53 protein-coding genes and 1 pseudogene (2 of these 54 only partly in view) are annotated in these 56,532 nt (G+C 70.7%); 28 read left to right on the top strand and 26 right to left on the bottom strand.

The window, feature by feature from the left end:
- Positions 1 to 436, top strand: the 3' portion of a protein-coding gene (locus JIX56_RS20865) for a GbsR/MarR family transcriptional regulator (RefSeq protein WP_257542723.1). It extends 89 nt beyond the left edge of the window; the window shows 436 of its 525 coding nt (coding positions 90-525); the start codon falls outside the window, past its left edge; it ends in the stop codon at positions 434 to 436.
- A gap of 23 nt (positions 437 to 459) precedes the next feature.
- On the opposite strand, the gene JIX56_RS20860 is transcribed toward JIX56_RS20865, so the two are convergent.
- A complete protein-coding gene (locus JIX56_RS20860; protein ID WP_257542722.1) occupies positions 460 to 978 on the bottom strand; it encodes a DNA-binding protein in 519 nt (172 codons plus the stop codon).
- A 31-nt stretch (positions 979 to 1,009) separates the two neighbouring features.
- A complete protein-coding gene (locus JIX56_RS20855; protein WP_257542721.1) occupies positions 1,010 to 1,972 on the bottom strand; it encodes an oxidoreductase in 963 nt (320 codons plus the stop codon).
- An 80-nt stretch (positions 1,973 to 2,052) separates the two neighbouring features.
- On the opposite strand from JIX56_RS20855, the gene JIX56_RS20850 reads away from it, so the two are divergent.
- Positions 2,053 to 2,643 carry a TetR/AcrR family transcriptional regulator gene (locus JIX56_RS20850; protein ID WP_257542720.1) on the top strand — a complete coding sequence of 197 codons (591 nt, stop codon included), beginning with the start codon at positions 2,053 to 2,055 and terminating at the stop codon, positions 2,641 to 2,643.
- Positions 2,644 to 2,694: 51 nt separating this feature from the next.
- Here JIX56_RS20850 and JIX56_RS20845 read toward each other — a convergent pair.
- A pseudogene (locus JIX56_RS20845) lies at positions 2,695 to 2,901 on the bottom strand (YciI family protein); the annotation flags it as partial.
- A 272-nt stretch (positions 2,902 to 3,173) separates the two neighbouring features.
- Between JIX56_RS20845 and JIX56_RS20840 the strand changes: the two are divergent.
- A complete protein-coding gene (locus tag JIX56_RS20840) occupies positions 3,174 to 3,338 on the top strand; it encodes a hypothetical protein (protein WP_257542719.1) in 165 nt (54 codons plus the stop codon).
- A 19-nt stretch (positions 3,339 to 3,357) separates the two neighbouring features.
- On the opposite strand, the gene JIX56_RS20835 is transcribed toward JIX56_RS20840, so the two are convergent.
- A complete protein-coding gene (locus JIX56_RS20835) occupies positions 3,358 to 3,765 on the bottom strand; it encodes an ATP-binding protein (RefSeq protein WP_257542718.1) in 408 nt (135 codons plus the stop codon).
- A 182-nt stretch (positions 3,766 to 3,947) separates the two neighbouring features.
- On the opposite strand from JIX56_RS20835, the gene JIX56_RS20830 reads away from it, so the two are divergent.
- Genes JIX56_RS20830 through JIX56_RS20820 form a run of 3 tightly spaced genes read left to right on the top strand, consistent with a single transcriptional unit; the run spans position 3,948 to position 5,748 of the window.
- A complete protein-coding gene (locus JIX56_RS20830; protein WP_257542717.1) occupies positions 3,948 to 4,802 on the top strand; it encodes a helix-turn-helix domain-containing protein in 855 nt (284 codons plus the stop codon).
- Positions 4,792 to 4,992 carry a DUF397 domain-containing protein gene (locus JIX56_RS20825; RefSeq protein ID WP_257542716.1) on the top strand — a complete coding sequence of 67 codons (201 nt, stop codon included), beginning with the start codon at positions 4,792 to 4,794 and terminating at the stop codon, positions 4,990 to 4,992. The genes JIX56_RS20830 and JIX56_RS20825 overlap by 11 nt, the downstream gene beginning before the upstream one ends.
- Before the next feature lie 18 nt (positions 4,993 to 5,010).
- Positions 5,011 to 5,748 (top strand): nucleoside monophosphate kinase, encoded by a 738-nt coding sequence (locus tag JIX56_RS20820; RefSeq protein ID WP_306819866.1) that lies wholly within the window; start codon positions 5,011 to 5,013, stop codon positions 5,746 to 5,748.
- On the opposite strand, the gene JIX56_RS20815 is transcribed toward JIX56_RS20820, so the two are convergent.
- The 6 genes from JIX56_RS20815 to JIX56_RS20790 form a co-directional block, all read right to left on the bottom strand.
- Positions 5,713 to 6,588 carry a hypothetical protein gene (locus JIX56_RS20815; protein WP_257542714.1) on the bottom strand — a complete coding sequence of 292 codons (876 nt, stop codon included), beginning with the start codon at positions 6,586 to 6,588 and terminating at the stop codon, positions 5,713 to 5,715. The two genes, JIX56_RS20820 and JIX56_RS20815, sit on opposite strands and share 36 nt — an antisense overlap.
- 23 nt (positions 6,589 to 6,611) lie before the next feature.
- Entirely contained in the window at positions 6,612 to 7,196 is a 585-nt protein-coding gene (locus JIX56_RS20810) for a hypothetical protein (RefSeq protein ID WP_257542713.1), read from the bottom strand.
- Between the two features lie 36 nt (positions 7,197 to 7,232).
- Positions 7,233 to 8,366 (bottom strand): hypothetical protein, encoded by a 1,134-nt coding sequence (locus JIX56_RS20805; RefSeq protein WP_257542712.1) that lies wholly within the window; start codon positions 8,364 to 8,366, stop codon positions 7,233 to 7,235.
- A 1-nt stretch (position 8,367) separates the two neighbouring features.
- A complete protein-coding gene (locus JIX56_RS20800) occupies positions 8,368 to 8,802 on the bottom strand; it encodes a hypothetical protein (RefSeq protein ID WP_257542711.1) in 435 nt (144 codons plus the stop codon).
- A 322-nt stretch (positions 8,803 to 9,124) separates the two neighbouring features.
- Complete coding sequence (locus tag JIX56_RS20795) at positions 9,125 to 9,742, bottom strand: hypothetical protein (RefSeq protein WP_257542710.1); 618 nt, start codon at positions 9,740 to 9,742, stop codon at positions 9,125 to 9,127.
- Between the two features lie 359 nt (positions 9,743 to 10,101).
- Complete coding sequence (locus JIX56_RS20790) at positions 10,102 to 11,634, bottom strand: APC family permease (protein ID WP_257542709.1); 1,533 nt, start codon at positions 11,632 to 11,634, stop codon at positions 10,102 to 10,104.
- A gap of 214 nt (positions 11,635 to 11,848) precedes the next feature.
- Here JIX56_RS20790 and eutB point away from each other — a divergent pair, with 214 nt between their 5' ends.
- From eutB to JIX56_RS20765, 5 genes are all read left to right on the top strand, one after another.
- Positions 11,849 to 13,252: an ethanolamine ammonia-lyase subunit EutB gene (eutB, locus tag JIX56_RS20785; RefSeq protein WP_257542708.1), complete on the top strand. Its 1,404-nt coding sequence runs from the start codon at positions 11,849 to 11,851 to the stop codon at positions 13,250 to 13,252.
- A gap of 560 nt (positions 13,253 to 13,812) precedes the next feature.
- Positions 13,813 to 14,562 carry an ethanolamine ammonia-lyase subunit EutC gene (gene eutC / locus JIX56_RS20780; protein WP_257550994.1) on the top strand — a complete coding sequence of 250 codons (750 nt, stop codon included), beginning with the start codon at positions 13,813 to 13,815 and terminating at the stop codon, positions 14,560 to 14,562.
- A 148-nt stretch (positions 14,563 to 14,710) separates the two neighbouring features.
- Complete coding sequence (locus tag JIX56_RS20775) at positions 14,711 to 15,085, top strand: hypothetical protein (RefSeq protein WP_257542707.1); 375 nt, start codon at positions 14,711 to 14,713, stop codon at positions 15,083 to 15,085.
- 46 nt (positions 15,086 to 15,131) lie between these two features.
- Complete coding sequence (locus JIX56_RS20770) at positions 15,132 to 15,683, top strand: hypothetical protein (RefSeq protein WP_257542706.1); 552 nt, start codon at positions 15,132 to 15,134, stop codon at positions 15,681 to 15,683.
- Positions 15,680 to 16,051, top strand: coding sequence for a peptidase inhibitor family I36 protein (locus JIX56_RS20765; protein WP_257542705.1), 372 nt, complete (start codon positions 15,680 to 15,682; stop codon positions 16,049 to 16,051). The genes JIX56_RS20770 and JIX56_RS20765 overlap by 4 nt, the downstream gene beginning before the upstream one ends.
- 59 nt (positions 16,052 to 16,110) lie before the next feature.
- On the opposite strand, the gene JIX56_RS20760 is transcribed toward JIX56_RS20765, so the two are convergent.
- Positions 16,111 to 17,043: an acylglycerol kinase family protein gene (locus JIX56_RS20760; RefSeq protein WP_257542704.1), complete on the bottom strand. Its 933-nt coding sequence runs from the start codon at positions 17,041 to 17,043 to the stop codon at positions 16,111 to 16,113.
- Positions 17,044 to 17,240: 197 nt separating this feature from the next.
- On the opposite strand from JIX56_RS20760, the gene JIX56_RS20755 reads away from it, so the two are divergent.
- Positions 17,241 to 18,524 carry an adenylosuccinate synthase gene (locus tag JIX56_RS20755; RefSeq protein WP_257542703.1) on the top strand — a complete coding sequence of 428 codons (1,284 nt, stop codon included), beginning with the start codon at positions 17,241 to 17,243 and terminating at the stop codon, positions 18,522 to 18,524.
- A gap of 168 nt (positions 18,525 to 18,692) precedes the next feature.
- Here the strand turns inward: JIX56_RS20755 and JIX56_RS20750 are convergent, their stop codons facing one another.
- The 4 genes from JIX56_RS20750 to JIX56_RS20735 form a co-directional block, all read right to left on the bottom strand.
- Positions 18,693 to 19,343, bottom strand: a complete 651-nt coding sequence (locus tag JIX56_RS20750) for a hypothetical protein (protein WP_257542702.1) — start codon at positions 19,341 to 19,343, stop codon at positions 18,693 to 18,695.
- Positions 19,344 to 19,441: 98 nt separating this feature from the next.
- Positions 19,442 to 21,898, bottom strand: a complete 2,457-nt coding sequence (locus JIX56_RS20745) for a dolichyl-phosphate beta-glucosyltransferase (RefSeq protein WP_257542701.1) — start codon at positions 21,896 to 21,898, stop codon at positions 19,442 to 19,444.
- Entirely contained in the window at positions 21,895 to 22,587 is a 693-nt protein-coding gene (locus tag JIX56_RS20740) for a GntR family transcriptional regulator (protein ID WP_257542700.1), read from the bottom strand. The genes JIX56_RS20745 and JIX56_RS20740 overlap by 4 nt, the downstream gene beginning before the upstream one ends.
- Positions 22,588 to 22,742: 155 nt before the next feature.
- Positions 22,743 to 24,098: an aspartate aminotransferase family protein gene (locus JIX56_RS20735; protein ID WP_257542699.1), complete on the bottom strand. Its 1,356-nt coding sequence runs from the start codon at positions 24,096 to 24,098 to the stop codon at positions 22,743 to 22,745.
- 358 nt (positions 24,099 to 24,456) lie between these two features.
- Between JIX56_RS20735 and JIX56_RS20730 the strand changes: the two genes are divergently transcribed.
- Positions 24,457 to 26,568 carry a serine/threonine-protein kinase gene (locus JIX56_RS20730; RefSeq protein WP_257550992.1) on the top strand — a complete coding sequence of 704 codons (2,112 nt, stop codon included), beginning with the start codon at positions 24,457 to 24,459 and terminating at the stop codon, positions 26,566 to 26,568.
- A gap of 113 nt (positions 26,569 to 26,681) precedes the next feature.
- Positions 26,682 to 28,253, top strand: coding sequence for a PstS family phosphate ABC transporter substrate-binding protein (locus JIX56_RS20725; RefSeq protein ID WP_257550990.1), 1,572 nt, complete (start codon positions 26,682 to 26,684; stop codon positions 28,251 to 28,253).
- Between the two features lie 117 nt (positions 28,254 to 28,370).
- Here the strand turns inward: JIX56_RS20725 and JIX56_RS20720 are convergent, their stop codons facing one another.
- The 4 genes from JIX56_RS20720 to JIX56_RS20705 form a co-directional block, all read right to left on the bottom strand.
- Positions 28,371 to 29,189: an ABC transporter permease gene (locus JIX56_RS20720; RefSeq protein ID WP_257542698.1), complete on the bottom strand. Its 819-nt coding sequence runs from the start codon at positions 29,187 to 29,189 to the stop codon at positions 28,371 to 28,373.
- Positions 29,186 to 30,220, bottom strand: coding sequence for an ATP-binding cassette domain-containing protein (locus tag JIX56_RS20715; RefSeq protein WP_443031847.1), 1,035 nt, complete (start codon positions 30,218 to 30,220; stop codon positions 29,186 to 29,188). Before JIX56_RS20715 ends, JIX56_RS20720 begins: the two co-directional genes overlap by 4 nt.
- 65 nt (positions 30,221 to 30,285) lie before the next feature.
- Positions 30,286 to 31,131, bottom strand: a complete 846-nt coding sequence (locus JIX56_RS20710; RefSeq protein ID WP_257542697.1) for a DUF4097 family beta strand repeat-containing protein — start codon at positions 31,129 to 31,131, stop codon at positions 30,286 to 30,288.
- Between the two features lie 94 nt (positions 31,132 to 31,225).
- On the bottom strand, positions 31,226 to 31,744 hold the full coding sequence (locus tag JIX56_RS20705; RefSeq protein WP_257542696.1) for a hypothetical protein: 519 nt from the start codon (positions 31,742 to 31,744) through the stop codon (positions 31,226 to 31,228).
- A 388-nt stretch (positions 31,745 to 32,132) separates the two neighbouring features.
- Here JIX56_RS20705 and JIX56_RS20700 point away from each other — a divergent pair, with 388 nt between their 5' ends.
- Complete coding sequence (locus JIX56_RS20700; protein ID WP_257542695.1) at positions 32,133 to 33,536, top strand: M28 family metallopeptidase; 1,404 nt, start codon at positions 32,133 to 32,135, stop codon at positions 33,534 to 33,536.
- Between the two features lie 341 nt (positions 33,537 to 33,877).
- On the opposite strand, the gene JIX56_RS20695 is transcribed toward JIX56_RS20700, so the two are convergent.
- A complete protein-coding gene (locus JIX56_RS20695; protein ID WP_257542694.1) occupies positions 33,878 to 34,645 on the bottom strand; it encodes an SLATT domain-containing protein in 768 nt (255 codons plus the stop codon).
- A gap of 264 nt (positions 34,646 to 34,909) precedes the next feature.
- Between JIX56_RS20695 and JIX56_RS20690 the strand changes: the two genes are divergently transcribed.
- From JIX56_RS20690 to JIX56_RS20665, 6 genes are all read left to right on the top strand, one after another.
- Positions 34,910 to 35,257: a YbaB/EbfC family nucleoid-associated protein gene (locus tag JIX56_RS20690; protein ID WP_257542693.1), complete on the top strand. Its 348-nt coding sequence runs from the start codon at positions 34,910 to 34,912 to the stop codon at positions 35,255 to 35,257.
- 111 nt (positions 35,258 to 35,368) lie between these two features.
- Complete coding sequence (gene recR, locus JIX56_RS20685) at positions 35,369 to 35,968, top strand: recombination mediator RecR (RefSeq protein ID WP_189786115.1); 600 nt, start codon at positions 35,369 to 35,371, stop codon at positions 35,966 to 35,968.
- The gene (locus JIX56_RS20680; protein ID WP_257542692.1) at positions 35,961 to 36,623 is read left to right on the top strand and encodes a DUF5063 domain-containing protein; all 663 of its coding nucleotides are present in this window, start codon (positions 35,961 to 35,963) and stop codon (positions 36,621 to 36,623) included. Before recR ends, JIX56_RS20680 begins: the two co-directional genes overlap by 8 nt.
- Before the next feature lie 245 nt (positions 36,624 to 36,868).
- Complete coding sequence (locus JIX56_RS20675) at positions 36,869 to 37,804, top strand: M56 family metallopeptidase (RefSeq protein ID WP_257542691.1); 936 nt, start codon at positions 36,869 to 36,871, stop codon at positions 37,802 to 37,804.
- Positions 37,805 to 38,000: 196 nt separating this feature from the next.
- Complete coding sequence (locus JIX56_RS20670) at positions 38,001 to 40,133, top strand: tetratricopeptide repeat protein (protein ID WP_257542690.1); 2,133 nt, start codon at positions 38,001 to 38,003, stop codon at positions 40,131 to 40,133.
- A 191-nt stretch (positions 40,134 to 40,324) separates the two neighbouring features.
- Complete coding sequence (locus JIX56_RS20665; protein WP_257542689.1) at positions 40,325 to 40,825, top strand: SgcJ/EcaC family oxidoreductase; 501 nt, start codon at positions 40,325 to 40,327, stop codon at positions 40,823 to 40,825.
- A 43-nt stretch (positions 40,826 to 40,868) separates the two neighbouring features.
- Here the strand turns inward: JIX56_RS20665 and JIX56_RS20660 are convergent, their stop codons facing one another.
- Positions 40,869 to 42,239, bottom strand: a complete 1,371-nt coding sequence (locus JIX56_RS20660; RefSeq protein ID WP_257542688.1) for a sensor histidine kinase — start codon at positions 42,237 to 42,239, stop codon at positions 40,869 to 40,871.
- Entirely contained in the window at positions 42,236 to 42,958 is a 723-nt protein-coding gene (locus JIX56_RS20655) for a response regulator transcription factor (protein ID WP_257542687.1), read from the bottom strand. The genes JIX56_RS20660 and JIX56_RS20655 overlap by 4 nt, the downstream gene beginning before the upstream one ends.
- A 174-nt stretch (positions 42,959 to 43,132) precedes the next feature.
- Here JIX56_RS20655 and JIX56_RS20650 point away from each other — a divergent pair, with 174 nt between their 5' ends.
- The 5 genes from JIX56_RS20650 (at position 43,133) to JIX56_RS20630 (ending at position 50,762) form a co-directional block, all read left to right on the top strand.
- A complete protein-coding gene (locus JIX56_RS20650; RefSeq protein ID WP_257542686.1) occupies positions 43,133 to 45,259 on the top strand; it encodes a tetratricopeptide repeat protein in 2,127 nt (708 codons plus the stop codon).
- A 257-nt stretch (positions 45,260 to 45,516) separates the two neighbouring features.
- Complete coding sequence (locus JIX56_RS20645; RefSeq protein ID WP_257542685.1) at positions 45,517 to 46,797, top strand: aspartate kinase; 1,281 nt, start codon at positions 45,517 to 45,519, stop codon at positions 46,795 to 46,797.
- Positions 46,797 to 47,870 (top strand): aspartate-semialdehyde dehydrogenase, encoded by a 1,074-nt coding sequence (locus tag JIX56_RS20640; RefSeq protein ID WP_257542684.1) that lies wholly within the window; start codon positions 46,797 to 46,799, stop codon positions 47,868 to 47,870. The genes JIX56_RS20645 and JIX56_RS20640 overlap by 1 nt, the downstream gene beginning before the upstream one ends.
- 586 nt (positions 47,871 to 48,456) lie before the next feature.
- Positions 48,457 to 49,134 (top strand): SigE family RNA polymerase sigma factor, encoded by a 678-nt coding sequence (locus JIX56_RS20635; protein ID WP_257542683.1) that lies wholly within the window; start codon positions 48,457 to 48,459, stop codon positions 49,132 to 49,134.
- Between the two features lie 212 nt (positions 49,135 to 49,346).
- Positions 49,347 to 50,762: a hypothetical protein gene (locus JIX56_RS20630; RefSeq protein WP_257542682.1), complete on the top strand. Its 1,416-nt coding sequence runs from the start codon at positions 49,347 to 49,349 to the stop codon at positions 50,760 to 50,762.
- Between the two features lie 60 nt (positions 50,763 to 50,822).
- Here JIX56_RS20630 and JIX56_RS20625 read toward each other — a convergent pair whose 3' ends face one another.
- Together JIX56_RS20625 and JIX56_RS20620 are read right to left on the bottom strand one after the other, a co-directional pair.
- Positions 50,823 to 51,662 carry an SURF1 family protein gene (locus tag JIX56_RS20625; protein ID WP_257542681.1) on the bottom strand — a complete coding sequence of 280 codons (840 nt, stop codon included), beginning with the start codon at positions 51,660 to 51,662 and terminating at the stop codon, positions 50,823 to 50,825.
- A gap of 74 nt (positions 51,663 to 51,736) precedes the next feature.
- Positions 51,737 to 52,147, bottom strand: coding sequence for a nuclear transport factor 2 family protein (locus tag JIX56_RS20620; RefSeq protein ID WP_257542680.1), 411 nt, complete (start codon positions 52,145 to 52,147; stop codon positions 51,737 to 51,739).
- 189 nt (positions 52,148 to 52,336) lie between these two features.
- Between JIX56_RS20620 and JIX56_RS20615 the strand changes: the two genes are divergently transcribed.
- On the top strand, positions 52,337 to 54,166 hold the full coding sequence (locus JIX56_RS20615) for a S9 family peptidase (protein ID WP_257542679.1): 1,830 nt from the start codon (positions 52,337 to 52,339) through the stop codon (positions 54,164 to 54,166).
- 188 nt (positions 54,167 to 54,354) lie between these two features.
- Here JIX56_RS20615 and JIX56_RS20610 read toward each other — a convergent pair whose 3' ends face one another.
- Both JIX56_RS20610 and JIX56_RS20605 read right to left on the bottom strand, forming a co-directional pair.
- Positions 54,355 to 54,996 carry a sigma-70 family RNA polymerase sigma factor gene (locus JIX56_RS20610; RefSeq protein WP_257542678.1) on the bottom strand — a complete coding sequence of 214 codons (642 nt, stop codon included), beginning with the start codon at positions 54,994 to 54,996 and terminating at the stop codon, positions 54,355 to 54,357.
- 154 nt (positions 54,997 to 55,150) lie between these two features.
- Positions 55,151 to 55,831, bottom strand: a complete 681-nt coding sequence (locus JIX56_RS20605) for a hypothetical protein (protein WP_257542677.1) — start codon at positions 55,829 to 55,831, stop codon at positions 55,151 to 55,153.
- 310 nt (positions 55,832 to 56,141) lie between these two features.
- Here JIX56_RS20605 and JIX56_RS20600 point away from each other — a divergent pair, with 310 nt between their 5' ends.
- Positions 56,142 to 56,532 carry the 5' end (the start) of an NAD-binding protein gene (locus JIX56_RS20600; RefSeq protein ID WP_257542676.1) on the top strand. It continues 1,577 nt past the right edge of the window, so 391 of the gene's 1,968 nt are visible here — the first part of the coding sequence; the start codon lies at positions 56,142 to 56,144; its stop codon lies off the right edge, out of view.

The raw sequence follows: 56,532 nt of genomic DNA, 5'->3' as shown, positions 1-56,532 counted from the left end.
CGCGGCGCAGCTCGTCGAGGCCGGGATGCCGCGTATGCCGTCCCGCGTCTTCGCCGCGCTCCTCGCCTCCGACACCGGCGCGCTGACCTCCGTCGAGCTGGGCGAGCAGCTCCGGATCAGCCCGGCGGCCGTCTCCGGCGCGGTCCGCTATCTCGCCCAGGTGCACCTGGTGTCACGCGAGCGCGAGCCCGGTTCGCGCCGCGAGCGCTACCGGGTCCACAGCGAGCAGTGGTACGAGTCCCTCACCAACCGCGAGGCCATCATCAAGCGTTGGGAGGAAGCGTTGCGCGAGGGCGTCACCAGCCTGGGCGCCGACACCCCGGCCGGCCTCCGCCTCGCCGAGACCCTCGCGTTCTTCGAGTTCATCGAGGCGGAGGTCGAGGGCGTAATGGCCCGCTGGCGCGCCCGCCGCGACCAGACCTTCGGCCGGGGCTGACCGGCTCACTTGCCTTACGGGCCCTACTTGTCGCCCTTCTCGGTGCCGACGTCCTTGCCGACGCCGACGCCGACGCCGACGCCGACGTCCGTGCCCACGCCCGCTCCCGTATCCGTACGGCTCGCCAGCCGCTCATAGCGCTGCCTCGCGGCCTGGGGTGTCTGGAGGCCGAGGCCGAAGGCGATTTCCGGCCAGGTCAGGCCACGGCCTCGGGCCATCTCCAGGAGGCCGACTTCCAGTTCGTCCATTTCGCCGCGGGCGAGGGGGAGGAGGGTCAGGGCGGCGGTGATGTCGGCGCGGTCGATCTCGGGTTCGCCGTCGTCGGGCAGTGCGGCGCCGCTGAGCAGGAACGACACGAGCCTGATCGCCTCGTGCGGGCCGAGGACATGGGGATGGATCTGGCGGCGGCGCTGCTCGTCCGTGGCCGCGTGCCGCTCGGCGATGCGGAACAGGGACGTATAGACGCGCTGGGCCCGAGCCTCGTCCGCGCTCGGCGGCGTGAAGGGGTCGGGAGCGGTGGACTGCGGAGGTGTTGACGACATGCGGCCAGCATCGAATGTAAACACTATGTTGTCAACGGGTTATTGCTCCCCTCTGGTTGTTCTCCGTCGTCGGCTCTGTCGTCGGCGACAGATGCTCGGGGAAGGTCACGCCTGTCAGTTCCTCGGAGACGGTCCACAGGCGGCTCGCTGCCTCGGGGTCGCTGGCTTGGGGGGAACGGCCGACGAGGGTGGGGCCGCCGCGCCATTCGCCGAGGCCGTCAGGGCCGACGTAGGAGGCGCCGGGGAGGTCCATGACGGCGGCGTACAGCGTGGGCAGGGAGCCGGCTTCACTGTCCTGGGCCAGGAGGCGGTTCGCGAGGCGGGCGACTGCCCGGTACAGGGCGTTGGCGCCGTGATTCGCGAGGTTGGTGCTGGACAGGCCCGGGTGCGCGGCCGTGGCGCGGACGGGGGAGCCCGCGAGACCGAGCCGGCGCTGGAGCTCCAGCGTGAACAGCAGGTTGGCCAGCTTGGACTGGGCGTAGGCGGTCACCGGGTTGTACTCGCCCGTCAGCTTCAGGTTCTCGAAGTGGATGCGAGCGCGCCCCACCTTGTGCACGTTGGACGACACGGTCACCACGCGGTCGGTGACGTGGGGCAGGAGCAGGTTGGTCAGGGCGAAGTGGCCGAGGTGGTTGGTGCCGAACTGTGTCTCGAAGCCGTCCTTGGTGGTGCCCTCGGGGACGTTCATGACGCCGGCGTTGTTGATGAGGAGGTCCAGGTCGCCCTGCCATTCGTCGGCGAACCGGCGGACCGACGCCAGGTCGGCCAGGTCGAGCGGGCGGACCTCCACCGTGCCGCGCGCCCCGCTGACGGTCGCGGCGGCGGCCTCGCCCCGGCGGGGGTCGCGGACGGCGAGCACGACATGCGCGCCGGCCCGGGCCAGCGCGTCGACGGCGGGCAGGCCGATGCCGCTGTTGGCACCGGTGACGACGGCGGTACGGCCCGTCAGGTCGGGGATGTGGGTGGCGCTCCATTGGTTCGTCTTGTTGGTCATGGACTCAATGTAGGCACCGATCACAATGTAGTCAATGCTCACTATGTAGATGGTGCTCACACTCGGATACGCTGCAAGACATGAAGTGCCGCCCTTACCACCACGGAGATCTCCGCACCGCTCTACTGGTCCGCGCCGAGCAGGCGCTCCAGGAGAAGGGGCCGACCGAGTTGTCGCTGCGCGAATTGGCCCGTGACATCGGGGTCAGCCCCGCCGCGCCCAGCCGCCATTTCAAGAGCAAGCAGGCGCTGCTGGACGCGCTGGCGCTGCGGGGGTTCGACCGTCTGGTGGCCATGCTGATCAGCGCCGGGGAGGAGGCGGGGGAGTCGTTCGCCGAGCTGTTGACCGTCGTCACCCGCGCCTACATGGAGTTCGCGGCCGCCAACCCCGCCCTGCTGGAGCTGATGTACTCCGTCAAGCACGACCCCATCGCCTCACCGGAGCTGGCCAAGGCCTTGCAGCGGATGCCGGCCATCGCCGACCAGCTGATCGAGGAGGGGCAGCGCCGGGGTGAGGTCCGCGAGGGCCCGGTGGACGAGATCGGCCCGCCGGTCGTGGCCGCACTGCACGGCTACGCCACCCTCGCGATCGTGGGAGCCGTCCCCGCCGACAGAATCGAACGGGGCCTGGAGGACATGGTGGCCTTCGTGCTGCGCGGGTGCGCGCCGTAGCGGACGCGCGCGCTCCTCGCTCCCGTCAGCGCCGCCCGCCCCTCGCTCTCGTCACCGTCGGCCCCCGAACTCCCACGCGTGCACCTCGACGTCGGCGTACCGCTCCCCGGCCAGTACGGCCCGTGCCGCGTTCCCCGTCGGGGCCCGGACCAGTGCCGCCGAACCCAGCCAGACCGTGCCGTCGTCGGACAGCAGTGGCCCGTACGCGATCAACTCGTCCCGCCACGCGGCCGGTACGACGAGATCGGCGGCGTCACCCCCGACCGACTTGTGCTTGGTCAGTCGGAGGCGTTCCGCCGTGCCGCGCTCGCGGCCTTCCTGGCCGCGCGGTGTCTTTTCCCCAGCCGCATCGACTGGAGGCACGACACGCCCTCCCTACGGCAGGCGTCCATGCAGGCCACAGCGTGGTCCAGCCAGTCGCTGAACGTGGCCATCACCGGGTCGAGCGGCGGTTCGCCCTCCCGCCGCGTCGGTTCGTCGCTCACGCCGTACGCCTCTCACCCAGGTACGCCGTGACGTACGCCCGCACCATGTCTCCCTCGTCCACGTCCAGGTCGTCCGGCGGTACGGCCCGCGCGGGCGCCCTCTTCGGCCGCCGTTCCCAGCAGGGTTCGCGGGGCAGCATCGGCAACCACCGGCCGTACGTGGCCCGGTACCGTTCCGACCGAGCCGCCCAGCGCCGCCAGCGCGCCTGATACGGGCTCAGCACCGCGCTCACCGCGACCGCCGCCCCGGAACCACGAAGTACGCCCACACGCACTTCGTGAACGGCCGCACCTCATGCCCCCACCGCTCGGCGAGCCCGGCGACGAGCACGAGGCCGAGCCCGCCGTCCCCTTCCGTTCGCGGCGCCGGCACCTTCCCCTTGTCCGGGTCCGACACCTCGACCAGCAGCCCACAGCCCCGGATCGAGAGGCTCACCTCGACCTCGGCGAGCGTCACCCGACAGTGCCGTACGGCATTGGTGACCAGCTCTGTCGCGACGGTGGCGACGTCGTGGGCGAGTTCCCCGTCGAGGGCCCAGTCCTTGAGGATCCGCTGCACCTGGGCGCGGGCTTCGGGGACGTGTCTTCTCCGCTTGGGGATACGGAAGGAGTCGCGGCGTGGGGTGAGTGCGGGCATGGCGAGAGAACCCCCTGACGTGCAGTCAAGTTCACGCGCTGTAGTGGATCGCGCACAGCAAAGCTATTGCATATATAGAGTTCCAATCAAGCCGCACACTTGTATTTATAGAGATCGCTGGGAGGCCCTGGCTGGCTCTACAGTGGTGCTCGCCATGAACGGGGAGGAGAGGTGAGCGGCTGATGGCGGGACAGCCGACCGTGCGCAGCAGGCGACTTGGAGCGACGCTGAAGAAGTACCGACTGGCTGCCAAGCTCGATCAGCCGCAGGTCGCAGAGGTGATCGCGAACCATCAGGCTCGGGTCAGCCGTATCGAGAGCGGGCACGTCATCGCCCGCCCGATCGAGATCCGCGTGATGCTGGCCGCGTACGGCGTGGACGACCCGGAAGTGTGCGGCAGGCTGGAGAAGTTGGCCAAAGAGGCCAATCGGCGCGGCTGGTGGCACGAATACGCCGAGCACCTGCGGCCGGACTACGTGGATCACATCACGCTGGAGGCCGACGCGACCTATTTCCAGTCGTGGCATCCCACCCTCGTCGCCGGACTTCTGCAAACCGCCTCCTATGCGGAAGCGGTGATGAGGTCGGGGCCTCTGGAGATCGCACCCGAACAGGCCGACCTCCTGGTTCGGGTACGTATGAGGCGGCAGGCCACGGTTGCCGAGGGCGGCACACCGTGCGAGTTCGTCATCTGGGAGCCGGTCGTCGTGCACCCCTTGTCGAGTACCGAAGTTCATCGGGAACAGCTGTCCGCTCTCCTTGACGCGGGACAGAGGGAGAACGTGACGGTCCGCATCCTTCCGTTCGGTGCGGCGGTGCTTGCGGGAACTTCCTCCTTCACCTCCCTCGGTTTCGGTTCCGAGCCGATCCCGGAAGCAGTGACCGTGGAGCACCTGGGGGGTACGTTGGTCCTGGAGGAGCCGGACGACGTCGCTCCCTACTCGCACGCCTTTGACCTACTGCGATCGGCGGCCATGACGCCGGATGAGTCAGCCCGCTTTATTCGGAACGCCCTGCGGAGTGTTGATGGCAACTGAAGTCGCCGGACCCTTTCAGAAGTCGTCCTACTCCTACCAATCGGGCGACTGCGTCGAGGTCGCCCCCACCACCACCGGCGGCCGAGCCATACGCGACAGCAAGAACCCCCACGGCCCCCTCCTGTACATCAGCCCCACCAGCTGGCACACCTTCCTCGCCGCCACCCTCGGCCGGAAGAACCCTCAGTAACGCTTCGCCGTTCCTCGCATGATCCGCACACGCCGTGGTAGCCACATGGTGACCCTGCGGAACCATGGGAGAGGGATGAGTGCAGCGGCCGGCCGGCGGAGGACTGTCGTCTTCCTCATCGGCGCACCCGGAGTCGGAAAGTCCACCATCTCTCGCCTCCTGGCCGATGACTTCGGCCTCCACGCCTTCCAGAGCGGACAGGTCCTACGGGATGCGGCCAGGAACGCGAAGGACCTCCAACTACGGCGGCTGATCGCGTCTCGGATGCGGCGCAGTATGCCGATGCCGGTGGAGGTCTACTGCCGGCTGCTGAAGGATCACCTGCCCCGGGAGGCGGGCAACGGGCTGGTCTTCGACGGGTATCCGCGCACGGTCGAACAGGCCGCGAGCATTCCGACGGTTCTCAAGACGGTGAACATGACCGGTGACCGGGTCGTCGGGTTCGTTCTCGAAGCACCGCAGGACGTACTCATCGCACGTTCCGCCAAGCGCCTCGTATGCGGAACGTGTGGTCAGGACACACGGGGAGAAGGCGGCTGCTGCCATGCTCCGCGCCTGCAGCGGCGAGCCGATGACTCGATGGGTCCGCTGCTGGCGAGGAGCAGGCGTTTTCATGAACTCCTGCCGTCGGTGAGAGAGGTGTTCGGCGCACGGTGGCCGTGCTTCGGCATCGATGCCGGCGGACCGAAGGAGGAGGTCGTGTCGTCGATCAAGCAGCGCTTACAGACTCTCCCTGAGAGTGTCGGCGATGTCTGAATAGGCTGCCTCTTCGTGCCGCAGGAGCGAAAGCTCGTGCGGTTGTTCGGCGGTCTTGAAGCACGCTTCCCCCTGAAGCTTCCACATCTCGGATTCGATCCAGCACAGCTGGCGGTACTTCTGGGGAGCCATGGCCTGCGATCCGAAATCCCACCCGATCGCCGAGACCGGGATTCCGGCGAACTGCTCCGCTGCCCGTCGCCGATACTCTTCCCGGCAGACGGTTTCCGGATGCAGGAATGACAGGTCGAAGCCGTTGTCGGCCAGGCCGAAAGCTGCCAGGCCGAACAGGAACTTCACCTTGATGGCACGCTTTCGGCAGTACTCCTCGATCTTCCTGGCACCGACCAGTGTCCCCGCGTACGAAACGACGAAGACCTGGTCCAGCGGGTGAAGCTTCCGATACGCTTCGAGCGCCGCGACGATCGTCGCTCCCGAAGCCACCGTGTCTCCCACGAGGAGCGTCCGGCTCGGAGCTTCGAATTTCGCGTAGGGGATTTCGACCTTCACCTGATCGCTGGACACGGAGACTCTTGACGTGGCGATCAGGTTCGTCGGCAGATTCTTTCCGGTCTGTGTCGCGACCGCCTCCGCGAGCTGGTACACGAGGCCCTTGCTGAGAATCATCAGTTCCGCTGCATGCTCGGGATCGAACTCGTCCATCAGATGATCGATGAACAGGCGGGAAGCCTCTAAGCATGCTCGCCGAAATTCAACTCCTGCTAAGTTCCGATCGAACATGATGCGCTCGAGCGGATCGTTGTGGACCAGAGAAAGGTGCGGCGATGAATCGCCGAGTTCCACCTTCTCAAGGAAACTGCCGGATGTGCGGGTGATCACAGGCGTTCTCCCCTACGTTCCGACTATTTCGCCAGGGCAAGTCGCTTCCGAGCAGCCAACATCGGTTGATCATGGGGCAACACGTTGTCACGGTATTCCGTGATGGCGGAGTCCAGCCACTGCGGCAGGCGCGCGGGCTTCTTCTTCTCGGTCACGGCCCTCGCCAGATACCGGCCGGCGTCGTGGAAACTCTCCACCACATGCGTGGCCAGGGACGCCACGTGCGGGTGGACGTAATCGGTGACGGTCACACCCCGATAGTGCAGTTCATCCAGGCGATACTTGGAGTTGCGAGGCGCCACGACGATGACCGGTGTCCCCATGGCGACCGCCGCCGCGAGCTCGACCCCGATGCCGAGCCCCCTGCGCTCCCGCGCGTCGACGATCACGGCGTCGGCGACCATGACCTGGTACATGTCGCGGCCGAACTGTCCCAGGACGTTCCCCGGATCAACGATGGGATCGTCCGGATTAAGGAATACGACGTCGTGGGGGTGGGCCGCTTTCCGTACCTGCTCTTTTTCGGTTCTCGTCCAGCAAATTTTCTTTTCATCACCCGCCCCTTTTGCGATCGACCCTGAACAGTAGACTGACAGCAGCATTTTCACGGAACCCTTTTCCCTGGCTTGTTGTGCGGTGTCACGCTAACATAACTGGGACACCACGACGCACACATTCCGTTGGGCTTGTGCGAAATTTTCCGCATCCTTTATTTCGGTTGTCCTTCTGATCCTTACGACGGCCGATCTGAGCGATACCGGATAATCTTGTGCGTAGAGTGCGAGCGTCAGTTCGCCGAACTCGGGAATCGATCGCAGCGAGATGAGTTGCTGCCAACTCGCAGTGCCATGGACGTAGGTGTGAATGCCGATCCATCGCAGCGCCAAGTCGAATCTGCGTGCGGAGAGAAGGGAGAACGCGGACCCTTCGTGTGCGGCGGACACACCGCATGAAAGATCTGAATGGTCGAAATCCACGAGCATGTTCGCCCTGAGGTCCCGCAGATAGCTCAGCAGGTAGGCCCTCGACAGCAGGATATTGACACGGGTGGATTCACGGGCCGTCAGGCCGATGGGAATCACCTTCTGTACGAACCTGCCCACCACGGCCTGCCCTTCAAGCCGTTGCGGAACGGAATAGAGCGAATCCTCGATGTCCTCCCGGCGGCCCGACCAGCGGGCCGAAACCGACTCGACCAGCCCCGAGAAGTCCCCGTTCTCTTCGAATGCCGAATGCCATAAGGAGGATATGTCCGCCGTCGAACTTCCCAGGCGGGGCTGCCAGGCGACAATCCGTTCGCCGCCTAATTCCACCTTTGCGGCATAGGGATTCACTCTGTCGTGCCTGTATTCTTCGGCCTTCAACTCCCTGTACGCCTCGAGATCCATCACGGGTGCGACACAGGAAACCCTGCCCGACGCGACAAGAGGCGAAATCTCGCGTAGAAAGACAGCGAAGCAGGGCACCTCGAAGATGTACGAGGCGGGAAACACGAGGTTCGCGTCGGTCAACAGGACGGCGAGCCGGGTGATCCGCAGCGATTCCCGTAGGACTCGCTCCGAGTGCACGCCTCGGCAGAACAGGCCGTAGCAGGCCAGCACTTCGGGGTTCAGATACTGGATGAACAGCGGTCTGCTGCGGTCGTACGTAGGTGAAGGCGGCGACGGCTGTGCTGATCCGCCGTTCATGGCACCGACGTTCAGGTGGAGATCCCGGCCGGCTCCGAAGACGTCGCGCTGTGACTCCATCCGCTGGCCGTGACCATGGTCGACCGCCACGTCAGTCGTGACCGCCCTCTGGGAGCCGCCCGAACCGGACCGTCTGATCCCGCCCGGCGACATAAGCGTCCCGAGCCGCGGAGATGTGCTGGGTGTGCACACGGCTGCCATGGGCTCCGACGGCCTCCTCGGCAAGGCTCAGCAACGACCTCAGCAGGGCGGCACGGTCGGGATGCTCCTCCAGTACCGCCTCGAAGCGGCCGGACCACAGAGCGCTCTGCGTAGCGAGAACGGACTCCTCCGTCGCCGGAGTGGCCTGCCTCAGGGTTTCCCGCGAAGCATCCAGCCGCACCAGCGCGCTCGACTCCCGCTGCGCGTCGCCGCGGCCCAGCAGTCTGGCGGCACTGTCGCGCACCGCTGCCCAGGTATCAGTCACCATGGCCTGGACCAGCGCTGTACCACCCGCGCCCGCCAGAACCAGAAGTGTAGGATCCATCAGCTCCCCCTGGCCGTCGAACCTCACTATCCGAAGTGTGGCGACTTTGATTTGGCGTCACCAGACCCCCTCCGGACAGAGATGGCCAAAGCCGATCGAGGAGCGAGCACAACACCGGTCAGCGTGCTGGCTCCGGCCCCCTCCTGTCGCACCGCTCACGCGCGGGCGATAACCCGTCAGGAGTAATCACCGGAACTGCGGCTGATCCGCGCGGATTAATATGGGGAGGTCATCTCCCCGAGGGATGCCCTGTGCCGGAACCCCGGCTCGATTGCGGCGAGCCGGGGTTTCCGATGCTTCGATGAGGGGCTGTCCGTTCCTGTCAGCGGCGGGAGTGGTGGGAATTGTGTGAGTCATCGATCACGCGGAAACTGCCCAGGATGAGATTGCCCCGGTTTTCCCCCTCGATGGACGTGGTGGAGCTGTGCGGGCCGACCGTGGCGGCGGGAGAACCGTTGTCGCAGGTGATCCCGTTGAAGAATTCGACCGTCTTCTTGCTCTCGTTCCGGATGTTGAAGGTGGTCGCGCCGATCAGCTGCTGGTTCACGTTGACGACGGCGATGCACGACCCCGGCTCGGCGCCGTACGTGCGCTCGTTGATCATGACGTGGCCGTCGTGCTCGTCGTCGCGCCGGTCGTCCTCGTCGTCGTCGCGCCGGTTGTCCCCTCGGTTTTCACCTCGGCCCTCGTTGCCTTGGCCCTCGTTGCCCTTCCTGGAGCCGCCCCAGCTGTCGTTCCGTCCGGCGTCGGCGGCGGCGTTCGAGCCGGCGTTGGTGCCGGTGCCGTTGCCGCCGCGGGGAGGGGCGGGGGCGGCGTCCTTGGTGATCGGGGCGGACTCGGGGGCGGATTCCAGGGCGGAGCTGGCGTAGGTGACACCTGTGGCGGTCGCGACCGCCACGCCGACGGAAGCGGCGATCACCGTCATGGTACGAGTGCGCAATGCACTTCCCCTTCTCTTCGTTCTCGCCGGCAGGACCTGCCGACGAGAACGAACGTAATGACGGCCATTTCAGCTGTCATTTCGGAGAAGCCCGGGGTGAGGTGAAAATAGGACTGAACGGCCGTATGAAAGGTCGCCCTGTCGAGTGACCGACAGGCCCCCTGACGGCCCCTCAAAGTGACCGAATGAGCTGGTGTTTCCCATGAATTGGGCCGCCACACCCAGCTGAACTGACATGTCGTCACCCCCTTGGAGGTGCCGTTGGCGGAACTCGTCCCCTGATCGCCCGTCAGTCCGCCCCCGGTGACCGTGGTCTGCCGGGGGCGGGAAAGCTGACGGCTCTTCAAGAGCGGTCGGGGCTACCGCTCCTTCGTCTCCTCCAGCACCGTCCGGCCCAGCAGCGCGTACCGCTCGGGCGCCCGCCGCTTCAGATACTGGGCGTAGGCGATACCGCCCACCGCGACCAGGCCGACGATCCAGGGGGTGGCCTGAAGGACGAAGGACCCCGACTCGGGACCGGCCGCGACCCCCATGTTGGACACCAGCAGCACGACCACCGCGAGCATCGCCACGCCGCCCACCAGCGGGGCGACCAGCGTCCTGAACCAGTGGCGGCTCTCGGGGTGGTGCGAGCGGAAGTAGGCCAGGACGGCGAAGGAGCAGACGGCCTGGACGACGAGGATGGCCATGGTGCCGAGGATGGCGAGAAGGACGTACGTACCGGAGTACGGGTCCTTGCCGGCGACGGCGAACACGAGGAGCAGGACGCCGCTGACGACGGTCTGGACGAAGCCGGCGATGTGCGGGGAGCCGTGCCGGGGGTGGGTGCGGCCGATGGTCTGCCGCAGACCCGGGACGGCGCCCTCGCGGCCCAGCGCGTACAGATAGCGCGCCGCGCAGTTGTGGAAGGCCATGCCGCAGGCCAGCGAACCCGTGATCATCAGCCACTGCATCACCACGACCGCCCAGTGGCCGACGTACTGCTCGGTGGGGTTGAAGAACATCGCGAGCGGGTTCGAGGAGGAGGCGGCCGCCACGGCCTCGGCCTCGCCGTTGCCGATGATGGCCATCCAGGAGACGAAGACGTAGAAGACGCCGACGCCCAGGACGGAGATCATCGTCGCCTTGGGGATGATCTTCTTCGGGTCGCGGGACTCCTCGCCGTACATGGCCGTCGACTCGAAGCCGACCCACGACCAGAAGGCGAAGAAGAGGCCGAGACCGGCGGACGTGCCCTGGAAGGCGTTGACCGGGTTGACCGGGCCGAAGGTGAAGCCGTGCGGGCCGCCGCCGTGGAGGGCGACGGAGATCGCCATCGCCGCGAGGATCGTCACCTCGGTGGCCAGGAGGACCACGAGCAGCTTCTCGGCCACCGACACGCCGAACCAGGTGCCCATCGCGTTGACCGCGAGCATCAGGATCGCGAAGGTCCACCACGGGATGTTCGCCCCGGTCTGGTCCTCCAGGGTCGTCGTCGCGAAGACCGAGAAGATGCCGATGAGGGCCGGTTCGAAGACGACGTACGCGAAGGTCGCGAGCAGTCCGGAGGCGAGGCCGACGGTGCGGCCGAGGCCGTAGGAGATGAAGCCGTAGAAGGCGCCGGTGGAGGTGATGTGCTTCGCCATCGAGGTGAAGCCGACGGAAAAGATCGCCAGGACGACCATTGCGACGAGGTAGCTGGCGGGTGCCCCGATGCCGTTGCCGGACGACACCATGAAGGGCACGTTGCCCGTCATCGCCGTGATCGGCGCGGCCGTGGCGACGGCCATGAAGACCACGCCCAGCAGGCCGACCGCGTTGGGCTTGAGCCGGTGAACGGCCCCTCCGCCGCCTGCACCGGCCCCGGGCGCGTCGGGTGCCTCGTCGGGGGCGACGCCCTCTTGTACTGCCATCGGGTGGCCCCTTCCTGGATGCCGTGATCGTGCCGCGCACTGCCGCATGGACCTGCTGAACCGGAACTCTCTAGCCCGAATGAGTCGGCCAAGAGTCTCGACGCGTTAAATGTTTGTCAACCAGACCTTTAGAAATTCTCGGTGGCGAACGGCTCGGTTAACTCTCCAGGGAGACCGTGGACCGGGCGGTGGAGCCTTCCGTACGGTCGCCGGCATGAGCACGTATTCCGCCACCCTCGGCGGCCGGACGTACACCTACGACGGCCTGCCCGCCCTGCTGGCCGCCGCGAGCCCCGAGCGCTCGGGGGACCGGCTGGCCGGGCTCGCCGCCGAGTCCGCGCGGGCGCGGGTCGCGGCACGCTGGGCGCTGGCGGAGGTGCCGCTCACGGCGTTCCTCGCCGAGCCGGTGATCCCGTACGAGGTGGACGACGTCACCCGGCTCATCGTCGACACGCACGACGCCCTCGCCTTCGCGCCGGTGGCGTCGATGACGGTCGGCGAGTTCCGGGAGTGGCTGCTCTCACCGGCCGCCGACACGGCCGCCCTGACCGCGCTCGCGCCCGGGCTCACGCCCGAGACGGTCGCCGCGGTGTCGAAGCTGATGGGCAACGCCGACCTGGTGGCCGTCGCCCGCAAGGTCCGGGTCGTGACCGCCTTCCGCTCCACGATCGGCCTCCCCGGCCGCCTCGCCACCCGCCTCCAGCCCAACCACCCCACCGACGACCCCGCGGGCGTGGCGGCGGCCCTGCTGGACGGGCTGCTGCTCGGCTCCGGCGACGCGGTCATCGGCATCAACCCCGCGACGGACAGCCCGAAGGCCGTACGGGACCTGCTGGAGCTGCTGGACGGGGTCATCCAGCGGTACGCCATCCCCACCCAGTCCTGCGTCCTCTCCCACGTCACGACGACCATCGACCTCATGGAGCGGGGCGCGCCGGTCGACCTGGTGTTCCAGTCCATCGCCGGCACCCAGGCCGCCAACGCCTCCTTCGGCGTCACCCTCGCCCTCCTCGACGAGGCGTACGAGGCGGCCCGGGCCCTCGGGCGGGGCACGGTCGGGCGGAACGCGCTCTACTTCGAGACCGGACAGGGCAGCGCGCTCTCCGCCGGCGCGCACCACGGCGTCGACCAGCAGACGGTCGAGGCCCGCGCGTACGCGGTCGCCCGCCGCTACGACCCGCTCCTCGTGAACACGGTGGTCGGCTTCATCGGGCCCGAGTACCTGTACGACGGCCGCGAGATCCTCCGCGCCGCCCTGGAGGACCACTTCTGCGGCAAGCTCCTCGGCCTGCCCATGGGCCTCGACATCTGCTACACGAACCACGCGGACGCCGATGACGACGACATCGCGACGATGCTGACGATGCTGGGCGTGGCGGGGGCGTCGTTCGTCATCTGCACCCCCGGCGGCGACGACATCATGCTCAACTACCAGTCCGCCTCGTACCACGACGCGCTGTACCTGCGCGAGGTCCTCGGGCTGCGCCCCGCCCCCGAGTTCGAGGAGTGGCTCGCACGGATCGGGCTCCTGGACGACGCCGACGGCACCGGCGGGGTCCGGGACGTCACGGGCAAGACCCACCCTCTGATGGCGATCGGCAAGGAGCGCGCGGCATGACGAAACCTCGACGACCCGACGCGAGTGACCGCCGACTGGCGGTGATGGTACGGGCGCTGATGTCCGACGGCTCCACCGCGGACTCGACCGCCGGCCCCGCCGCGGACCCCGCCGTCTCGGCCGCCGGTCCGGGCGCCGACTTCGTCGCCGTGCCAGCCGTCGGCGTCGCCGCGGACTCGGTCGCCGCTCCCGCTGTCGACCCCGCCGCTGTCCCCGGTGCCGGTCCGGGCGCTGACTTCCTCGGCGTCCCGGCCGTCGACCCTGCTGCTGTCCCGGGCGCCGGCCCCGCCGTCGACCCCGCCGCCGTCTCAGCCGTCGACCCGGCCATCGCCCCCGCCGTCGATCCAGTCGCCGCTCCCGCTGTCGCCCCCGCCGCTGTCCCGGGTGCCGGTCCGGGCGCTGATTTCCTCGGCGTCCCGGCCGTCGACCCCGCCGCCGGCCCCGCCGTCGACCCGGCCGTCGACCCGGCCGCCGGCCCCGCCGTCGACCCGGCCGCCGGCCCCGCCGTCGACCCGGCCGCCGTCTCAGCCGTCGACCCAGTCGCCGCCCCCACCCCAGACCTGTGGACCGCGTTGCGTCGGCACACTCAGGCGCGGATCGGGCTCGGTCGTGCCGGGACCGCGTTGCCGACCCGGCACCGGCTCGCACTCCAGGCGGCGCACGCGGCGGCGCGGGACGCGGTGCACTCGCCGTTCGACCCGGACGCGGTGGCGGCGGAGCTGACGGGCACGCCGACGATACGGGTCCGCAGCGCCGCTCCCGACCGTACGGCCTACCTCCGGCGCCCCGACCTCGGCCGCCGTCTGCACCCCACCGACCGGGCGCATCTGCCCCGCGAGGACTGGGACGTGGTGTTCGTCGTCGCGGACGGGCTGTCCAGCCGCGCGGTCCACGAGCACGCGGCGGCGGTGATCCGCGCGACCACCGAGCGCCTGCCCGGCCTGCGGATCGCCCCTGTCGTCCTCGCCGAACAGGCCCGGGTGGCCCTCGGCGACGACATCGCCCACGCCATGGGCGCCGGCCAGGTCGTCGTCCTCGTCGGAGAACGTCCCGGCATGTCCGCCGCCGACTCCCTGGGCGCCTACCTGACGCACGCCCCCGTACCGGGCACCACGACCGACGCCGACCGCAACTGCCTCTCCAACATCCGCCCACCCCTGGGCCTGTCCTACGAGACGGCCGCCACCAAGCTGACCACGCTGATGCTCCGAGCACGGGAGCTGGGCCTGACCGGGGTGGGGCTGAAGGACGAGTCGGACGGTGCGGAGAGCGTGGCGGGTGGTGCCGGGTCGCTCGGGCCGGAGGCGTGAGACCCCGGCCGTGGAGGCTGTGGCAATGCGCGCCCCTGCGCGCTCGCTCGAACGGATGGAAGGGGGCATATCGGGGTAAACGCTGGGCAGGTCGCCGTGTCAGCTTTGGCTGGCCCCTGTCGACCGACCGTTCCCGGGAATCCACCCCATGCGCCAGCTCGCCATCGTCTCCGCGGCCTTCGCCGCTCTCCTCCCCGCCGCCTCCCCGGCTGTCCCGGCCACCGCGCCCGCCGCCGTACCGCCGGGCCATGTGTACTTCTGGCCCGAGCGCGGCCAGATGGGCCCCGGCGGCGCCTGGGACTACGCCCCGCCCGGCTACCGCGAGGCCGACCCCCGCGTGAAGCGCCACGCGTACTCCTTCGACTCCCACGCCCCCGTCAGCGTCTTCGCCATCAGCTTCAAGCCCGGCGGCGGCTGCCTCTACCGCGAGATCCGCCCCGACGACCACGCCGACGACTGGAGCGCGTGGGCGACGAAGTTCGACGGCGTCAGCGACACGCGGATGGGGTGCGAGGCGGGCTGAGCGCGGTATCCGGAACGCCTCGGTCGCCCGAGCACCAGCACCCCAGATGAACCCTCGCCTCCGTACGGCCGCCGCCGCGCTCCTCGCCTGCGGTCTGCTCCTCACCGCCGGTACCGCCTGTTCGACGGCCCCGGCCCCGCCCCGGCTCGCCCCGGACGACGTCATCAGGGCCGCGACCCAGCGGCTCACCGACGCGTGCCTGAGCCGCCAGGGGCTCACTCCGCCGCGCGCCGGGCAGAGCCCGCCGCCGGACGCCGAGCGGGCGCGGATCGCCGAGGCGATGTTCGGGGCGGGCCGCACGGAACTGTCCGTGCGGCTGCCCACCGGATACGTCGTCCGCGCCCACACCGACGGCTGCCTGGCCGCGGCCCAGCGGCGGCTCTACGGCGACCAGCGCCTCTGGTTCCGTACCTCGACGATCGTCAACAACCTCAGGCCCGAGGCCGCCCACACCGACCGCACCCTCGCCGAGGTCCGCGCGGGCCACCGCAGCGAACTCGCCGACTGGCGGCGGCTGCGCGCCCGCGCCCTCACCGAAGCCACCTCTCTGACCGGCAGCACCAACCCCCCACCCCCGAAGGGAAACACCCCACGATGAAGCGCTTCACCGCCCTGTTCTCCGCCGTACTCCTCTCCGCAGGAGTGGTCCTCGCGTCCTCGTCCTCCGCACAGGCGGCCGTCTGCGGCAGCGGCAACTTCTGTGTGTGGACGGACGCCAATTTCTCCGGCATGAAGGTCGAGTGGCCGGGCGACGACCACTGGTGGGAGAGCAACATCGCCGACGAGGACTCCTCCTGGGCCAACCACGGCATCTCCGGCCCGGGCGTCAAGGACCACGTCAAGGTCTACTCGCGCGGCAGCCTCGGCGGCCACATGACCATCTGCCTGACCCCCGGCCAGGAGGTCGGCTACAACGGAGCCGCCAACGACGACGGCGACTCCCACACATGGGCGATGAGCTGCTGACACGCTGACCGTCGAAGGGGCGCCTCCCGGGCGCCCTTCCCGGCCCTGGGGCCCTACCCTCACCCCGGCAGCGTCAGCCCCCAAGCCCCCTCCCGCACCGTCCACGTCCGCGTCCGCACAGGCCCCGCCACCAGCGAATCCGCCCGGTAGCGGAAGTCCGCGCCCGACACGGTCACCCGGTGGCCGATCGCGTGCAGCGGGGCCGCCTCGGCGCCCACCGACACCGGCCGGACCTCGACGTCGGCGCCGCCGTCCGTGCCGGGGGAGATGGACACGCCCTCCACGGGCTGGTCCAGGTCGACGAGCATCACCCCGTCCACCTCCACCCGCAGCCGCGAGGGCCCGGCCCCGCCCCCCGCGGCGACCCGTATGCGCGGCCGCGGCGGACGGAACGCCCGCGCGGGCCGCGAAGGCCGCGTGGACAACGTACGGACGAGGGACTGCGGCCAGGCGCGCAGCCACGAGTGGTGGCCGGCCGAGGCGCCGCCGTCTGCTTCCGTGCCCGCGCAGGTGCCGGCCTCCGCGTCGGCCGGATCCTCCGGTTCCGGGGGCGGCGCACCCGGCAGGACCGGTATCCGCAGCGTGCCCAGCACCACCCCGTCGCTGTCGTCGACGAGCAGATCCAGCCGTCGCTCGACGCCGTCGAGGGCGGCGCGGGCCGCCGCGACCGCCCCGGTCGGCACGCCGAGGGAGCGGGCGAGCCCCAGGGCCGAACCCACGGGGATCAGCGAGAGGGCGCACGCCGTCAGCTCCCGCTGCCGATGCAAAAGAGCCACGGTCCGCAGCAGCGCGCGGTCGTCACCGACCACCACCGGCCGCCGCGAACCCCGCCGCGAGAGCGCTCGCGCGAATTCCTCGGGCCCCTCGGGAAGGCACACTTTCGTACTCGCCGCACCCGCGCTGAGCACGTCTTTCGCGATCCGTACGGCCTCGCCGTCCGTGCGACGGGCAAGGGGGTCGATGACCACGAGGAGCTGGTCGGGAGTCGCCACCTCGGTCCTGCCTCGCTTCCTCGGGTAGCATCTTTGTGCAAGAGCCCCTTGCGCTATTGCGCCAGGGGCTTCGTCTATTCCGGGGCATCCGGGTCCACAGTGTGCGGCCAACGACGGTCGCGGCGCACGCGACGGTAATGAGCCATCGCGTACGCCCCCGACCTTGGACATGCCCCGCCCGGAAGGGGTGTACGCGCGTGCCCGCACTTGTGCTGCTCGGTGCTCAGTGGGGTGACGAAGGCAAGGGAAAGGCGACGGACCTACTCGGTGGCTCCGTCGATTATGTGGTGCGCTACCAGGGCGGCAACAACGCCGGCCACACGGTAGTCGTGGGCGACCAGAAGTATGCCCTGCACCTCCTCCCTTCCGGGATCCTCACTCCGGAGTGCACTCCGGTCATCGGTAACGGCGTCGTCGTCGACCCGTCGGTCCTGCTCTCCGAGCTGAGCGGTCTGAACGAGCGCGGCGTCGACACGTCCAAGCTCCTGATCAGCGGCAACGCTCACATCATCACGCCGTACAACGTGACCGTGGACAAGGTCACGGAACGTTTCCTCGGTAAGCGGAAGATCGGTACGACGGGCCGTGGCATCGGCCCGACCTACGCCGACAAGATCAACCGCGTGGGCATCCGAGTCCAGGACCTCTACGACGAGTCGATCCTGACGCAGAAGGTCGAGGCGGCCCTCGACGTCAAGAACCAGCTCCTCACCAAGCTCTACAACCGCCGCGCCATCGCGGTGGACCAGGTCGTCGAGGAACTCCTCGTCTACGCCGACAAGCTCGCCCCGTACGTCACCGACACGGTCCTGGTCCTCAACCAGGCCCTCGAGGACAACAAGGTCGTCCTGTTCGAAGGCGGCCAGGGGACCCTGCTGGACATCGACCACGGCACGTACCCCTTCGTGACCTCGTCGAACCCGACCGCCGGTGGCGCCTGCACGGGTGCCGGCGTCGGCCCGACGAAGATCAGCCGGGTCATCGGCATCCTCAAGGCGTACACGACCCGTGTCGGCGCCGGCCCGTTCCCCACGGAACTCTTCGACGAGGACGGCGAGGCGCTGCGCCGTATCGGCGGTGAGCGGGGCGTGACCACGGGCCGCGACCGTCGCTGCGGCTGGTTCGACGCGGTCATCGCCCGCTACGCGACCCGCGTGAACGGCCTGACCGACTTCTTCCTCACCAAGCTCGACGTCCTCACGGGCTGGGAACAGATCCCGGTCTGCGTCGCCTACGAGATCGACGGCAAGCGCGTCGAGGAACTCCCCTACTCCCAGTCCGACTTCCACCACGCCAAGCCCGTCTACGAGACCCTCCCCGGCTGGTCCGAGGACATCACCAAGGCCAAGTCGTTCTCCGACCTCCCGAAGAACGCCCAGAACTACGTCAAGGCCCTGGAGGACATGTCCGGCGCCCCGATCTCCGCGATCGGCGTCGGCCCGGGCCGCGACGAGACGATCGAGATCAACTCGTTCATCTAGCGGCTCACCCGGGCCGGGCACGCGTCGGCGTGCCCGGCCCCGGTCCGTCCCGGGCGTGGGACTCTCCGATGTCGGGAGGCGACCTGCTTCACCACTGAGGAGGGCCGGCGGACCTGCTTCATGGTCTTCGACCCGCAGAAGGGCCTGTCGGCGCTGGGCCGCTGAGGCTCAGCTGAAGACGATCATCGATCCCTGCGCCAGACTTCGGGTCGCCGCCGCGTGCAGGCCCAGCCAGACGTGGCGTTCGCGGGCGAAGGGGCTGGGGTCGTAGGGGGCGGGTACGGCCGGTTCCTCCAACTCCGTGGGGGCCAGTGGGGCTTCGGGTGGCGCCGGGGGGTTCGTGGGGTCGATGCCGATGGACGGTGCGACGAGCTCCAGTTCCCGCAGGAGGCCGTGGGAGGAGCCCAAGGGGCCGCCCCCGGCGAGGAGTTCGTCGTCGGAGAGTGGGTGCGGGAAGTCGACGGGGACATAGGCGCCCGCGTGGTCGTAGTGCCAGACCAGATGCGACTGCTGGGCTGTGCTCTCGAACATCTCCAGGAGCTGCTCGTAGTCCCCGCCCAGCGCGTCCACCGGCGTCACCGCGAGCCCGCACACCTGGAGCAGATAGGCCCGGCGCAGGAAGTGCAGCGCGTCGTAGTCGAAGCCCGCGACGGGGGCGACGTCCCCGGTCAGCCCCGGCATGTACTGGTACACCGGCACCGGCGGCAGCCCTGCCTCGCCCAACAGCTTGTTGTAGAGCGCGAGTTCCTCGGCGAAGGGGTTGTCGGGCGTGTGGCACAACACGTCGACGAGCGGGACCAACCAGAGGTCACAGGCCAAAGGAGCACTCCTCGCGTCATCCGGCCGCACACACACGGTAGGGAGTCGTTCGCGTACGGCACACAGTGGTCAGGGAAGCGTAGTCGCTGCACGCGTCTTCAGTCCCCTTCGTGCAGGTCCCATACCCACACACCGTCCGCCCACGTCCCGGGTCGCCCGACCAGCTTGTCCACGGCCTCCCGCAACTGCTCGTCGTACGGCTGCGGGCGCAGGACCAGCGCGCCCGCGTGCCAGTACGCGAAGTCCTTCCGGGCCTGTGCCCGCCAGTTCTCGCCGATCACCGGGACCCGGCCGGTGTAGCGGACGTCACGCAGCAGGTGGGAGGTGTGGCGGGGGGCGGCGCCGTAGATGCCGACGCGGTCCTTGCCGAAGGGGCCGTTGAAGTAGCCGCCGGGCATCCGGAAGCCGAAGTCCGCCGTGGTCTGCCAGCGCAGCGCCTCCGCGTTGCCCGGGTCGGGCAGCGGCACGGGCACCAGGGTCTCGCCGGCCCCGGTGTCGACGTACGACTTCCAGGTGCCGTCCGCGATGAACGCCGGGACCTCGGCGCGCTCCACGGACTTCAGCGGGGCCGGGACGATCGGCAGCAGGGCGAGGGTGATCGCCATGAAGCCCACGTACCGCGTGCCGAGGCTCGGCTCGGCCGCCAGTCGTTCGCAGGCGATCGCCAGCAGCATGCCCAGCGCCGGGGCGCAGATCATCGCCACGCGGCCCTCGATGACCGACTCGAAGAGGGGCTTCTCGGCGAGCAGCGCCCAGGGGCCGGGCAGCACGAGGTCCGTCTGCGGGAGGCGGAACTCCGGGCCCAGGGAGAGGAGGGCGGAGCCGACCGCGGTGACGGCGAGCGCCTTCACCAGGGGGCGCTCCCACAGGCGTACGACGATGCCGAGGGCCAGGAGGACCAGTGGCCAGCCGTAGAAGGCGTTCTGCTCGGTGATGTTGAGGGAGAGCGCGTCCGCCCGGTCGCGGTCGCCCGCGAGGAGTGAGCGCTCGGCGAAGGAGAGGAGGGCGAGCGGGCTGTTGCCGGAGTTGTCGCCGTGCGCGATGTTCCCGTAGCTCTGCGGGCCGAGGAACTGCCAGGAGAGCGGGAAGGCGACCAGGGGGAGTGCCACGAGGACGGCGATGCCCAGGCCCTTCAGGAGCGGCTGCCAGGCGTCGCGGGCCACGTCCCGGCGCGTCAGCCCGTACGCGGCGGCGAACAGCAGCATGCCCATCGCGGCGAGGAGGAGGGCTTCCTCGCCGAGGAAGATCTGGTACACGGCCATCAGGCCGAGGATCACGCCGTCGCGTGTGGTCCGGGCGCCCGTGCACAGGCGCAGCGCCCGGTCGATGATCGGCGGGATCATGAACAGGACGACGAAGTTCGGGTGCGCGTTGGCGTGGCTGACCATCGGCGGCGCGAAGGCGGCGAGGGCCGCTCCGGCGAAGGCCGCGCCCCGGTGCCGTACGAGTCTTTTGACGATCAGCCAGTACCAGGCGGCGGCCGTGGCGGCGAGGCCCAGGGTCGTCACGAGGGCGAGGGAGACCGCCGGGCCTAAGAGGAGCGTGATGGGGGCGAAGGGGACGGACAGGCCCAGCATGACCGTGTTGGCCATCAGGTTCACGCCGTCGGGGAAGCCCTGGAAGGTGGTGAAGAGGGGGTTGCGGAGGTGGACGAGGTTGTCGGCCGTGACCGCGAAGAACCACTCCCACTGGTTCTGGTCCTGGAGGGAGTCGGAGAGATAGCGGCCGTTCGGGTCGAGCCAGCGGCCGATGTAGAGGACCACGGACATCAGGAGGAAGCAGGTGACCGCGAGGGCGTCGGCGGGGCGGGCGGAACGGGCCCGCAGCGCGGCGAGTTCGCCGAGCACACGGGCGTAGTCGTACGGCCGGATCTTCGAGCCCGGCTGGTGGGACCAGCGCACGGGTACCTCGACGACGGGCCAGCCGCTGCGGCGGAAGTACCGCAGGATCTCCACGTCGATCCCGAACCCGTTGAGGCGGGAGGCTGCGAAGGCCTCGCGGGCGTGGTCGCCGTCGAACAGCTTGAAACCGCACTGGGTGTCGCGGATGCCGGGCACCGCGACCCCGCGTATCAGGAAGTTGCCGGCCCGGCCCAGCGCCTCGCGCAGCCGGTGCTGATGGCGTTCGATGCTCGCGCCGGGCGCCTCGCGCGAGCCGATCGCGGCCGTGTGCCCGTCGGCGAGCGCCTTGTCGAGGCGCTCCAACTCGTCGATGGGCGCGGCGAGATCGGCGTCGGTGAGCAGGACCCGGCGGCCGTGCGAGGCGAGGACACCGAGCCGCAGCGCATGGCCCTTGCCCCGGTTGCGGGGTCCGCCGGAGACGAGCTGGACGCGTGCGTCGCGGGCGGTGACGGTGGCCACGACGTCGGCCGTGGCGTCCGTCGACCCGTCGTCGACGACGATGATCTCCCAGGTGGCGGCCGCCTCCGTCGCCGCCAGGTGGGCGACGATCGTGTCCAGCGTGGGGGCGAGGCGGTCCTCCTCGTTGTAGGCGGGGACGACGACGGAGAGGTCGACGCTCACCTGCCGGCCCCCGGGCTTCGGGGTGGTGCTCATCCGTCCGCCAGGCGTTCCACAAGGGTCAGGGAGTGCTCGTCGTAACTGGCGATGATCTCCTGGGCGGTCTGCGCGTCGCGGCGGGTGAGGGCGTCGACGAGCTCGGTGTGGTCGGCCCACAGCCGGCCCCTCAGATCGTCCGCCCGGCGCAGATGCTGGACGGCGCACGCCCAGGACTGCACGCGCAGCCGGTGCAGGAAGTCGGTGAGGTACGGGTTGCCGAACAGGGCGCTCAACTCGCGCCAGAACCGCAGGTCGTAGCCGACGAGGATGCTCAGGTCCCCGGCGATCGCGGCCCGCCGCGCCTCCTCGCCGCGCCGCCGGACCCCGGCGAGCGCGGCGGCCGTACGGGGGTCGACCCGGCGGTCGCCCAGCCGCCGGAACATGCCGTCGGTGACCAGGCTGCGGGCCTCGACCATGTGCCGGTAGTCGCCCTCGGAGTACTCGTGGACCTCGAAACCCCGGTGCTGCACGGCGTCCAGCAGCCCCTGCGCGGACAGGTCCACCAGTGCCTCGCGCACGGGCGTCGCCGACACCCCGTACTGCTCGGCGATCTCCTTGACCGTGAACTCCTGCCCCGGCTTGAGTCTGCCGGCCAGCACCTCGTCACGGAGCGCGTCCGCGAGCTGCTGCCGCAGGGTGCTACGAGTCACGGCGCCATTGCCGCCGCCGGTGCCGGTGCCGGGCATCGTGGTCCGGTTCCCCCATCCGCGTACGCGTACGCATACCTGTGTGTGCTCTCTGAGTTCTCTTACGAGCACGTCACCTTACGCGTTCGGGTTCCGGGGAGGAGTTTTTGGCCTTCTGCTCGGCACCGGGGGCGACTAGGGCCTCATGAGGTGTCTCATGAGGTGTGTTCGTCCGCCACGGACAGGGCCGTGTCCAGGGCGGCGAGGCCCTCCTTGGCCTCGGCCTCCGTGATGTTGCACGGGGGGACGACGTGGGTGCGGTTCATGTTGATGAAGGGCCACAGGCCCTGGGCCTTCGCGGCGGCGCCGAAGGCGAGCATGGGGGCATTGGCCTCGCCGGCCGCGTTGTAGGGGACGAGGGGTTCGCGGGTCTCCTTGTTCTTCACCAGCTCCAGCGCCCAGAACATGCCGACACCGCGCACCTCGCCCACGGAAGGGTGCCGCTCGGCCAGTTCGCGGAGCGCCGGCTCGATGACGGACGTGCCGAGGGTGGCCGCGTTCTCGACGACGCCCTCCTCCGCCATGACGTTGATCGTCGCGACGGCGGCGGCGCAGGCCAGCGGGTGCCCGGAGTACGTGAGACCGCCGGGGTACGGCCGCTTCGCGAACGTCTCGGCGATCGCGGAGGAGATGGCGACGCCGCCGAGGGGCACGTAACCGGAGTTCACGCCCTTGGCGAAGGTCATCAGGTCGGGTACGACGCCGAAGAGGTCCGCGGCGAACCAGGTGCCCGTCCGCCCGAAGCCCGCCATGACCTCGTCGAGGACGAAGACGATGCCGTACTTGTCGCACAGCTCCCGGACGCCGGCCAGATAGCCGGGCGGCGGGATCATGATCCCGGCCGTGCCGGGGACGGTCTCCAGGATGATCGCGGCGATGGTCGACGGTCCCTCGAAGGTGATCGTCGTCTCCAGGTGCTCAAGGGCCCGCGCGCACTCCTGCTCCTCCGTCTCCGCGTGGAAACGGGAGCGGTAGAGGAAGGGCGCCCAGAAACGCACGACCCCGGCCGTGCCGGTGTCGGAGGCCCAGCGGCGGGGGTCGCCCGTGATGTTCACGGCCTGCTGGGTGCCGCCGTGGTACGAGCGGTACGCGGCCAGCACCTTGGGGCGGCCGGTGTGCAGCCGGGCCATGCGCACGGCGTGCTCGACCGCGTCGGCGCCGCCGTTGGTGAAGAAGATCTTGTCCAGGTCGCCGGGCGTCCGCTCCGCGATCAGGCGGGCCGCCTCCGACCGGGCCTCGATCGCGAACGCCGGGGCGAACGTCGTCAGCGTCGCCGCCTGCTCCTGGATCGCCGCGACGACCTTCGGGTGCTGGTAGCCGATGTTCGTGTAGACGAGGCCGCTGGAGAAGTCGAGGTACCGCTTGCCGTCGTAGTCCCAGAAGTACGACCCCTCCGCACCGGCGACGGCGAGCGGGTCGATGAGCTCCTGCGCGGACCAGGAGTGGAACACGTGCGCGCGGTCCGCGGCCTTCACCGCGGCGCCGACCTGGGGGTTTGCCTGGGGAGTCATGGGGTGAGAGTAAGCGCCCGAGGTGAGGGGGCGATATCGGCGACCTGTCTGCGAGCGGGCCGGGAACACGACAGGTTGTCGGGCGTGGGCTGCGCGGCGGTGCCTGGGCGCCTGATAGCTCGGGGGTTCGGGTTGTTCGGCGGGTGCGGGTGGGTTGTGGTTGCTCGCGCAGTTCCCCGCGCCCCTCGAAAAGCAGGGGCTGCGCCCCTTGCTTTTCGTTCCCCGGTTGGCCGGCCGCTGTTACGGAACCGTAGACACCGGCCCATCCGCCCTGCCGGACGGCCGCACTACGATCGGTCCGTTGCGCACGGATTTGTGCGCGGCGGGGCACGGCACGGGGAATCGGGGGACGGTGGCCATGGAGAAGCTCGGGCCTGGGGATCCGCAGCGGATCGGGGTGTACCGGCTGCTCGCGCGGCTGGGGGCCGGCGGGATGGGGAACGTGTACCTGGCCCGGTCCGACCGGGGCCGTACCGTCGCCGTCAAGCTCGTGCGGCGGGAGCTGGCCGAGCAGGAGGAGTTCCGGGCCCGCTTCCGGCAGGAGGTGCGGGCCGCGCGGCAGGTCGGCGGGTACTGGACCGCGCCCGTGCTGGACGCGGACACCGAGGCCGCCATCCCGTGGGTCGCCACCGGGTACGTCGCCGGCCCCTCCCTCCAGGAGGTGGTCGGCCGGGAGCACGGGGCACTGCCCGAACGGTCCGTACGGACCCTCGCCGCTGGGCTCGCCCACGCCCTGGAGGACATCCACGAGGCCGGGCTCATCCACCGCGACCTCAAGCCGTCCAACGTGCTGGTGACCATCGACGGGCCGCGCGTCATCGACTTCGGTATCGCGCGGGCGCTGGAGACCGTGGCGGACGGCGGGCTCACGCGCACCGGCGCGCTCGTCGGGTCGCCCGGCTTCATGGCACCCGAGCAGGTGCGCGGCGACCGCATCACCCCCGCCTGCGACGTCTTCTGCCTCGGCTCCGTCCTCTCCTACGCCGCCACCGGCAACCTCCCCTTCGGCGCCGCCAACTCCGGTGGCCACGCCCTGATGTTCCGCATCGCCCAGGAGGAACCCGACCTGGAGGGGCTGCCGGAGGGCCTCTACGACCTCGTCCGCGACTGCCTGAGAAAGGACCCCGCCGCACGCCCGACCCTCGCGGAGATCCTGCGGCGCACGGGGGCGGAGGACACGGTCTTCGCCGGGCGGTCGCGCGATCCCTGGCTGCCGAGCGGCCTGGTCGCCCAACTGGGGCGGCACGCGGTGCGGTTGCTGGACGCGGAGGATCCGGAGGAGGCTGTGGCCCAGACGGAGGGTGGTGCCTCAGCGGCGCCCGACCTCGCCAAGCAGCCGCCCGCCGCTGCCGCCTCGACCCCGCCCGGCGCCCCCGCGTCGCTGAACGCTGGCGGCCTCGCGGCCCCGCCCGCTGTCCCCGAGGCTCCGCCCGAGCATGCGGCCGCCGCGCCTGAGGGTGCCGTACCGCCGCCTCCGCCGGGTGCGCCGGGCGGGGCTCCGCTGGATCTGATGCCGACGCGGATCGCGGGGGCGGGCTCGCAGCCGCCTCCGCCGGCCGCGCCGCTGCCGGGGCCGCCGGCCGCGCCGCCCGGGCCGCCTCCCGCCGGATACGGCTTCCCGCAGCAGCGCACCCAGCAGCCCGCCGCCGGGTACGGGCAGCAGCCCGCCGCCGGGTACGGGCAGCCGCCCGCCCCCGGCTATGGGCAGCCGCCCGGCGCGGCCCCCGGCTACGGCTATCCACAGAGCGCGCCGCAGGCGCCGTACGGCTCGTACGGGCAGGGGCCGTACGGCGGTGCTCCTGGGCCGGGCCTCGGCTCGACCCCGCCGTACGGGCCGAACCCCGTCTACGGCCCCGGAGGCGGCGGCGGTCAGGCCGAACACCCGCGCGGGAACCGGCGTTCCTCGGTGCTCCTCGTCATCGTCGCGCTGGTGGTCGCGCTCGGGGCCGGCGGCTCGGTGTACGCGTTGATGAAGAAGGGCGACGACGGCGGCACGGAGGACGACGCGAAGGGCGGGGCGACGACGAGCGCGCCGGAGACGCCGGGGCCCACGACACCCGAGCCGACGGACCCGGGAACCTCCCCGGAGGAGACCACCGAGTCGCCCGACGCGGGCACGATCCCGGAGGGGTTCCTCGGCACCTGGGACGCCACCCTCGACGGAACCGACGGCGCGGACACCCGCCAACTCGTCATCCAGCAGGGCGAGGTCGGCGACACGGTGCTCACCCTCACGGCGGACGGCCCGCTCGAAGGGGGCGGCACGTACCACTGTGTGTTCGAGGCCGCGTTGACGGAGGAACCGGCCGACGACGGCCCCCTGGAGATCGGCCCCTCCACCGTCACCACCGGCGAACCGGCCGCCTCCTGCTCCCCCGGCGCCGCCACCACGGTCACCCTCCTGCCCGACGGACAACTCCGGCGCGTCGACACGACGGGGAAGTCGGTGACGTACTCGAAGGCCGACTGAACTCTCGGTGAATGTCGGGCGCCGTATCCGGATTGTCCGCGCTTCGCCCGCCGCTCGCGCCGTACCGTGTCCCCGCTTGACTGCGGAGCGTGAGGCTCGGGGGAGTGGCTCGTATGCAGGAGTGGCTGAGCGCGGAGAACGTGGTGGCGGTGGCGACCGCCGTGGCCGGTGTCGTGGCGTCCGCCGTGATGGTCTATTACGAGCGCCGGGTGCCGAGGCGCAAGCGGATCGGCTACCGCGTGCAGATGGACAACCCGATAGGCCACGACGTGCGTTCGGGCCGCGCGAACGTCCGCCTCGGCCTGTTCGACGAGGCCCCGGACATGTCCGACGCGACCCTGGTCCTGCTGCGCGTCGAGAACGACGGCTCCCAGAGCATCGCCGACAACGACTACACGGGACGTGAACTGCACGGCCTGACCGCCGTGTTCAGCGGTCGCGTGATCCGCGGTGTCTCGGTCACCCAGCCGCCCGGCACCGACCACCTCATGGACCACTTCACCCCGTCCGCCGGTTTCGGCTACCGCGACGGCGTGCTCCGCATCCCCCGCGTCCCGCTCAACCGCGGCGACCACTTCAAGCTGCTCGTCCTCCTCTCCGGCGGCGACGTCGACAGCCCGATCCGGCTCATCGGCGGCATCCGCGACGGCGAGGTGCACCCCAACCGCAGCGCGACACCCGACGAGAAGCCGCCGCTGTTCAGCCGTCCCGCCCGGCTGATCACCGTGATGCTGACGCTGTGCGTGATCGCCCTGGCCGCGATCGTCGTCGTACGGGACGACACCCCGCCGCCCGTCGAGTGCGCGACGGGCGAGCTGACACTGACCGGGTCGACCGCGTTCGCGCCGGTGCTGCGCGGGCTCGCGGCGGAGTACGAGAAGGACTGCGTGGACGCCGAGATCCGGGTGGACGCGCGGGGCAGTTCGGCGGGCGTGGGCGAACTCGCCGCGCTGGGCGCCGAGTCGAAGAAGGGCTCCCCGGCGGTCATCGCGTTCTCCGACGGCCCGAGTACGAGCGCCGACCCCGAACTGGTCGGCCACCGGGTCGCCCTGTCCGTCTTCACCCTCGTCGTCAACGACGGCATCCGGCCGCGCGGCGGGAGCCTGACCACGGACGACGTACGCCGTATCTACCGGGGCGAGATCACCCGCTGGCGACAGCTCGACCGGTCCCTGCCCGACATCCCCGTCGTCCTCGTCAGCCGGGACGCGGACTCCGGTACCCGCCAGGTCTTCCAGCGGACCGTGCTGGACGGCTGGGAACAGGTCGCCAGCACCTCGCTCGACTGCCGCCGGGACGACCTGTCGACCGCCGCCGTCACCCGCTGCGAACTCGACTCCACCGAGCAGGTCCTCGCCAAGGTCGCCGAACTCCCCGGCGCCATCGGCTACAGCGAGATCAACCTGACCACCCGCCGCACCGGCCTGCGCAGCCTCGCCCTCGACGGCCGCACCGCCTCCGTGGAGGCCCTGGAGAAGGGCGACGACACCTACCCGTACTACGGCGCCGAGTACGCCTACACCTACCGCCGCCCACCCGCCAACTCCCTCGCCGACAGCTTCCTCGCCCATGTCCGCCGCGGCACCGCCCAGAGCGTCATCCGCAACCACGGCCATGTGCCGTGCGAGACGGCGACGGGGGCGAGGCTGTGCGACGAGCGGGCTCGGGACGACGAAGGGGGTTGAGGGGGGTGAGGGGGGTTGAGAGGGTGTGGTCGACGGGTGGCGGAGAACGCCGACCGGGCGGCGTACGCCGACGCGGTGTCGGAGTACGCCGCCCTGGAGCGGGACGAGTTGACGGTCCTACTTCGGGTCACGGTTGAACACTGACTTGGACCAGAAGTAGCCGAGGACGGCCAGACCCAGGCTCCAGGCGAGGGTGAGCCACCCGTTGTGGCCGATCTCGGTGCCGAGCAGGAGCCCGCGCAGGGTCTCGATGGCGGGGGTGAAGGGCTGGTACTCGGCGATGGGCTGGAACCAGCCCGGCATCGCGTCGACCGGCACGAACGTGCTGGAGATGAGCGGGAGGAAGATCAGCGGCAGCGCGTTGTTGCTGGCGGCCTCGGCGTTCGGGCTGATCAGGCCCATACCGACCGCGATCCAGGTGAGCGCCAGGGCGAAGAGCACGAGCAGCCCGAACGCCGCCAGCCACTCCAGGGCCGTGGCATCCGTGGACCGGAAGCCGATGGCCACGCCGACGGCGCCCACAAGGACCACGCCGGCGATGCACTGCAGCACGCTGCCGACGACGTGCCCGATGAGCACCGAGCCTCGGTGGACCGGCATCGTGCGGAAGCGGGCGATGATGCCCTCGGACATGTCCATGGAGACGGACACCGCGGTCCCGATCGTGGTGCCGCCGATGGTCATCAGCAGGATGCCCGGGACCAGATAGGCGATGTACTCGGAGCGGTCCGCCCCGCCGCCGCCGATGCCGGCGCTCATCACGTCGCCGAAGATGTAGACGAAGAGCAGCAGCATCATGATCGGCGTGAGCAGCAGGTTCAGGGTGAGGGACGGGTAGCGCCGCGCGTGCAGCAGATTCCGCCTCAGCATGGTGGACGAGTCGCGGACGGCGAGGGAGATCCGGGTCGGGCGGGCGGGAGCCAGGGGTGTGCTCATCGGACGTTCTCCTTGGCCTGGTCGGGCACGGTGGTGCTGCTGGTCAGAGCGAAGAACACGTCGTCGAGGTCGGGCGTGTGCACGGTCAGTTCGTCGGCCTCGATGCCGGCCGTGTCGAGCCAGTCGAGGATGGAACGCAGTTCGCGCTGGCTGCCGTCGCTGGGGATCTGCAGGGCCAGCGCCTCGTCGATGGGGGTCCCCCCGCTCGAGCGAAGCCGAGAGTGGGGGAGGGTGGCCTCGCGCAGGGCGACGGCGGCCGACTGATAGGCGGCAGGGTCGGAGAAGCGGAGCCGGACGTGCCCGCCGGGGATGAGCCGCTTCAGCTCCTCGGCGGTGCCCTCGGCGGCGATCTTGCCGTCGTTCAGCACGGCGATACGGTCGGCCAGCTCGTCGGCCTCCTCCAGGTACTGGGTGGTGAGGAAGACCGTCACCCCGTCGGAGACCAGCTCGCGGATGATGCCCCACATGTTGTGCCGGGAGCGCGGGTCGAGGCCGGTGGTCGGCTCGTCGAGGAAGATGATCCGGGGGCTGCCGACCAGGGTCATGGCGATGTCGAGGCGCCGCTTCATGCCGCCGGAGTAGGTGGAGGCGGGCTTCTTCGCGGCCTCGACCAGGTCGAAGCGCTCAAGGAGCTCGGCGGTGACCCGTTGTCCTTCGCGCTTGGACAGGTGGTGCAGGTCCGCCATCAGGAGCATGTTCTCCTCGCCGGTGATCAGACCGTCGACGGCGGAGAACTGCCCGGTGACACCGATCGCGGCGCGCACCCCGTCCGGTGACGTGGCGACGTCGTGGCCCGCGACCTGGGCCTGCCCGCCGTCGGCGGAGATGAGAGTGGAGAGGATCTTCACGGCGGTGGTCTTGCCGGCGCCGTTCGGCCCGAGCAGCGCGAACACGGACCCGGCCGGGATGCGCAGATCGATGCCGTCGAGGACGGTCTTGTCGCCGTACGACTTGCGCAGACCGGCGGTGGAGACGGCGGCGGGCGACGGCGAACCGGGCTGACTGGTCGTGGGCATGACAGAAGAAGGCATGGGGCCCTCCCGTTCGAAGGCGGAAGTGAGGGGGACGTGCGAGTCGAGGTCGGCTGGTCCGGCGGTCAGGCCTTGGCGCGTCGGACGTCGATGTTGCCCCAGTTGGTCCGGGCGCGGACCTTGACGGTGTCCTCGGTCTGCTGCTGCGGGGCCTCGGACGCGGCGAGCGAGTTGCGTACCTGCCCGCGGTTGGAGCTGACGTCGAGCCAGGCGGCGACGCCCTCGCGGATGCCGATCTCGATGGAGCCGTTGGAGGTCTCCAACTCGATGTCGCCGCAAGAGACTTCGGAGACGCGGAGGTGGCCGTTGGTCGAGGTGCCGGTGACCGACGCAGCGGCGCGAGCGATGTCGATGCCGCCATTGGTGCCGCTCATCCGCAGCTCGCCGGTCACGGCGCCGACGGACGTGGTGCCGTTCGAGTTCTTCAGGACGGCAGGACCGTCGATGGTGCCGACGCGCACGTTGCCGGTGCTGCAGGTGATCTCGGCCCTGCCTTCGATCCGGTCCACGGTGATCTGGCCGTGCGATGCGTTCAGTTCCACCGGTCCTGTGGTGTCGAGGCGGATGTCGCCGACCGAGGTTTTCACCCGGACCTCGCCGAGCCGGCCCTCGCCGAGCAGCTGGGCCCAAGCGCCGGTCATGTCGATGTGTGAGCCCGTGGGCAGGTCGACCGTCACATCCGCGACGCCGCTGGGCCCGATGAGGCGGCGATGCTTCGTCGCGACGGTCAGCACGCCGTTCGCGTACGTGACCTCGGTCTGATCGGCGGCCCGTACGTCCTTGTCCCGCTTCGGATCGCGGGGCAGCACCTCGACAACCGTGTCGGGGCGGTCGCTCGCGGTGAACCGGATGGAACCGGCGTCCACGCGGGCGGTGACCGAAATCGGTTCGGGAGTGTCGAAAGAAGGCATGGCTGTCCCGTCCTCTTGAGTCCTTGGGGCGTCCCTGCTGGTGGGACGTGGTGTGGGTGAAGTCGTGCGGATGTGTGTGCGGGTGGGGGCGGGGTTAGCGCACCCAGCCCGTGAAGCTCTGTCCGACGGTCTGGGCCTTCTCCGTCGTACGCGGCCGGGTGCCGCTGTCGACCGCCGCCGAGACGGCCCGCACCAGCCACGCGTTGACCGACAGACCCTCGCGGCCGGCGGCCTCCTCGGCACGGGCCTTGAGGTGGGCCGGCAGTCGCAGGTTGACGCGGGCGGTACCGCCCTCGTCGACGTCGGCCGGGGCCGGGGTGGTGAGCGGTTCGACGGGCGCGGCCGGTTCCGCGGGGGCGCCGCCGTACGTGGGCGGCGGGGTGACCACGAAGTCGGGGTCGAGCCCGCGCAGCCGTACGTCGACCGAGCCGGGGGCGAGTTCACGGGTGACCTCGTCCATCGCGGCGGAGAGCACGTTGAGCATGGTCAGGCGGGTCGCCGACTCCAGGGGAGCGGTGAGCCTCTCGGCCAGCTCGCGGGCTTCGTCGCCACCGGCTTCGGCGGCCACCGCGAGTTCACGGCGGAGGGTGTCGACATACGGGGTGAGGTCCATGACGCCATCATGGCATCACTGTGGCGCCATGTGCAAGCCCGGGTGGTGCCTCGCGGGGTGATGGGTCTACGACTGGCTGCCTGAGCTGCGGAAACGTGGAGCGGGTGAGGTGGGTGATCGTGGCGCCGAGTGTGCTTGTGTGCTGCCGGAGGCGCGAATTGGCACCGTGTGGCACCGCGTGGCGCCGTATGGTGCCGCGTGGCATCGCGTGCGGCATTGGGTGGTGTCAAGTGGTGCCATCCGATGTCGTGTGACGCCGGCTCTGGTGTCACGCCGCACCGCCCCGGCCCGCCCCTCGCGCCGTACGCCCCCTTGCCGCCCTCTTGACGCGTCCACGACGATGGTGGCGATCCGGCCCCACTGGTCCACGCGCACCACCGGAGGACACATGCGCCCCACGAGACGAACGCTCCTGACGGCATCGGCGGCGGCGGGCATGTCGGCCGCGGCGGGGGCGGCGGCGAGCCCGGCGGTGGCTGCCGGGCCGCGTACGGGGCGACCGCCCGCCACCGCCCAGCGCCCCACCCCCGAACTCCGCGCCCTGTTACGGGAGATCGACCCCGCCCGCATCGAGGCGACGGTCCGCAAGCTCGTCTCCTTCGGCACCCGGCACACCCTCTCCACGCAGGACGACCCGGTGCGTGGCATAGGCGCCGCCCGGGACTGGATCTTCGAGGAGCTGACGTCGTACGCGGCGGCCTCCGCCGGCCGTATGACGGTCGAACTCCAGTCGTACGTCCAGGAACCGGCCCCACGCATCCCCACCGCGACCCGCATCACGAACGTCGTCGCGACCCTGCGCGGCGCGCTGACCCCGGACCGCGTCTACGTCGTGTCCGGCCACTACGACTCCCGCGTCACGGACGTCATGGACGCGACCTCCGACGCCCCCGGCGCGGACGACGACGCGTCCGGCGTCGCCGTCGCCATGGAACTGGCCCGGGTGATGGCCCGCCGCCGCCCCGCCTCGACGATCGTGTTCGCGGCGGTGGCGGGGGAGGAGCAGGGCCTGTACGGGGCGGCGCACATGGCGCGGCTGTACAAGGAGGCCGGGGCGGACGTCCAGGCCATGTTCACCAACGACATCGTCGGCAGTTCGACGGCGGACGACGGAGACAAGGACCCGTACACCATCCGCCTCTTCGCGGAGGGCGTCCCGTCCTCGGAGACCCCCGAACAGGCCGCGATCCGCCGCTCGGTCGGCGGCGAGAACGACTCCCCGTCCCGCCAGCTGGCCCGCTTCGTCCGCGACGTGGCCGACAACGACGCCACCGCCATGCACGTCCGCGTCATCCACCGCCGCGACCGTTACCGCCGCGGCGGCGACCACATCCCCTTCCTCGAACGCGGCTACCCGGCCGCCCGCTTCACCGAGCCCGCCGAGGACTTCGCCCACCAGCACCAGGACGTACGCGTCGACAACGGCAAGCAGTACGGCGACCTCCCGGACTTCTGCGACTTCGCGTACACGGCCCGCGTGGCGAAGGTGAACGCCGCGACCCTCTGGACCCTGGCGCAGGCCCCCGGCACCCCGCGCGACGTCAGGATCCTGACCGCGGACCTGACCAACTCCACGCGGCTGACCTGGGTACGGGGCCCGGAACCCGACCTCGCGGGCTACGAGATCGTCTGGCGCGAGACGTCTGCCGCCGAGTGGACCCATGTCATCCCGGCCGGCGATGTCACGTCGTACGAGGTGGACCTGTCCAAGGACAACGTCTTCTTCGGGGTACGGGCCGTGAACCGAGCGGGCCTGCGCAGCCCGGTGTCTTTCCCGACCCCTCAGTCCTGACGCGGGAGGGCTCGGGGGCGGGGGTTCGTTGGCGGCTGCGGGTGCGTGGGGGCTGGTCGCGCAGTTCCCCGCGCCCCTAAAGGACCAGGCCCTGCGGGCCTGAAGACGACGGCCTTGCGGGCCTGAAAAGCACGGGGCGCAGCCCCTGCTTTTCAGGGGCGCGGGGAACTGCGCGACAAGCCCCCACGGACTCGCACACACCCACGCACCCCAGACACCCCCCACCCCCGAACAACCCACCCGCCCCAGCCACCCCACGGGGTCGAAGGGGCAGCGCCCCTGGGGATGGGACGGGTAGGGGCGGCGGGGGAGAAAAGGCACCCCGCACCCCACAACCCCCGCTACCGAGCCTCCGGCGGCCGCTGCCGAGGCATGTTCGGCCGAGCCCCCGGCGGCATCGCCACCCGCCCGTTCGCCGCCCCCTCCGCCCGAGGAACGGCCCCCCCGTTCTGCAGGCCCAGCGGAGCGGATCCCGTCCGGAACTCCACCATCCAGTCCGCCGTCTCCGCCCGCACAAGCTCCGTGATGTCCTCGGAGAACCGCCGCAGCACGGCGAGACACCGCTCCGCCGCCTCCCCGGCCGTCCCCTCCGCCGGCCCCAGCACCTCCCGCGCACTCTCCGACGCCCAGTCGAACCGCAGCACCTGAAGCCGCCGCTGCACCGCCTGAGCCGTGGCGACATCCCTTATCCACCCGGAGGTGACCCCGAAGAACCGATCCACCGCGACACACGCCACGCACGACAGCAGCGCGAGATACCCCCAGGGAGCCGCCCCGCCCATCACCCCGGTGAGATCGAGCAACGGCAGCGCCGCCCCGGCGAGCGCCCCCGCCGCCGCCCCGATCCGCAGCACCCGCGCCGCCAGCCGTTTCCACACCCGGTCCGCGAGATACCACGCGGCGGTCTCCAGGGCCGCCCGCTCGACCCACCGGTACAACTCCTCCAGCCGCTCCGCGGGCGCCCCCCAGTCCCCCTGCGGAAACGGCCGCCCGGCCAGATCCCCCGCCCACGGCCCGGTCGCCGACGTCCACGGCTCCGCCCACAGCCCGGACCCCTCACCCCGCCCGTCCGGGGGTCCCCCTTCGGGCTGCATCTCCGGCTGGCTCACCCGGCACTCCCTACTGACGACGCTGCTGACGACAGTGCGAGACACACGTGTACGGCGCTGACGCACCTTGACGCGGCCCGACCCTTCCTACCCCCCAATGGGTGGCGAAGACCCCGTTTTCACCGCTTTTCCCCCTGGAAGGTGCCCTTGATCAGGTATACGAATCCCCGCCGACTCACTCGAAAGAGTGGCGCGGCACAGGCCGTGCCGACCACGTAGGCTCGTTGCAACCGCAAGAAGAAAACTCGTGCGAGGGAGCTGAACGTGATCCCCGGTGGTGGCCAGCCCAACATGCAGCAGCTGCTCCAGCAGGCCCAGAAGATGCAGCAGGACCTGGCGAGGGCTCAGGAGGAACTCGCGCAGACGGAGGTCGACGGTCAGGCGGGCGGCGGCCTGGTGCGGGCCACCGTCACCGGCTCCGGCGAACTGCGTGCCCTGAAGATCGACCCCAAGGCGGTGGACCCGGAGGACACCGAGACCCTCGCCGATCTGATCGTCGCGGCCGTCCAGGCGGCCAACGAGAACGCCCAGACCCTCCAGCAGCAGAAACTGGGCCCCCTCGCCCAGGGCCTCGGCGGCGGTGGCGCCGGCATTCCCGGCCTGCCCTTCTGAACATCTCCGCGACCCCCCTTTCGATCCCATCAGTGCCCCGTACCTCCTTCCTCGGAGCGGCCGCGGCCGACTACGGTACGTACGGAAAGACACCAGGAAGGACGGCAGTCCGTGTACGAAGGCGTGGTCCAGGACCTCATCGACGAGTTGGGGCGGCTGCCCGGCGTCGGTCCCAAGAGCGCGCAGCGGATCGCCTTCCACATCCTGCAGGCGGAGCCGACGGACGTACGGCGGCTCGCACAGGCCCTCCTCGAAGTGAAGGCGAAGGTCCGCTTCTGCGCGACCTGCGGCAACGTCGCGCAGGAGGAGCTGTGCAACATCTGCCGTGACACGCGCCGTGACCTCTCGGTCATCTGCGTCGTGGAGGAGCCGAAGGACGTCGTGGCGATCGAGCGGACCCGCGAGTTCCGCGGCCGTTACCACGTCCTCGGCGGCGCGATCAGCCCGATCGAGGGAGTCGGCCCCGACGACCTGCGCATACGAGAGCTGCTGGCCCGCCTGGCGGACGGGACGGTCACCGAACTGATCCTGGCCACGGACCCGAATCTCGAAGGCGAGGCCACGGCCACGTACCTCGCCCGCATGATCAAACCCATGGGCCTCAAGGTCACCCGCCTGGCCAGCGGCCTCCCGGTGGGCGGCGACCTGGAATACGCGGACGAGGTGACCCTCGGCCGCGCCTTCGAGGGGAGACGACTCCTAGATGTCTGACGCCACGCTGCACGCGACCGGCCTGAACCCGGACGACTTCGCGGTCCAGATCGCGGACCAGATCGAAAGCTTCCTGGTCGCCGTGACCGAGGTGGCCAGAGGCGACGAGCCGGACTCGGCCGTCCCCTTCCTCCTCCTGGAGGTCTCCCAGCTCCTCCTGGCCGGCGGCCGCCTCGGCGCGCACGAGGACATCCTGCCGGACGAGCGCTACGAGCCCGACCCGGGCCCCGAGCCGGACGTCGACGACCTGCGCGAACGCCTGGCGCGGATGCTCGACCCGGTCGACGTCTACTCCGAGGTCTTCGACCCCTACGAGCCCCGCAAGGCCCCGGTCCCGGCCCGTATCTCCGACGACCTGGCCGACGTCATCGCCGACCTCCGCCACGGCATGGCCCACTACCGCGCGGGCCGCACCACCGAGGCCCTCTGGTGGTGGCAGTTCTCCTACTTCTCCAACTGGGGCTCCACCGCCTCGGCGACCCTCCGCGCCCTCCAGTCCGTGGTCGCGCATGTCCGGCTGAACCAACCCCTCGCCGAACTCGACGGCCTCGACACCGACCAGGAAATGATGGGCGACGAGACCCTGGAGTTCGAGGCGGGCAAGGTCATGGCGGAGGAGATCGCGGCCCCGCTGGGCCTGCGGAAGGTGAAGTAGGGCCCCGGCGCAGCGTCTGCGCCGAGAGCCGAGAGCAAGAGCCGAGAGCAAGAGCCGGGAGTCGAGAGCCGATTCGGGCCCCGTCCGTCGCCGGGCGGGGCCCGCCCCTGTCGCAGCCCCGACCCCCGCAGCCCCGACCCCCCTTGCTGAACGGGCGACTGAAAAGTGCGAGTCCCGGCGGTAGCGTAGGCACCGTCGTCGTACGCCCCCCTCTCGCACCCCCGACAGGAACCGGACCCAGTGACGTGACCGTTCTCCTGCTCCTTCTCATCGCCGTGGCCCTGACCGCCGCAGTGCTGGGCCCTCGCGCCCTGCTGAAGGCGGTGTGGCCCGAGCGGGAACCCGTGGTCGCGCTGTGGGCGTGGCAGTGCCTGGTGGCGGCGGCGCTGCTCAGCTGTCTCGTGGCGCTCGTGCTGGGCGCGGCGGCGGTGTTCGAGACCGTCAGAACACACGCCTTCGCCCCCGCGCCCCCGGCCGTGACCGCCGCGTACGACCTCACGGCCGCGCCGCCCTGGACGGCCGTACTGACCCTGCTGCTGGCCTGCGGCGCGGCGTGGAGCGGCGCGATGCTCGCCCGCGAACTCGTCGAGGCCCGGCGCCGCCGGCACCTCCGCCGGGCGCACCTGCGCGAACGCGCCCCCGACCTCCCGGCGGGCCTCCCGCAGTCGCAGGGCCCCTTGCTGGTCCTGGAGGACGAGTACCCGGACGCGTGGCTCATGCCCGGCGCCCCGCCCCAACTGGTCGTCACCACAGGCGCGTTGGGAAAGCTGAGCGACCGTCAGCTGGACGCCGTGCTCGCCCACGAACTCGGCCACGCCCGCGCCCGCCACGACTGGCTGCTCCACCTCTCCACCGCCCTCGCCACGGGCTTCCCGCGCATCCCCCTCTTCGCCCACTTCGCCGACCAGACCCACCGCCTGGTCGAACTGGCCGCCGACGACACGGCATCCCGCCGTTGCGGCCACCTCACCACCGCCCTGGCCCTCATCGAACTCAACCAGCACCGGGGCGTGTTGAGCTGCTCCAACACCCGCCGGCTGCTGGGCGACCGGGTGGAGCGCCTGCTGGAACCCCCGCCCCGCCTGGACCGAACCCACCGTGCGGCCACCACGACCGCCGCCGCGCTCCTGGCCCTCCTCCCCCTCCTCATCGCGTTCGCACCGGCGCTGGGGACGCTCTAGTCAGCCGTGCGCGGGACTGTGAGCAGCAACTCCGGTTCCACGCCCTGGCCGGTGGGCATCGCCCTGAACACCGAGCCCTTCGAGGAGTACTCGGGCTGAGCCGCCGGGGGTGTCGGCCCTCTGACATCGCCCCGCCACAGACGTCATGATGGGTCCCACGGATCGTGCGTGAGCGGGTGTGAACGGGGGCGGACGCGTGAGTGGTGCATCGGCGGAGGGGCCCGGCGGGCCTTCGGCGGAGGCGTCCGTAGAGGCGTCCGTGGAGGCGTCCGGAGAGCGGGCGGTCGCGGCCGGGCGGGACATCGGGCAGGTGGCCACCGGGGACTTCGTGACACAGATCGGGCGGGCGACCGTACTGCCCGCCGAGGCGCTCACGCTCGGTGCGGCGAGCGGGCCGGTGCGGTATCTCCCCGGACGGACCGCGCAGTTCGTCGGGCGGGAGCGGGAACTGGCCCTGCTGGACGAGGCGTTCGAGGCCCCGGGCGGGGTCGTCGTGCACGCCGTGCATGGGCTCGGTGGGGTCGGGAAGTCCACGCTGGCGGCCCAGTGGGCTGCCACCAGGGTCGCCGATCTCAACCCGGTCTGGTGGATCACCGCCGAATCCCCGGCCCAGCTGGACGCGGGACTCGCCGACCTCGGCCGGGCGCTTCAGCCGACGCTGGCCGGCACCCTCCCGGATGCCGCCCTCCGGGAACGTACGCTCCAGTGGCTGTCCACCCACGACGGCTGGCTCCTCGTCCTCGACAACGTCACCGACCCCGCCGACATCAGGCCCCTGCTCGCGCGGGCGGCGAACGGCCGTTTCCTCGTCACCACCCGTCGCAGCGCGACGAGTTGGCGGGGGCTCGCGCGGACGCTGGACCTGGATGTCCTCCCGCTCGGCGAGGCGGTGGAGTTGTTCACCCGCGTCTACGAAGGGGCGTCGGACGGGGTCGAGGAGCTGTGCGCCGAGCTGGGCTGCCTGCCGCTCGCGATCGACCAGGCCGCCGCGTACTGCCGGGAGGCGGGGATCACGCCCGGGGCGTACCTGGATCTCCTCGCTCGGTACCCCGCTGCCTTGTACGCGGCCGGTCCGGAGGGCGGCGACGCGGAGCGGACGATCGCGCGGATCTGGCGAGTGACCCTGAACCGGCTCACGGACACACCGCTCGCGGAGAGGGTCCTGCGGATCATCGCCTGGTGGGCGCCGGAAGGGATTCCCCGCCGGTACCTCGAAATGCCAGGGAGGAACTCCTTGGAGATCACCGAGGCGATCCGGCGGTTGGCCGCGCACAGCGTGATCACCCTGCGGGACGGGACCCTTTCGGTCCACCGGCTGGTGCAGGCGGTGGCCCGTACGCCGCAGCCCACGGACGGGCCCCTGATGGGCGACATGATCGGCGTGTATCGACGCATGGCCGTCATGCTGCTGGGCATGGAGGAGGACCGGTGGAGCCAGGGACCCGACGGGAACGACCTCGGAGGCCTGCTGGGCGCTGAAGGCCGGGTCTGGGCGACGCACGTGGAGGCCTTGGCCGCCTGGTATCCGCGGAACGAGGACACGGAGGAGACCGCTGAACTCTTCGTCACCGCCGGTTCGCAACTCGGGGTGCACGGGTTCACGCGACGCGCCATGGTGCTGTGCGAGCGGGCGGTCGACGCCGCGCTCCACGCCTGTGGACCGGACGACGAGTTGACCTGGTTCGCGCGGAGACAGCTCGGGCAGATCTGTTCGCTCCATGGTGACTTCGAACGGGCCCGGGAGCTGTTGACGCAGGTACTGGATGACTGCGAGCGTCTTCTCGGGCCGGAGCACGAGGACACCATCCAGGCGCGCGACGAGCTGGCGATGACGCTGGAGAACGCGGATCGGAGAAGGAGCTTTCTCGCCCGCCTCGACGCCCAGGGGGCAGAGCCTGTCCTGGGCGGGACCCGTCCGGACACTTCGGCCCCCACGAATCCGGACGACCGAAGCGCCGGTGCTTCGAGGCCGGCACGGCTCGACGTCGACGGCGCCGCATCCGAGCCGGGGCCGGTAGACCCGGAAGACGCCATGGAGTTGATCGAGCTCGCCTTTCAAGCGTCCGACGACGGTGAGACAGAGAGGGCCGTGACCCTGATCGGGAACGCCGTCACCCAGTCCCGCCGCGCCTTCGGCGACGCCTCCGGCATCACCATTCTCGCCCGCGCGATCCAGGTGATGCTCCTCCGCAAGGCCGGGGACCACGAACGCGCCGACGAGCTGGCAGCGGGGGTGAGCGATGACTCCTCACGTGTGCTTGGTGACGCGGAGATCGCCAGAATCGTGCGCCTGGGCGTTGCCGGACTCACTCCCGACAAGCCCTCCTGACCTCGTCGAAGACCTCGCACGAAGGGCTCGTCGGGCTCGTCGGAGTCCCCGTACAAGACGTTGTACGAACCTTGCCCCGGCCCTGTATGTCCACTGCACGGCCCCTAACCGGCGTCACGCGAATCTTGAGTCACTTCCACCGCACAAGAAGCGGAGGCAAGTAACACCCCAACTTCGCACGGGAGATCGCGATGACCCGCAAGAACCGCATACGCGCCGCCATCGTCACCGCCACCGCACTCGTCACCGTCGGCACGGTGACCGCCGGAGTCAGCATGGCCGGAGCCGAGGCCCCGCCGAAGAAGGCCTCCAAGAAGGAGATCGCGGCGCTCTTCGACGGCTGGAACAAGTCGCTGCAGACCGGCGACCCGAAGAAGGTGGCGGACCGGTACGCGAAGGACGCGGTGCTGCTGCCGACCGTCTCCAACAAGGTCCGCACCAACCGCGCCGCCATCGTCGACTACTTCCACCACTTCCTGGAGAACAAGCCGGTCGGCAAGAAGATCAAGTCGCACATCAACGTCCTCGACAGCAACTCCGCGCTCGACGCCGGTACGTACGCCTTCACGCTCACCGACCCGAAGACCGGTAAGAAGCGCGTCGTCGAGGCCCGCTACACGTACGAGTACGAGAAGCGGAACGGCGTGTGGAAGATCGTGAACCACCACTCGTCGGCGATGCCCGAGGGCTGAGCAGCAGCCGCCCCCCGGTCATGGCTGAGCCGGCCCCCCCGGCTCAGCCACCCCCGTGCCGCGCCGCCCGCAACGTGAGCGCGACGCACAGCCCGCCCCCGGGCGCGTCCTTGAGGGCCACGGTTCCGCCGTCGTCGGTGACGAGTTGCTTGACGACGGCGAGGCCGAGGCCGGAGCCGGACCTCCCGGTGAGGCCCTGACCGCGCCAGAAGCGGTCGAAGGCGCGGGACTTCTCGGCGTCCGACATACCGGGCCCCTCGTCCAGCACCGACAGCACCACCTCGTCGCCCCGCGGCTCCACCAGGACCGTGATGGTCGCACCGTCCGGTGAGACCTCCAGGGCGTTGGAAAGCACGTTGTCCAGGACCTGGTCCAGATGACCGGGACTGGCCAGCACAAGCGGCCGGCCGTCGGCACTCCCCCTGAGCGTGATGGTGACTCCGCGCTCGTCGGCGGCCGGTCTCCACACATCGAGGCGTTCCTGGATGACATCGCGCAGGGACAGCGGTTCCGCCGCCGTCACCTTCGCCTCGGCCCGCGCCAGCACCAGCAGACCGTTGACCAGGCGGCTCATCCGGACCACCTCGGCGGTGGCCTGCTCCACGTCCTCCCGTACGAACTCGTCGTCCGTACCGTCCGCGATGTTGTCCAGGGACAGCCGCAGGGCCGTGAGAGGGGTACGCAGTTGGTGCGAGGCGTCCGCGACGAAGATCCGCTGCGAGGCGATCAGGGTGTCGAGGCGCTCGCCGGCCTGGTTGAGCGTGCGGGCGAGGGTCTGTGTCTCCTGGGGGCCGGTCACGGGGGAGCGGGCCGTCAGGTCGCCGTCGCTGAGCTTGCTCGCCATCTCGTTGAGCTGGAGGAGGGGTCGGGTGAGCCGGCGGGCCACGAAGACACCGATGATCGCCGCCGCCCCGAGGACCAGCACGGCCAGCCCCGCCCGGAAGCCCCAGATCTGCCAGAGACGGGACGTGAGGTGGTCGGTGGAGAAGACGATGCGTACGGCGCCGACCACCTCACCCGTCGTCGCGTCGTGGGCGGGCACGGTGACCACCAGGTGCGGGCCCCAGATGAAGTCCGAACCCCAGTCCTCCGTCTTCTCGCCGTCCCGCAGCGCCTTGGTCAGCGCCGTGTCGCGGGCGGGTGCGGTCAGGTCCTTGGGCGTACATCCGTTGGTGGTGGCCACCTGGACCTCGACCTCGGCGGGTTCGTACGCCTTGGCCAGCCGTTTCAGCGCCTCACAGGAGGCGCCGTCGCCGTTGCCCAGCAGCCGGGCCATGGTCTCGGCCTCGCGCCCGACGGAGCTGAGGGTGTCGCCCCGCAACTGCGCGGTGAGCGTGTACGCCACCGGCACGGTGAACAACGCGATCGCGACGGCGACGAGGACGACGTAACTGCGAAGCAGCTGACGGATCATGAGGCGCCGGAGCCCTCAGCGCCCTGGGCGTCCTGGACGGTCCCGCCCTCGTTCACGATCAACCGGAACCCGACCCCCCGCACCGCCTCGATCGTGATCGCCCCGGCGAGCTTCCGCCGCAGCGCCGCCACATGCACGTCCAGCGTCTTCGTCGGCCCGAACCAGTTCGCGTCCCAGACCGCCTCCATGATCTGCTCGCGCGACATCAGGGCGCCCGGCTCCTCGGTGAGGAAGGCGAGGAGGTCGTACTCCTTGGGGGCGAGCCCCACCTCCCTACCGTCGAGGTGGACGCGCGCGGCCTTGCGGTCGATGGTGAGGCGGGGGCCGTAGCGGTCGGGGCCGGCGGCCGGCGCGTCGGCGGCGCGGGGCTGCATACGGCGCATCACCGCCCTTATGCGGGCGATCACCTCACGCACGCCGAACGGCTTGGAGACGTAGTCGTCCGCGCCCAGCTCCAGGCCGACCACGCGGTCCGTCTCGTCGCTGCGCGCGCTGATCACGATGATCGGAACATCGCTGCGGGACCGCAGGGCCTTGCAGACGTCGAGGCCGTCCGTGTCGGGCAGGCCGAGATCGAGAAGGACGACGTCGTACGGACCGCCGTACGACAGGGCCGCCCCGCCCGTGGAGACCCACTCCACCTCGAAGCCGTATCGCAGGAGCCCGCGCCGGAGCGACTCGGCGACCGGCTCGTCGTCTTCCACCAGAAGTACGCGCACAGGCGAACCATAATCGTTTGAACTTTAAAGACAGTCACCGGCCGAGCCGGGAGTCCGGTGGTCGGCTCGACAGGTCCGTAGTCTCTCGACAGGTCCGCAGTTTTTCGTGAGCCTTGTGTGAGCCGTGCGTACGGCGACGCCCATGAAGTCGGCGGTCGGGGACGGGGAGTGGCCATGGTGGAGGCATCGGGGGAGCGGGCCGTCGCGATCGGCGGGAGTGCGCGCAATGTCGCGACCGGGGACCACGTCACCCAGGTCGACACCCAGATCGGCCATGTCGACACCCAGATCGGCCATGCGACCGTGCTGCCGGCGGAGGCCTTCAAGCCCGTGGGCGCGCTGGGGGAGCGGCTGGTGAGACTGCCGGCCGCGACCCGGCTCTTCGTGGGGCGGGAGCGTGAACTCGCCCTGCTGGACGAGGCGTTGGGGGCCACGAGGGTCGTGGCCGTGCACGGTCTGGGCGGCATCGGCAAGTCCACGCTGGTGGCGCACTGGATCCGGGAGAGCGCGGCCGACACCAATCCCGTGTGGTGGATCACCGCCGACAGCCCCACGGCGATCGACGCCGGCCTGACCGGGCTCGCCATGGCCATGCAGCCGGAACTCGTCGACGTACTGCCCCCCAAGGCCCTGCGGGAACGGGCCCTGCAATGGCTGGCCACGCACGACGGATGGCTGCTCGTCCTCGACAACGTGAGCGATCCGGCCCATGTGGAGCCCTTGCGGGAGCGGGTACCGGGCGGGCACTTCGTGATCACCAGCCGCCGGGCGACCGGCTGGCACGGAACGGCCACCGGTGTGGACCTGGACGTCCTCGACACGGCACACGCGGTCGAACTGTTCGGGCGTATCTGTCCGACGGGCGGGACCGGGGTGCCCGACCTGGTGGCGGAGCTGGGCAACCTGCCGCTCGCGGTGGAGCAGGCGGCGGCGTTCTGCCGGGAGACGGGCACGTCGGCGGAGCGGTACCTGGAAATGCTCGCCGCGTACCCGGCCGACATGTTCGCCGCGTCGGCCGAGGGCGGGGACCCGGAGCGGACGGTGGCCCGGGTGTGGCGTGTGACGCTGGACCGGCTGGAGGAGGGCGATCTCTCGGCGGTCGTCCTGCTGTCCGTGCTGGCCTGGTTCGCGCCGGACGCGATTCCCCGGAGGGCGCTGGAGGCGTCGGCCCAGCCGCTGGTCCTCGCCCGGGGCCTCGGGCGCCTCGCCGCCCACAGCATGATCTCCGTACAGGGCGACACGATCGCCGTACACCGTCTGGTGCAGGCCGTCGTCCGGACTCCCGGCGGGGAGGCCGACACCGCGGCGGCCGAGTTCATCGATCTCGCCCGCAACCAGGCGATACGGCTGCTCCTCGTGGCCCTGCCGGAGGACTACGAGGACGTCGCTTCGTGGCCGGTGTGGCGCTCCCTGCTGCCGCACGTCCAGGCGCTCGCGGCCCGGGTGGCGCCGGACGAGGACACGGACGAACTCGGCCGGCTGGTGAACGGGGCGGGGATGTTCCTCTACGGCCAGCAGGACATGCGGGGGGCGGTACGCCTTCTGGAGCGCGCCCGCGACATCGCCGTACGGTTCCTGGGGCCCGAGAACATCAGCGCGCTGGCGGTGGCGAGCAATCTCGGCCTGGCGTACGCGGCGGCCGGTGACCCCGGCCACGCGATCAGCCTGATGCGGCAGGTCCGGGAGGCCGGCGCGCGGGTCCTGGGCGAGGGCAGCCCCGAGTTCGCGGTGCTCCTCGGCAATGTGGGCTCGGTGCACTACGCCGCCGACGACCTGGACACGGCGATCGACCTGCACGCCCGGTCGGTGGAGCTGCTGCGGAACACCGTGGGCAGGGACGACCCGCGCACCTTCCGGTCCCGGGGCAACCTGCTGAACGACCTGATCGCCGCGGGCCAGGGAGCGCAGGCGGTGCGGGTGATGGAGGAGTACCTGGAGGACGCCGTACGCCGCTACGGCGAGGACCATCCGGCCACACTGAACGCCCGCAACAACCTGGCCGGGGCCTACATGGCCGCCGGAGAGTTCGAGCGGGCCGTCGAACTGCTGCGGCGCAATGTCGCCGAGCGTGAGCGCATGCTGGGCCGCGACCATCCGCAGACCTCGCTGTCGCTGAACAACCTCGGCGGCGCGTACCGCACGGCGGGGCGCCTGAGTGAGGCCATCTCGGTGTACGAGCGGGCGCTGGAGGGCTATGCGCGCTCACTCGGCGAGAACCATCCGTACACGCGAAGAGTGCGCGACAACCTGTCGGAGGCCCATGAGGCGGTCCGTCGCCACGAGAACGCACCCCCCGAGTGACCTCCCCCACTTTCGGACTGGCCGCCCGCTCCCGCGGGCAGGGACCACCCCGGAGCGGCCGGACCCCCGGCAGCCTCCGGCGAAGAAGCCGGGGCGAAATCCGGTGGATCCCCGGAGGAATCCGAGGTGATCAAGTGGTGAGCGGGACATCTCACCATGCGATACCGGAGAAGGGGAATGCGGCCGCTCGCTAAACTGAGCCGACCGCAGTACGTGTGTATGTGCGGAAAAGTGACTGAACCGAGCGAGGAGCGCACGTGGGCCTTGTCGTGCAGAAGTACGGAGGCTCCTCCGTAGCCGATGCCGAGGGCATCAAGCGCGTCGCCAAGCGGATCGTGGAAGCGAAGAAGAACGGCCACCAGGTGGTCGTCGTCGTTTCCGCGATGGGCGACACGACGGACGAGCTGATCGATCTCGCCGAGCAGGTGTCACCGATGCCTGCCGGGCGTGAGTTCGACATGCTGCTGACCGCCGGAGAGCGTATCTCCATGGCGCTGCTGGCCATGGCGATCAAAAACCTGGGCCACGAGGCCCAGTCGTTCACCGGTAGCCAGGCAGGCGTCATCACCGACTCGGTCCACAACAAAGCCCGGATCATCGACGTCACACCCGGCCGTATCCGTACGGCGCTGGACGAGGGCAACATCGCGATCGTCGCCGGGTTCCAGGGCGTCAGTCAGGACAAGAAGGACATCACGACCCTCGGCCGTGGCGGGTCGGACACGACCGCCGTCGCGCTGGCCGCCGCGCTCGACGCCGAGGTCTGTGAGATCTACACGGACGTCGACGGCGTCTTCACCGCCGATCCGCGCGTCGTGAAGAAGGCCCGGAAGATCGACTGGATCTCCTCCGAGGACATGCTCGAACTGGCCGCGTCCGGTTCGAAGGTGCTGCTCCACCGCTGTGTGGAGTACGCCCGCCGCTACGACATCCCGATCCACGTCCGCTCGTCCTTCTCCGGACTGCCGGGCACCTGGGTCAGCAACGAGAAGCCAGAGTCGCAAGGGGACCACAAGGTGGAGCACGCCATCATCTCCGGAGTCGCCCACGACGTCTCCGAGGCCAAGGTCACGGTCGTCGGCGTCCCGGACAAGCCGGGCGAGGCCGCCGCGATCTTCCGCGCCATCGCCGATGCCGAGGTCAACATCGACATGGTGGTGCAGAACGTCTCCGCCGTGACGACCGGCCTGACGGACATCTCCTTCACCCTCCCCAAGACCGAGGGCCGCAAGGCGATCGACGCCCTGGAGAAGAACAAGGACGGCATCGGGTTCGACTCGCTGCGCTACGACGACCAGATCGGCAAGATCTCCCTGGTCGGCGCGGGCATGAAGACCAACCCGGGGGTCACCGCCTCCTTCTTCGAGGCGCTGAGCGACGCGGGCGTGAACATCGAGCTGATCTCGACCTCCGAGATCCGCATCTCGGTCGTCACCCGCGCCGACGACGTCCCCGGGGCCGTGCGCGCCGTGCACTCCGCCTTCGGGCTCGACTCCGACAGCGACGAGGCCGTCGTCTACGGGGGTACCGGCCGCTGATGGCCGTCGATGCCGGGCGCACCGGCAGGCCGACGCTCGCGGTCGTGGGTGCGACCGGGGCCGTCGGCACGGTCATGCTCCAGATCCTGTCCCACCGCGCGGACATCTGGGGCGAGATCCGTCTGATCGCCTCCCCCCGCTCGGCCGGCCGCAAGCTGGCCCTGCGCGGGGAGCAGGTCGAGGTGACGACCCTGTCGGAGGAGGCCTTCGACGGGGTCGACGTCGCCATGTTCGACGTACCGGACGAGGTGGCGGAGCACTGGGCGCCGATCGCGGCGGCCAAGGGCGCGGTCGTGGTGGACAACTCGGGCGCCTTCCGGATGAACCCGGAGGTTCCCCTCGTCGTCCCCGAGGTCAATCCGCACGCCGCTCGCAGCCGTCCTCGCGGGATCATCGCCAACCCCAACTGCACGACCCTCTCCATGATCGTGGCGCTCGGCGCGCTGCACGCCGAGTTCGGGCTGCGTGAGCTGGTGGCCTCCTCGTACCAGGCGGTCAGCGGCGCGGGACGGGCCGGCGTGGAGACCCTGCGACAGCAGATCGCCCTGGTCGCCGGCACGGAACTGGGGACCACTCCCGGTGACGTACGGCGGGCCGTGGGCGACAACACCGGGCCGTTCCCGGAGCCGGTGGCGCTGAACGTGGTGCCGTGGGCCGGGTCGCTCCGGGCGGACGGCTGGTCGTCGGAGGAGATGAAGGTCCGGGACGAGTCCCGCAAGATCCTCGGGCTGCCGACCCTGCCGGTCGCCGTGACCTGTGTACGGGTGCCGGTCGTCACCGCGCACTCGCTCACCGTCCACGCCCGCTTCGAGGGCGAGGTCACCGTCGCCAAGGCACGCGAGATCCTCGCCACCGCCCCGGGGGTCGTGCTCTGCGACGACCCGGGCGCGGGGGAGTTCCCCACCCCCGCCGACGTGGTGGGCACCGACCCGACCTGGGTGGGGCGCGTACGCCGGGCCCTCGACGACCCGACGGCCCTCGAACTCTTCGTCTGCGGCGACAATCTGCGCAAGGGCGCCGCCCTCAACACCGCGCAGATCGCAGAGCTGGTGGCGGCGGAGCGGGCGGCGTAGCGCCGGTCGGCCGCGGCGCAGGGCCGGTCGCCGCCCCCCAGGGGCACCGCTGGTTGACTGAGGGTGCACTGTCCGTTGTCCATCAGCGCACTGTGGGCCGATTTCGTTGCGAGCGGCCCGCTGCCGTGCGTAGATCGGCTGTCGCCGCGTGTCGACGCCGGGGCCAATTGGTATGGGCCGTTGTCGGTGGCGGCGTGTAAGTTCTTCGAGTCGACGGTTCGGCGGGCGGAGGATTTCCGGCCGGGCAGTCGTGGGATTTCCGGGTTGATTCAGGCCTCCCGGGAATCGAGGGATTTTCCTCCCCGTCCTCCGCAACCGCGCGGCGGACGGGGAGCGTCTTTAACGGGCGCCCTTCGGCGGGGCTGGGCGCCAACACTTGGGGCATAGGGGAAGAGCTGGTACGCATGAGGGCGTTCGACGCGCTGTCCGGTGTTCGGTGGGTCGTACCGACGGGTGCGCGCAGCGTGCCGGGGGGCGCATCCGCCGTACCGACAGACGCATATGCCATAGGGACACGTGTGCGGTCCGACGCAAAAGAGATGCCTGTCGCGTACAACCTCGACGGGGGGACGCGGGTCCAACAGGCGTGGCAGAGGTTCTCGATTTCACCGCGGTACAGACGAGGGGCACCGCCCTCCGTCCACCCCGCCGTCCCCGTGCGCCCGGTTCGGCCGGCGGCATGCCGGTGATCGCGCCGATGCCCGCGGCGCGGCCGACCCGCATACCCAGTCAGCGCGACGGTGCGGACGACACGTCCACGGTGCCGGCCTCCGGTACGACGGTCGACCATCTCACCGAGACCTACCGCGCCCATTACCGTTCGCTCCTCGGCCTCGCGGCCCTCCTTCTCGACGACACCGCCTCCTGCGAGGACGTCGTCCAGGAGGCCTTCATCCGGGTGCACTCGGCGCGCAAGCGCGTCCGTGACCCGGAGAAGACGCTCGCCTATCTGCGCCAGACGGTCGTGAACCTCTCGCGCTCCGCCCTGCGCCGCCGCATCCTCGGTCTGAAGCTGCTCTCGAAGCCGATGCCCGACATGGCGAGCGCGGAGGAGGGCGCGTACGACCTGCTGGAGCGCGACTCCCTCATCAAGGCGATGAAGGGTCTCCAGCGCCGGCAGCGCGAGGTCCTCGTGCTGCGGTACTTCGCCGACATGACCGAGGCCCAGGTCGCCGAGACGCTCGGCATATCGCTGGGCTCGGTCAAGGCGTACGGCTCCCGGGGCATCGCGGCACTGCGCGTCGCCATGGAGGCGCCGGCATGAGCGCGCACGGCAGGGACGACGGACCCGACAGGCGCGACGGGCACGATGAGCTCGGCGCCCGGAGGCGTGCCTCCTGGGGACGCCGGGACGACGACGAACGCGCCGAGGAGCGCGATGACGAACGCGCCGGACGGCGCGGGCCGGACGGGCGCGTCGGGGGGCGCGGGCTCGAGGAGCACGAAGACACGCAATCGCACGCTGGGAACGGAACTGTGAATCACGGCCCCGAAGAACAAGGCCCCACCTCCAAGGGCCAGGGTCTCGAAGGCCGCGCTCCGGACGACTCGCGGCCGGACGACCCGCGGCCGGACGACCCGCGTTCGGACGATCCGCCTTCGGCCGACCTGAATTCGGCCGACGACTCGGACACGGGCGAGGACTCGGGTACGGGCGGTCCGCGTACGGACGACTCGGGTGCGGGTGACTCGGGTGCGGGTGACTCGAGTACGGACGGCTCGCGTTCGGGTGACTCGGGTACGGCCGAGCTGGGTGCCGATGAGCTGCGCTTCGGCGGTCTGCGCTCGGCCGGGTCCGGATCGGGCAGGCCCGGTCCGGGCAGGTCGGGTTCGGGCAGGTCGGGTTCGGGCACGTCCGGGTCGAACGGCTCGGGGCCGAAGGGGCTCGGCGGGTTCGAGTCGGACGAGCTGGTGCTGCGCAATCTGCTGCACCAGGCGGTGTCGGAGATCGAGCCCAGGGACGGCACCCTGGATCATCTACGGCGGGCGGTACCGGCCCGGCGGGCGCGCAAGCGGCAGGCCGTCGTCGGCATGGCCGCCGCCGCGCTCTTCATCGGCACGGCGATCCCGGCCCTCGTCCACGTCTCCAACTCCACCGGCTCCGACGTCAACCCCTCCATCATGGGCAACGGCTCCCAGACGCAGGGGTCCGCGGGCCAGTCCAAGGGGCAGACCGGCGGGGACGGTTCGTCGGGCGGCTCCTCCGGAGGCTCGAAGGAATCCGGCAAGGGCAGCGAGAAGGACAAGGGCGACAAGGGCAAGGACGAGAGCCACGGCTCCACGGGCGGCGCCCAGCCGACGCGCACGAGCGCTGCCACGTCCCTGTGCACGGCGGCCCAGCTCGGCGGCGGCGGCAGCGTGGGCGCACCGGACTCCAGCGGCGCCGTCTACGGCACGTTCCGCGTCTCCAACATCTCCGGCACCAGTTGTACGGTCACCGGCGCGGGCGGTGTGAGCACCACCCCGCAGGGTGCCGCGGACGGGGCGAAGATCACCGTGGCGAACCATGTCGCCGGAGACGCGGCCACCGCACTGCCCGACCCGTCGCTGTCCCCGACCCAGCTGGTGCTGGCGCCGGGAACGGCGTACGAGGTGCAGTTCGCCTGGGTGCCGTCCGAGCCCTGCCCCACCACCGGCGGTACGACCGATGGCACCACCGGCGGCCCGGACCCGACCGTGGACCCGACACCCACGGAGGAGGAGACACCCGGCACCACCACCGACGGCTCCAACACCGTGACCACCCAGCTCGTCACCGAGGACGGCGGCGTCGAGGACGGCAGCGTCCTCGTCTCCCACACCACCGAGGGCGGCGTCGCCACCTTCACGACCGCCGTCGGCAACGCGTGCGCGGGCGTGGTCTACCGGACGGGACTGCTGGCGGGGTCCTGAACGGGGGCCGCCGGGTTTCCTGGTGGCAGGCGGCGCTCCTGCCGGACGGGCCCGCCGGTCCTACCGGGCCGGCTCGGCTTCCCGGGAGCGGTTCTCGTCCGGGCGGTTCTCGTCCGGGCGGCCGTCGCCCGGCTGGTTCTCGTCCGGGACCAGGCCCAGTTCCGCGTCCCGGAGGAACTCGACCTCGCGGCGGAGCAGTCGGAACCACATGAAGACGACGAAGCCGGCGAAGACGAACCACTCGCCGGTGTAGCCGAGGTTCTGGAAGGCCTTCAGGTCGAGCCCGGTGCCCTGCGGCGCGGTCGCGGGCACGGCCTTCATCCCCGAGTCGCCCTTGTCGAGCGTGATCCACGCGTCGTACAGGTCGTCCGGCACGAGGTTCACCAGCGCCGCCGCGCTGATCGCCGTGGTCTGGCCGGCCGGGAGCCCGCCCTGGACGGGCACGCCGTTCGACCCCGGGGTCTCGGACGCCTGCAGTGAACCGGTCACGGTGACCTCGCCGGTGGGCGCGGCCGGGGCCCGGTCCGGATCCGCGGCGCCGGGCAGCCAGCCCCGCACGACCGGAAGGGCCTTGCCCTCGTCGGTGCGCAGCAGCGTCAGCACGTAGAAGCCGCTCTTGCCGTCCACCTCGCGGTGCGGCACGAGGAGCTGCTCGCCGTACCGACCCGTCACCGTGGCGAGTTCGCCCGAGGTCTCCTTGTCCACCGGCAGCAGCTCGTCCAGCGGCCGTGCCGGGGCCCGGTCCGCCGGGTCGATCCGCTCGGTCGCCGCGCGATGGTCCTGCATCCGGTCCTCGAACCGGCTCAGCTGCCACGACCCCATGAACACACAGAAGGGGATGGCGAGCAGCACGAAGACGTTGATCCCCCACCATCGGGGCGTCAGCAGAAACCGGTACACGCCTTCCACCGTACGGTGCCCGCGCCGGGCGCCCGGCCGCGGGGTCGCTCCCCACGGCCCGCACGGCCCGCCGCTCAGTACCGCTCGACGAGGTGCTCACGACCGGCCGGCGGCTCGTACGGCTCGGGCCAGAAGTCTGTGACCGTGGCTATCCGGCCGTCCTCGTCCCCGGTGAAGAAGGAGATCGCGTGCAGGTCCTCCAGCCCCACCGTGACGTGGATCCAGCTGACCACCTGCCCCGGCTCGGCGACGATCCGCTCGATCCGGGCGTGCCAGTCGCCCGGATACTCGCGGTTGAACTCCATGTACCGTTCCTTGCCGCGTATCCGCTCCCGCGTCTGCGGCAGCTCGTACACGACGTCCTCCGCCAGCGTCTCGGCGAACGCGGCCCAGTCCCGGCCCTCGGCGGCGGCCCAGAAACTCTCAACGGTCTTGCGCAGATCAGTCGTTGAGGTCGTTGAGGTCGATGAGGTCGATGAGGTCATGGGGCGAGTCTGCACCCGGCCACTGACACTCGGCCCGGCCGGAACCGTCGAGGGCCGCCGGGGGCCGTCGAAGGCCGTCGAGCGCTGTCGAAGGCCGTCGCAGGCCGTCGGGGGCCTCGGCGGTCAAAGTTATCCACAGGCTGGGGGCCTCGGCGGCACATTGTCGTGCGGGCGGGGCAGTATGGGGCCATGACTGAGAGCAACGGGTCCACCCCGCAGGAGCAGAGCGGGTCCATGCCCGACTGGGAGAAGAGGTTCCGGGCGCCGAGGGTGTCCCTGCCGGACTGGGCGGAGGACGCGCCGCACCGCTCGCTGTTCGTCTCCAACGCCACGGGCACGTACGAGTTGTACGCGTGGGATCGCGCGACCGGCGAGCAGCGCCAGGTCACGGACCGGGCCAACGGCACGACGGACGGTGTGCTCTCGCCCGACGGCGAGTGGATCTGGTGGTTCGACGACAAGGACGGCGACGAGTTCGGCGTCTGGCGCCGTCAGCCGTTCCACGGCGGCCCGGACGAGGAGGCGGCACCGGGCCTGGCCCCGTCGTACCCGGCGGGCCTGGCGATCGGCCGCGACGGCCGTACGGCGATCGTCGGCCGCTCGACGGACGAGGACGGCTCCACGATCCATCTGTCCCGGCAGGGCGCGGCGCCCGTCGAGATCTACCGCCACCGGGAGTCCGCCGGTGTCGGCGACCTCTCGCACGACGGCTCGCTGATCGCGATCGAGCACACCGAGCACGGCGACGCGATGCACTCGGCGCTGCGCGTGGTCCGGGCGGACGGCACGACGGTCGCCGAGCTCGACGACACCAAGGGCGGCACGATCGAGCTGGGCCTGGAGGTGATGGGCTTCGCCCCGGTCGACGGCGACACCCGGCTGCTCATCGGCCACCAGCGGGGCGGCCGTTGGGAGCCGCTCGTCTGGGACGTGGTCTCCGCCGAGGAGACCGACCTCGGACTCGCCGACCGGCTGGAGGGTGATCTGAGCGCCGAGTGGTATCCGGACGGCTCCGCCCTGCTCGTCGCCCACAGCTTCGAGGCCCGCAGCGAGCTGTTCCGCTACGACCTGGCGTCCCGGCGTCTGGAGCGCGTGGACACCCCGAAGGGCACGGTGTCCGGGGCCACGGCCCGCCCCGACGGCAGCGTGGAGTACCTGTGGTCCTCGGCCGCCGAACCGCCGGTCGTCCGCTCCACGACGGGCAGGGTGGTCCTCGACCCGCCGGGGATGAAGTCCCCCGGCTCGGTGACGGTGGAGGACGTCTGGGTGGACGGCCCCGGCGGCCGCGTCCACGCCCTCGTGCAGCGCCCGGCCGGCGTCTCGGGGCCGTACCCCACCGTCTTCGACATCCACGGCGGCCCGACCTGGCACGACAGCGACGCCTTCGCCGCCGGCCCGGCGGCCTGGCTGGACCACGGGTACGCGGTGATCCGCATCAACTACCGCGGCTCCACGGGCTACGGCCGTGCCTGGACCGACGCGCTGAAGCACCGGGTCGGTCTGATCGAGCTGGAGGACATCGCGGCGGTCCGGGAGTGGGCGGTGAGCTCCGGCTTCGCCGATCCCGAACGCCTCATCCTCACCGGCGGCTCCTGGGGCGGGTACCTCACGCTCCTCGGCCTCGGCGTCGAGCCGGACGCCTGGACGCTCGGCATCGCGGCCGTCCCCGTCGCCGACTACGTCACCGCGTACCACGACGAGATGGAGGCGCTGAAGGCCATGGACCGCACACTCCTCGGCGGCACGCCCGAGGAGGTCCCCGAGCGTTTCGAGGCCTCGTCCCCTCTGACCTACGTCGACGCGGTGAAGTCCCCCGTCTACATCTCCGCCGGTGTCAACGACCCCCGCTGCCCCATCCGCCAGATCGACAACTACGTCGACCGACTGGCCGGCCGAGGCGCCGTCCACGAGGTCTACCGCTACGACGCCGGCCACGGCTCCCTGGTGGTCGACGAACGCATCAAACAACTCCGCCTGGAACTGGACTTCGCACAACGCCACGTCGGCCCACGACCCTGACCCCATTGCTCGCGCAGTTCCCCGCGCCCCTAAAAGACCAGGCCCTGCTTTTCAGGGGCGCGGGGAACTGCGCGACCAGCCCCCACCCACCCGCACCCGAAAAACCCACCCCTCGGGGTCGAAGGGGCAGCGCCCCTGGGGACGGGACGGGTAGGGGCGGCGGGGGCGAGCAAAGCCCGGGCGCGCCCTCAGGCCGCCACCAACACCTCCACCTCCTGGGCCTCCGCCGCCGCCAGCAACCCCACCAGCGTCGCCCTGGCCCGAGCCACCCGAGACCGCACCGTCCCCACCGGACACCCACTCAGCTCCGCCGCGTCCTCGTACGACAACCCCACCACCTGCGTCAGCACAAACGCCTCCCGCCGCTCCTCGGGCAACGCACTCAGCAGATCGACCAGCGCGACCCCGTCGTCGAACCCGGGCAGCCCCCGAGGCTGCGCGCGCTCGACGGCCAGCCGCCAGTCCGGCACATCGGACAGCCGCGGCCGCGCCGCCGCGTACCGGAAGCTGTCGGTCACGGCCCGCCGGGCGATGGACAGCAGCCACGTACGGGCCGAGCACCGCCCCTCGAACCGGTGCAGGCTGCCGAGCGCCCGCAGGAAAACCTCCTGGGCGAGGTCGTCCACGGCCTGCGGGTCCGCGCAGAGGTGGGCGACGAACCGCTGGACGTCACGGTGCAGCGCACCGACGAACCGCTCGACGGCCTCCGGGTCCCCACCGCGGGCGGCCAGCGCCCAGGCGGTTATGGACTCGTCGGTCGTGGACCTGGCCTGCGGGATCGAGGCAGGCAGGGGGGTAAGGGTGATCACCTGGTGTCCTTCTCGGGTCATCCGGGATCCGGACCACCGAGCGACGCGGGCATGTGAGAACGCGTCAGGCGGTCCGGTGAGGAAGGGAAACCGGCCGTACGGCACGCGCGTGGGCGGCGTACGGCCGAAGCCCGAGGCGTGTGCCGTAGCGGCCGCCTCGGGTCACCGGCTGTCGTCAGATGACAGCGGTCCCGGCGGGTGGCCCGCGAGAGGTGATCGCATGGACGAGAAGGAGCCGTCGCGGTGACCGGTCGGACCGGCCGCGGCGCACCCGAGGGCGCGGCCGCTCCGGCGCGGCGGGCAGCGCGAGCGACAGCCGCAGCGGTGCGGCCAGCCAGCCGGCGACGGCCCGCAGCAGACCGAAGGCGGCGCGTTCGCCGTACGCCAGCCACAGACCGCACAGCAGCGCGGCCAGCAGATGCGCGGTGAACATGCCGGCCGACGACGCGTACGCGGACGCGAGCGACGCCAGGAACGATGAGGAGGACGCGGACGAGCCGTCCAGGAGGTACCCGGTGTGGTCCACGTGGTCCATGTGACCGGCCGCAGCCGTGGGGGCCGTGTGAATCATGTGGGCGGATCCCCTGTCCGCCATCGGGCCCGCCGACTGCACCAGTTCGAAGCCCGAGTGCAGGGCGGTCTGGGCGGCGACCACGACGGAGGTGATCAGCGGGAGCCCGCGTTCACGTCCGGCCAGGCACCAGCCGACGGCACCCGTCGCGGCGGCCCCGGCGGCCATCGCCCACCAGGGGACCTGGCTGCCGGACATCATCACGTGTCCCAGGGCGGCGAGCAGCACACAGACGGCCGCGAACATCGCGGCGCGTGCTGTGCGCGAACCCCACCCTGCGGTCATGGCGCCCCATCCTCGCATCCGGACACCGTCGTCACCCCGACCCTCTTGAGTACGGATTTCCACCCGCCGTCGCACTCACACTCTCAACAGTGACCTGGATCACTGAGGAACCGGCCGCGCCGATGAGGCAGTCTTCTGCCTCGTGGGGAGTCCTTCGCAGCAGAGCAGCCGTACCGGTCCGGGCCGACAGGCGGGTCCGGCCGACCCGGCCGGGACGACCGGTCCCGGCACACCGTCAGGTCCGGTCGTCCCGGGCCGGTCACCCGCCCCGAGCGGGCGAAGCAGACCGGCGGCCGACTCCGGCGCGCACATGGTCGTCTGCGGGGACGACGGGCTGGCACACCGGCTCGCCGCCGAACTGCGGAACGTGTACGGGGAGCAGGTGACGCTCGTCGTGCCGCCCACCGCCCGGGTCGCGCAGCGGCCGGTCGTCGGACGCGCCCGCGGCGCCGCCGCGCTCCTCGACCGGGTGACGGCGGCGGTCAACCGGGCGGCGGGCAACGGCGATCAGGCAATCGGCGACCGGACCGGAGACAGAGGGGAACGGGGCGATCAGGGCGACCGGGGCGAGGACAGGAACGACCGCAACGGCGACCGGGTCCTGGAAGCCGCCGAGGCCACCGAGGCCGTGCTCGCCGAGGCCGGGGTGGAGCGGGCCGCCGCACTGGCGCTCGTGTATGACGACGACGAGACCAACATCC

The sequence above is a fragment of the Streptomyces sp. CA-210063 genome, from assembly GCF_024612015.1.
Lineage (GTDB): Bacteria > Actinomycetota > Actinomycetes > Streptomycetales > Streptomycetaceae > Streptomyces.
This window is presented reverse-complemented; position numbering and strand designations above follow the sequence as displayed.

Bases quoted from the DNA above. Each gene is read 5' to 3' on its own strand.
- JIX56_RS20650 (WP_257542686.1), top strand. From the start codon at position 43,133: ATGGTGGAGGCATCGGGGGAGCGGGCCGTCGCGATCGGCGGGAGTGCG.
- JIX56_RS20835 (WP_257542718.1), bottom strand. From the start codon at position 3,765: ATGCCCGCACTCACCCCACGCCGCGACTCCTTCCGTATCCCCAAGCGG.
- JIX56_RS20740 (WP_257542700.1), bottom strand. From the start codon at position 22,587: ATGCCCGGCACCGGCACCGGCGGCGGCAATGGCGCCGTGACTCGTAGC.
- JIX56_RS20765 (WP_257542705.1), top strand. From the start codon at position 15,680: ATGAAGCGCTTCACCGCCCTGTTCTCCGCCGTACTCCTCTCCGCAGGA.
- JIX56_RS20855 (WP_257542721.1), bottom strand. From the start codon at position 1,972: ATGACCAACAAGACGAACCAATGGAGCGCCACCCACATCCCCGACCTG.
- JIX56_RS20745 (WP_257542701.1), bottom strand. From the start codon at position 21,898: ATGAGCACCACCCCGAAGCCCGGGGGCCGGCAGGTGAGCGTCGACCTC.
- JIX56_RS20730 (WP_257550992.1), top strand. From the start codon at position 24,457: ATGGAGAAGCTCGGGCCTGGGGATCCGCAGCGGATCGGGGTGTACCGG.
- JIX56_RS20665 (WP_257542689.1), top strand. From the start codon at position 40,325: ATGACCCGCAAGAACCGCATACGCGCCGCCATCGTCACCGCCACCGCA.
- JIX56_RS20615 (WP_257542679.1), top strand. From the start codon at position 52,337: ATGACTGAGAGCAACGGGTCCACCCCGCAGGAGCAGAGCGGGTCCATG.
- JIX56_RS20830 (WP_257542717.1), top strand. From the start codon at position 3,948: ATGGCGGGACAGCCGACCGTGCGCAGCAGGCGACTTGGAGCGACGCTG.
- JIX56_RS20710 (WP_257542697.1), bottom strand. From the start codon at position 31,131: ATGCCTTCTTTCGACACTCCCGAACCGATTTCGGTCACCGCCCGCGTG.
- JIX56_RS20850 (WP_257542720.1), top strand. From the start codon at position 2,053: ATGAAGTGCCGCCCTTACCACCACGGAGATCTCCGCACCGCTCTACTG.
- JIX56_RS20720 (WP_257542698.1), bottom strand. From the start codon at position 29,189: ATGAGCACACCCCTGGCTCCCGCCCGCCCGACCCGGATCTCCCTCGCC.
- JIX56_RS20660 (WP_257542688.1), bottom strand. From the start codon at position 42,239: ATGATCCGTCAGCTGCTTCGCAGTTACGTCGTCCTCGTCGCCGTCGCG.
- JIX56_RS20610 (WP_257542678.1), bottom strand. From the start codon at position 54,996: ATGACCCGAGAAGGACACCAGGTGATCACCCTTACCCCCCTGCCTGCC.
- JIX56_RS20800 (WP_257542711.1), bottom strand. From the start codon at position 8,802: ATGGATCCTACACTTCTGGTTCTGGCGGGCGCGGGTGGTACAGCGCTG.
- JIX56_RS20680 (WP_257542692.1), top strand. From the start codon at position 35,961: ATGTCTGACGCCACGCTGCACGCGACCGGCCTGAACCCGGACGACTTC.
- JIX56_RS20775 (WP_257542707.1), top strand. From the start codon at position 14,711: ATGCGCCAGCTCGCCATCGTCTCCGCGGCCTTCGCCGCTCTCCTCCCC.
- eutB (WP_257542708.1), top strand. From the start codon at position 11,849: ATGAGCACGTATTCCGCCACCCTCGGCGGCCGGACGTACACCTACGAC.
- JIX56_RS20790 (WP_257542709.1), bottom strand. From the start codon at position 11,634: ATGGCAGTACAAGAGGGCGTCGCCCCCGACGAGGCACCCGACGCGCCC.
- JIX56_RS20770 (WP_257542706.1), top strand. From the start codon at position 15,132: ATGAACCCTCGCCTCCGTACGGCCGCCGCCGCGCTCCTCGCCTGCGGT.
- JIX56_RS20820 (WP_306819866.1), top strand. From the start codon at position 5,011: ATGATCCGCACACGCCGTGGTAGCCACATGGTGACCCTGCGGAACCAT.
- JIX56_RS20620 (WP_257542680.1), bottom strand. From the start codon at position 52,147: ATGACCTCATCGACCTCATCGACCTCAACGACCTCAACGACTGATCTG.
- JIX56_RS20700 (WP_257542695.1), top strand. From the start codon at position 32,133: ATGCGCCCCACGAGACGAACGCTCCTGACGGCATCGGCGGCGGCGGGC.
- JIX56_RS20715 (WP_443031847.1), bottom strand. From the start codon at position 30,220: ATGCCTTCTTCTGTCATGCCCACGACCAGTCAGCCCGGTTCGCCGTCG.
- JIX56_RS20735 (WP_257542699.1), bottom strand. From the start codon at position 24,098: ATGACTCCCCAGGCAAACCCCCAGGTCGGCGCCGCGGTGAAGGCCGCG.
- JIX56_RS20705 (WP_257542696.1), bottom strand. From the start codon at position 31,744: ATGGACCTCACCCCGTATGTCGACACCCTCCGCCGTGAACTCGCGGTG.
- JIX56_RS20640 (WP_257542684.1), top strand. From the start codon at position 46,797: ATGGCCGTCGATGCCGGGCGCACCGGCAGGCCGACGCTCGCGGTCGTG.
- JIX56_RS20725 (WP_257550990.1), top strand. From the start codon at position 26,682: ATGCAGGAGTGGCTGAGCGCGGAGAACGTGGTGGCGGTGGCGACCGCC.
- JIX56_RS20840 (WP_257542719.1), top strand. From the start codon at position 3,174: ATGTCTCCCTCGTCCACGTCCAGGTCGTCCGGCGGTACGGCCCGCGCG.
- JIX56_RS20825 (WP_257542716.1), top strand. From the start codon at position 4,792: ATGGCAACTGAAGTCGCCGGACCCTTTCAGAAGTCGTCCTACTCCTAC.
- JIX56_RS20860 (WP_257542722.1), bottom strand. From the start codon at position 978: ATGTCGTCAACACCTCCGCAGTCCACCGCTCCCGACCCCTTCACGCCG.
- JIX56_RS20605 (WP_257542677.1), bottom strand. From the start codon at position 55,831: ATGACCGCAGGGTGGGGTTCGCGCACAGCACGCGCCGCGATGTTCGCG.